General features: G+C 72.7%; 56 protein-coding genes, 2 pseudogenes and 1 riboswitch (2 of these 59 cut by a window edge). Of the genes and pseudogenes, 28 read left to right on the top strand and 30 right to left on the bottom strand.

The features are described 5' to 3' along the window. The 3 genes from ABZX67_RS02675 to ABZX67_RS02665 all read left to right on the top strand — a co-directional run. On the top strand, window positions 1–927 hold the 3' portion of the coding sequence (locus ABZX67_RS02675; protein ID WP_355353311.1) for an SDR family oxidoreductase. The gene continues 9 nt to the left of window position 1, outside the view; 927 of the gene's 936 nt are visible here — the last part of the coding sequence; its start codon lies off the left edge, out of view; it ends in the stop codon at window positions 925–927. 86 nt (window positions 928–1,013) lie between these two features. Then, window positions 1,014–1,787, top strand: coding sequence for an SDR family oxidoreductase (locus tag ABZX67_RS02670; RefSeq protein WP_355353308.1), 774 nt, complete (start codon window positions 1,014–1,016; stop codon window positions 1,785–1,787). A 306-nt stretch (window positions 1,788–2,093) separates the two neighbouring features. After that, entirely contained in the window at window positions 2,094–2,249 is a 156-nt protein-coding gene (locus ABZX67_RS02665) for a hypothetical protein (RefSeq protein ID WP_355353305.1), read from the top strand. 22 nt (window positions 2,250–2,271) lie between these two features. Here ABZX67_RS02665 and ABZX67_RS02660 read toward each other — a convergent pair whose 3' ends face one another. Together ABZX67_RS02660 and ABZX67_RS02655 are read right to left on the bottom strand one after the other, a co-directional pair. Next, the gene (locus tag ABZX67_RS02660; protein WP_355353302.1) at window positions 2,272–3,729 is read right to left on the bottom strand and encodes an amidase; all 1,458 of its coding nucleotides are present in this window, start codon (window positions 3,727–3,729) and stop codon (window positions 2,272–2,274) included. Between the two features lie 210 nt (window positions 3,730–3,939). Continuing rightward, the gene (locus ABZX67_RS02655) at window positions 3,940–4,542 is read right to left on the bottom strand and encodes a TetR/AcrR family transcriptional regulator (RefSeq protein ID WP_355353299.1); all 603 of its coding nucleotides are present in this window, start codon (window positions 4,540–4,542) and stop codon (window positions 3,940–3,942) included. Window positions 4,543–4,649: 107 nt separating this feature from the next. On the opposite strand from ABZX67_RS02655, the gene ABZX67_RS02650 reads away from it, so the two are divergent. From ABZX67_RS02650 to ABZX67_RS02620, 7 genes are all read left to right on the top strand, one after another. Continuing rightward, on the top strand, window positions 4,650–6,347 hold the full coding sequence (locus ABZX67_RS02650; protein ID WP_355353297.1) for a CocE/NonD family hydrolase: 1,698 nt from the start codon (window positions 4,650–4,652) through the stop codon (window positions 6,345–6,347). 80 nt (window positions 6,348–6,427) lie between these two features. Next, complete coding sequence (locus ABZX67_RS02645) at window positions 6,428–8,116, top strand: ABC transporter substrate-binding protein (protein ID WP_355353294.1); 1,689 nt, start codon at window positions 6,428–6,430, stop codon at window positions 8,114–8,116. Beyond that, on the top strand, window positions 8,113–9,063 hold the full coding sequence (locus ABZX67_RS02640) for an ABC transporter permease (protein ID WP_355353291.1): 951 nt from the start codon (window positions 8,113–8,115) through the stop codon (window positions 9,061–9,063). Before ABZX67_RS02645 ends, ABZX67_RS02640 begins: the two co-directional genes overlap by 4 nt. Continuing rightward, window positions 9,060–9,935 (top strand): ABC transporter permease, encoded by an 876-nt coding sequence (locus tag ABZX67_RS02635; protein WP_355353288.1) that lies wholly within the window; start codon window positions 9,060–9,062, stop codon window positions 9,933–9,935. The genes ABZX67_RS02640 and ABZX67_RS02635 overlap by 4 nt, the downstream gene beginning before the upstream one ends. After that, on the top strand, window positions 9,932–10,987 hold the full coding sequence (locus ABZX67_RS02630; protein WP_355353285.1) for an ABC transporter ATP-binding protein: 1,056 nt from the start codon (window positions 9,932–9,934) through the stop codon (window positions 10,985–10,987). The genes ABZX67_RS02635 and ABZX67_RS02630 overlap by 4 nt, the downstream gene beginning before the upstream one ends. Next, window positions 10,968–11,789 carry an ATP-binding cassette domain-containing protein gene (locus tag ABZX67_RS02625; protein ID WP_355353282.1) on the top strand — a complete coding sequence of 274 codons (822 nt, stop codon included), beginning with the start codon at window positions 10,968–10,970 and terminating at the stop codon, window positions 11,787–11,789. The genes ABZX67_RS02630 and ABZX67_RS02625 overlap by 20 nt, the downstream gene beginning before the upstream one ends. Further along, the gene (locus ABZX67_RS02620) at window positions 11,786–12,244 is read left to right on the top strand and encodes a DUF3237 domain-containing protein (RefSeq protein ID WP_355353279.1); all 459 of its coding nucleotides are present in this window, start codon (window positions 11,786–11,788) and stop codon (window positions 12,242–12,244) included. Before ABZX67_RS02625 ends, ABZX67_RS02620 begins: the two co-directional genes overlap by 4 nt. On the opposite strand, the gene ABZX67_RS02615 is transcribed toward ABZX67_RS02620, so the two are convergent. Beyond that, entirely contained in the window at window positions 12,229–12,657 is a 429-nt protein-coding gene (locus ABZX67_RS02615) for a MarR family transcriptional regulator (protein ID WP_355353478.1), read from the bottom strand. The genes ABZX67_RS02620 and ABZX67_RS02615 overlap by 16 nt on opposite strands. A gap of 193 nt (window positions 12,658–12,850) precedes the next feature. Here ABZX67_RS02615 and ABZX67_RS02610 point away from each other — a divergent pair, with 193 nt between their 5' ends. From ABZX67_RS02610 to ABZX67_RS02570, 9 genes are all read left to right on the top strand, one after another. After that, entirely contained in the window at window positions 12,851–13,768 is a 918-nt protein-coding gene (locus tag ABZX67_RS02610; RefSeq protein ID WP_355353476.1) for an SDR family oxidoreductase, read from the top strand. A gap of 4 nt (window positions 13,769–13,772) precedes the next feature. Continuing rightward, entirely contained in the window at window positions 13,773–14,666 is an 894-nt protein-coding gene (locus ABZX67_RS02605; RefSeq protein WP_355353276.1) for an amidohydrolase family protein, read from the top strand. Between the two features lie 26 nt (window positions 14,667–14,692). Next, on the top strand, window positions 14,693–16,228 hold the full coding sequence (locus ABZX67_RS02600) for a long-chain fatty acid--CoA ligase (protein WP_355353273.1): 1,536 nt from the start codon (window positions 14,693–14,695) through the stop codon (window positions 16,226–16,228). Beyond that, window positions 16,225–16,680: a MaoC family dehydratase gene (locus ABZX67_RS02595; protein WP_355353270.1), complete on the top strand. Its 456-nt coding sequence runs from the start codon at window positions 16,225–16,227 to the stop codon at window positions 16,678–16,680. The genes ABZX67_RS02600 and ABZX67_RS02595 overlap by 4 nt, the downstream gene beginning before the upstream one ends. Before the next feature lie 48 nt (window positions 16,681–16,728). Next, window positions 16,729–16,818, top strand: a riboswitch (cobalamin riboswitch). Between the two features lie 200 nt (window positions 16,819–17,018). Then, complete coding sequence (locus ABZX67_RS02590; RefSeq protein ID WP_355353473.1) at window positions 17,019–18,050, top strand: iron ABC transporter permease; 1,032 nt, start codon at window positions 17,019–17,021, stop codon at window positions 18,048–18,050. After that, window positions 18,050–18,853 carry an ABC transporter ATP-binding protein gene (locus ABZX67_RS02585; protein WP_355353267.1) on the top strand — a complete coding sequence of 268 codons (804 nt, stop codon included), beginning with the start codon at window positions 18,050–18,052 and terminating at the stop codon, window positions 18,851–18,853. The genes ABZX67_RS02590 and ABZX67_RS02585 overlap by 1 nt, the downstream gene beginning before the upstream one ends. 23 nt (window positions 18,854–18,876) lie before the next feature. Next, window positions 18,877–19,869: an ABC transporter substrate-binding protein gene (locus tag ABZX67_RS02580; RefSeq protein ID WP_355353470.1), complete on the top strand. Its 993-nt coding sequence runs from the start codon at window positions 18,877–18,879 to the stop codon at window positions 19,867–19,869. Window positions 19,870–20,183: 314 nt separating this feature from the next. After that, window positions 20,184–20,330 carry a hypothetical protein gene (locus ABZX67_RS02575; RefSeq protein WP_355353264.1) on the top strand — a complete coding sequence of 49 codons (147 nt, stop codon included), beginning with the start codon at window positions 20,184–20,186 and terminating at the stop codon, window positions 20,328–20,330. Further along, a complete protein-coding gene (locus tag ABZX67_RS02570; RefSeq protein ID WP_355353261.1) occupies window positions 20,331–20,465 on the top strand; it encodes a hypothetical protein in 135 nt (44 codons plus the stop codon). Between the two features lie 76 nt (window positions 20,466–20,541). Here the strand turns inward: ABZX67_RS02570 and ABZX67_RS02565 are convergent, their stop codons facing one another. Next, entirely contained in the window at window positions 20,542–21,321 is a 780-nt protein-coding gene (locus tag ABZX67_RS02565) for an aminotransferase class IV (RefSeq protein WP_355353258.1), read from the bottom strand. A 73-nt stretch (window positions 21,322–21,394) separates the two neighbouring features. On the opposite strand from ABZX67_RS02565, the gene cpt reads away from it, so the two are divergent. Then, on the top strand, window positions 21,395–21,967 hold the full coding sequence (cpt, locus tag ABZX67_RS02560; protein ID WP_355353255.1) for a chloramphenicol phosphotransferase CPT: 573 nt from the start codon (window positions 21,395–21,397) through the stop codon (window positions 21,965–21,967). 37 nt (window positions 21,968–22,004) lie between these two features. On the opposite strand, the gene ABZX67_RS02555 is transcribed toward cpt, so the two are convergent. The 11 genes from ABZX67_RS02555 to ABZX67_RS02505 all read right to left on the bottom strand — a co-directional run bounded on the left by ABZX67_RS02555 (window position 22,005) and on the right by ABZX67_RS02505 (window position 34,131). Next, the gene (locus ABZX67_RS02555) at window positions 22,005–22,379 is read right to left on the bottom strand and encodes a VOC family protein (RefSeq protein ID WP_355353252.1); all 375 of its coding nucleotides are present in this window, start codon (window positions 22,377–22,379) and stop codon (window positions 22,005–22,007) included. A 107-nt stretch (window positions 22,380–22,486) separates the two neighbouring features. Further along, window positions 22,487–23,620, bottom strand: a complete 1,134-nt coding sequence (locus ABZX67_RS02550) for a GNAT family N-acetyltransferase (protein ID WP_355353249.1) — start codon at window positions 23,618–23,620, stop codon at window positions 22,487–22,489. Then, on the bottom strand, window positions 23,617–24,891 hold the full coding sequence (locus ABZX67_RS02545; RefSeq protein WP_355353246.1) for an ATP-grasp domain-containing protein: 1,275 nt from the start codon (window positions 24,889–24,891) through the stop codon (window positions 23,617–23,619). Before ABZX67_RS02545 ends, ABZX67_RS02550 begins: the two co-directional genes overlap by 4 nt. Next, window positions 24,881–26,185, bottom strand: a complete 1,305-nt coding sequence (locus ABZX67_RS02540; RefSeq protein ID WP_355353467.1) for an MFS transporter — start codon at window positions 26,183–26,185, stop codon at window positions 24,881–24,883. Before ABZX67_RS02540 ends, ABZX67_RS02545 begins: the two co-directional genes overlap by 11 nt. Next, on the bottom strand, window positions 26,185–27,561 hold the full coding sequence (locus ABZX67_RS02535) for an alanine racemase (RefSeq protein WP_355353243.1): 1,377 nt from the start codon (window positions 27,559–27,561) through the stop codon (window positions 26,185–26,187). The genes ABZX67_RS02540 and ABZX67_RS02535 overlap by 1 nt, the downstream gene beginning before the upstream one ends. Beyond that, the gene (locus ABZX67_RS02530; RefSeq protein WP_355353240.1) at window positions 27,558–28,379 is read right to left on the bottom strand and encodes a class I SAM-dependent methyltransferase; all 822 of its coding nucleotides are present in this window, start codon (window positions 28,377–28,379) and stop codon (window positions 27,558–27,560) included. Before ABZX67_RS02530 ends, ABZX67_RS02535 begins: the two co-directional genes overlap by 4 nt. 5 nt (window positions 28,380–28,384) lie before the next feature. Then, window positions 28,385–29,074 (bottom strand): 2OG-Fe dioxygenase family protein, encoded by a 690-nt coding sequence (locus ABZX67_RS02525; protein ID WP_355353237.1) that lies wholly within the window; start codon window positions 29,072–29,074, stop codon window positions 28,385–28,387. A gap of 298 nt (window positions 29,075–29,372) precedes the next feature. After that, window positions 29,373–29,915: an O-acetyl-ADP-ribose deacetylase gene (locus tag ABZX67_RS02520; protein WP_355353234.1), complete on the bottom strand. Its 543-nt coding sequence runs from the start codon at window positions 29,913–29,915 to the stop codon at window positions 29,373–29,375. Next, entirely contained in the window at window positions 29,912–31,333 is a 1,422-nt protein-coding gene (locus ABZX67_RS02515) for an NAD(P)/FAD-dependent oxidoreductase (protein ID WP_355353231.1), read from the bottom strand. The genes ABZX67_RS02520 and ABZX67_RS02515 overlap by 4 nt, the downstream gene beginning before the upstream one ends. A gap of 55 nt (window positions 31,334–31,388) precedes the next feature. Further along, window positions 31,389–32,222: an inositol monophosphatase family protein gene (locus tag ABZX67_RS02510; protein ID WP_355353228.1), complete on the bottom strand. Its 834-nt coding sequence runs from the start codon at window positions 32,220–32,222 to the stop codon at window positions 31,389–31,391. Between the two features lie 118 nt (window positions 32,223–32,340). Further along, window positions 32,341–34,131, bottom strand: a complete 1,791-nt coding sequence (locus ABZX67_RS02505; RefSeq protein WP_355353225.1) for a gamma-glutamyltransferase — start codon at window positions 34,129–34,131, stop codon at window positions 32,341–32,343. Window positions 34,132–34,244: 113 nt separating this feature from the next. Here ABZX67_RS02505 and ABZX67_RS02500 point away from each other — a divergent pair, with 113 nt between their 5' ends. Next, window positions 34,245–34,493, top strand: a complete 249-nt coding sequence (locus ABZX67_RS02500) for a hypothetical protein (RefSeq protein WP_355353222.1) — start codon at window positions 34,245–34,247, stop codon at window positions 34,491–34,493. A 99-nt stretch (window positions 34,494–34,592) separates the two neighbouring features. Then, on the top strand, window positions 34,593–35,648 hold the full coding sequence (locus ABZX67_RS02495) for a lipoate--protein ligase family protein (RefSeq protein WP_355353219.1): 1,056 nt from the start codon (window positions 34,593–34,595) through the stop codon (window positions 35,646–35,648). A 32-nt stretch (window positions 35,649–35,680) separates the two neighbouring features. Here the strand turns inward: ABZX67_RS02495 and ABZX67_RS02490 are convergent, their stop codons facing one another. Both ABZX67_RS02490 and ABZX67_RS02485 read right to left on the bottom strand, forming a co-directional pair. After that, on the bottom strand, window positions 35,681–37,081 hold the full coding sequence (locus ABZX67_RS02490; RefSeq protein WP_355353216.1) for an amidase: 1,401 nt from the start codon (window positions 37,079–37,081) through the stop codon (window positions 35,681–35,683). Between the two features lie 77 nt (window positions 37,082–37,158). Next, window positions 37,159–38,607, bottom strand: a complete 1,449-nt coding sequence (locus ABZX67_RS02485) for an MFS transporter (RefSeq protein WP_355353213.1) — start codon at window positions 38,605–38,607, stop codon at window positions 37,159–37,161. A 233-nt stretch (window positions 38,608–38,840) separates the two neighbouring features. On the opposite strand from ABZX67_RS02485, the gene ABZX67_RS02480 reads away from it, so the two are divergent. Next, window positions 38,841–40,451, top strand: coding sequence for an alpha/beta hydrolase (locus tag ABZX67_RS02480; RefSeq protein WP_355353210.1), 1,611 nt, complete (start codon window positions 38,841–38,843; stop codon window positions 40,449–40,451). Window positions 40,452–40,519: 68 nt separating this feature from the next. On the opposite strand, the gene ABZX67_RS02475 is transcribed toward ABZX67_RS02480, so the two are convergent. Next, window positions 40,520–41,584 (bottom strand): hypothetical protein, encoded by a 1,065-nt coding sequence (locus ABZX67_RS02475; RefSeq protein WP_355353207.1) that lies wholly within the window; start codon window positions 41,582–41,584, stop codon window positions 40,520–40,522. A 191-nt stretch (window positions 41,585–41,775) separates the two neighbouring features. Then, the gene (locus tag ABZX67_RS02470; RefSeq protein WP_355353204.1) at window positions 41,776–42,051 is read right to left on the bottom strand and encodes a hypothetical protein; all 276 of its coding nucleotides are present in this window, start codon (window positions 42,049–42,051) and stop codon (window positions 41,776–41,778) included. A 146-nt stretch (window positions 42,052–42,197) separates the two neighbouring features. On the opposite strand from ABZX67_RS02470, the gene ABZX67_RS02465 reads away from it, so the two are divergent. After that, on the top strand, window positions 42,198–42,773 hold the full coding sequence (locus ABZX67_RS02465; RefSeq protein ID WP_355353201.1) for a CchlQ: 576 nt from the start codon (window positions 42,198–42,200) through the stop codon (window positions 42,771–42,773). Between the two features lie 12 nt (window positions 42,774–42,785). Here ABZX67_RS02465 and ABZX67_RS02460 read toward each other — a convergent pair whose 3' ends face one another. Both ABZX67_RS02460 and ABZX67_RS02455 read right to left on the bottom strand, forming a co-directional pair. After that, entirely contained in the window at window positions 42,786–42,932 is a 147-nt protein-coding gene (locus ABZX67_RS02460) for a hypothetical protein (RefSeq protein WP_355353198.1), read from the bottom strand. Between the two features lie 32 nt (window positions 42,933–42,964). After that, on the bottom strand, window positions 42,965–43,846 hold the full coding sequence (locus tag ABZX67_RS02455; protein ID WP_355353195.1) for a DUF72 domain-containing protein: 882 nt from the start codon (window positions 43,844–43,846) through the stop codon (window positions 42,965–42,967). A gap of 200 nt (window positions 43,847–44,046) precedes the next feature. Between ABZX67_RS02455 and ABZX67_RS02450 the strand changes: the two genes are divergently transcribed. Next, the gene (locus ABZX67_RS02450; protein ID WP_355353464.1) at window positions 44,047–44,529 is read left to right on the top strand and encodes a VTT domain-containing protein; all 483 of its coding nucleotides are present in this window, start codon (window positions 44,047–44,049) and stop codon (window positions 44,527–44,529) included. A 569-nt stretch (window positions 44,530–45,098) separates the two neighbouring features. Here ABZX67_RS02450 and ABZX67_RS02445 read toward each other — a convergent pair. The 5 genes from ABZX67_RS02445 to ABZX67_RS02425 form a co-directional block, all read right to left on the bottom strand. Continuing rightward, window positions 45,099–46,073, bottom strand: coding sequence for a YihY/virulence factor BrkB family protein (locus ABZX67_RS02445; protein WP_355353192.1), 975 nt, complete (start codon window positions 46,071–46,073; stop codon window positions 45,099–45,101). Window positions 46,074–46,150: 77 nt separating this feature from the next. Further along, window positions 46,151–46,834, bottom strand: a complete 684-nt coding sequence (locus ABZX67_RS02440; protein ID WP_355353189.1) for a DUF3618 domain-containing protein — start codon at window positions 46,832–46,834, stop codon at window positions 46,151–46,153. Beyond that, entirely contained in the window at window positions 46,810–47,175 is a 366-nt protein-coding gene (locus tag ABZX67_RS02435) for a phage holin family protein (protein WP_355353186.1), read from the bottom strand. Before ABZX67_RS02435 ends, ABZX67_RS02440 begins: the two co-directional genes overlap by 25 nt. 52 nt (window positions 47,176–47,227) lie before the next feature. Beyond that, complete coding sequence (locus ABZX67_RS02430) at window positions 47,228–47,806, bottom strand: hypothetical protein (RefSeq protein ID WP_355353183.1); 579 nt, start codon at window positions 47,804–47,806, stop codon at window positions 47,228–47,230. A 416-nt stretch (window positions 47,807–48,222) separates the two neighbouring features. Next, the gene (locus ABZX67_RS02425; RefSeq protein WP_355353180.1) at window positions 48,223–48,918 is read right to left on the bottom strand and encodes a DUF2071 domain-containing protein; all 696 of its coding nucleotides are present in this window, start codon (window positions 48,916–48,918) and stop codon (window positions 48,223–48,225) included. A gap of 573 nt (window positions 48,919–49,491) precedes the next feature. Between ABZX67_RS02425 and ABZX67_RS02420 the strand changes: the two genes are divergently transcribed. Then, entirely contained in the window at window positions 49,492–50,169 is a 678-nt protein-coding gene (locus ABZX67_RS02420) for a hemerythrin domain-containing protein (protein WP_355353177.1), read from the top strand. A 504-nt stretch (window positions 50,170–50,673) separates the two neighbouring features. Here the strand turns inward: ABZX67_RS02420 and ABZX67_RS02415 are convergent. The 4 genes and pseudogenes from ABZX67_RS02415 to ABZX67_RS02400 form a co-directional block, all read right to left on the bottom strand. Beyond that, window positions 50,674–50,981: pseudogene (locus ABZX67_RS02415) on the bottom strand (TIGR03842 family LLM class F420-dependent oxidoreductase); the annotation flags it as partial. A gap of 413 nt (window positions 50,982–51,394) precedes the next feature. After that, window positions 51,395–51,895, bottom strand: coding sequence for a hypothetical protein (locus ABZX67_RS02410; RefSeq protein WP_355353174.1), 501 nt, complete (start codon window positions 51,893–51,895; stop codon window positions 51,395–51,397). Window positions 51,896–52,132: 237 nt separating this feature from the next. Beyond that, window positions 52,133–52,454: pseudogene (locus tag ABZX67_RS02405) on the bottom strand (transposase); the annotation flags it as partial. A 149-nt stretch (window positions 52,455–52,603) separates the two neighbouring features. Next, window positions 52,604–53,080 carry a MarR family transcriptional regulator gene (locus ABZX67_RS02400; protein WP_355353172.1) on the bottom strand — a complete coding sequence of 159 codons (477 nt, stop codon included), beginning with the start codon at window positions 53,078–53,080 and terminating at the stop codon, window positions 52,604–52,606. A 92-nt stretch (window positions 53,081–53,172) separates the two neighbouring features. Between ABZX67_RS02400 and ABZX67_RS02395 the strand changes: the two genes are divergently transcribed. Together ABZX67_RS02395 and ABZX67_RS02390 are read left to right on the top strand one after the other, a co-directional pair. Then, window positions 53,173–54,072 (top strand): ABC transporter ATP-binding protein, encoded by a 900-nt coding sequence (locus tag ABZX67_RS02395; RefSeq protein WP_355353169.1) that lies wholly within the window; start codon window positions 53,173–53,175, stop codon window positions 54,070–54,072. Next, on the top strand, window positions 54,069–55,063 hold the 5' portion of the coding sequence (locus ABZX67_RS02390; protein ID WP_355353167.1) for an ABC transporter permease. The gene runs 565 nt beyond the window's last position; the window shows 995 of its 1,560 coding nt (coding positions 1–995); it begins with the start codon at window positions 54,069–54,071; its stop codon lies off the right edge, out of view. The genes ABZX67_RS02395 and ABZX67_RS02390 overlap by 4 nt, the downstream gene beginning before the upstream one ends.

Raw genomic sequence — 55,063 nt, 5'->3', positions numbered from 1 at the left:
CCCACCGGGCTCCGCGCGGCCCACCGGGAGGCGCAGCGTGCGACGCGGGCGGACCGGGACGGCGGAAAGCGGCTGACCATCGCGGTGACCGGCGCCAGCGGCACGGTGGGCCACACGGTGACGGCCCTGCTGGCACCCCGCCACCGGGTGCGCGCGCTGACCCGGGACCCGGCCCGGGCCGCCCGCCGGGGGCTCGCGGGGGACATCGTCGGCGCCGACTTCGCCGACCGGGCCTCGCTGGCCCGCGCCTGCCGGGGCGCGGACGCGCTGCTCCTCGTCACCAGCGATCCGCTGCGGCCCGACCACGAGGACAACGTTCTCGCGGCGGCCCGGGCCGGCGGCGTACGGCACATCGTGAAGGTGTCCGCGCTCGCCGTGACGGAACCGGATGCCCAGGACCTGGTGACCCGCTGGCAGCGGGAGAACGAGGAGCGATTACGCGCCACGGGCATGGAGTGGACCCTGCTGCGTCCGCGCGCGTTCATGTCGAAGACGCGCGACTGGGCGCCGTCGATCGCCCGGGAGTCGGTGGTACGGGCGCTGTACGGCGACTCGCGCGTCGCCTGCGTCGACCCCCGGGACATCTCCGAGGTGGCGGCGCGGGTGCTGAGTACGCCCGGCCACGCGGGACGGGCGTACGCCCTCACGGGTCCCGCCGCGATCTCCCCCCGGGAGCAGTGCGCGGAACTGGCCGCCGCGGTCGGCAGGCCGCTGGACTTCGTCGAGCTGACCCCGCAGGAGGCCCGCGACGCCTGGTGGCGGCGCTACCCCGAGCCCCTGGTACGGGCCCTGCTGGAGATGAGCCGGCGTCAGGCGGCCGGCGGGAAGGCCGCGGTGGCCGACGGCGTCGAGCAGGTGCTCGGGCGCAGGCCCACGGCCTTCCGGACCTGGGCGCGGGACCACGGCGACCACTTCCGGGCGGCGTGACCGGCAGGCCGCCACGCGGTTCCCGGATCCCGTGAGGATGTCGTAACCGCCGCATGGCCGCGGCGCCGGGACAGTTCAATAGGTGCATGACAACTACTCAGTTACTGCTCACCGACAAGGTCGTCATGATCACCGGCGCCTCCAGCGGCATCGGCGCGGCCGCCGCCCGGCTGTTCGCGGCGGAGGGCGCGGCCGTCGTCCTGGTGGCCCGCCGCGAGGAGCGGCTGCGGGCCCTGGAGAAGGAGATCGCCGACAGCGGCGGACGGGCCACGGCGGCGCCCGCCGACGTGACGCGGTCGGACGAGGTCGAGCGCGCGGTGGCCCTGGCGGTGGACACGTACGGCGGCCTGGACGGCGCGTTCAACAACGCCGGCTGGGCGACGGTCGGAACGGAGCTGCACGAGACCGACGACGCGGTCTTCCAGCAGATCATGGACGTCAACGTACGGGGCGTGTGGAACTGCATGCGCCACCAGGTTCCGGTCATGCTCGGCTCGCCCTCCGGCGGCGCCATCGTCAACACCTCCAGCGTGGCGGGCGTCCTCGCCACCGGCGCCGTCGCCCCGTACGTCGCCGCCAAGCACGCGGTCATCGGCCTCACCCGGGCCGCCGCGGCCGAGTACGGGCAGCGCGGGCTGCGGGTGAACGCGCTGGTGGTCGGCAACACCCGTACGGAGCTGATGGACGAGGTGCTGGAGGAGACGCCGGAGATCGAGGAACGTTTCCTCGCCCGCCCCATCCAGAAGCGCATGGCCGCCCCCTCCGAGGTGGCCCAGGCCGCCGCGTGGCTGTGCAGCGACCGCTCCTCCTTCGTGACGGGGGCGGCGGTCCCGGTGGACGGCGGCTGGACGGCCGCGTGAGACGGGCGACCGCGTGAACCGGACGACCGCCTGAGACCCGCCGCCCCGGGAAGCCGGGGCGGCGGACGCGGTACGCCGTCGAGGAGACCGAGCGTCAGGTGTCCCGGTGTCAGGCCGCCCTGCGGCGCCTGAGGGCGTAGAAAGTGATGCCGCCGAGCAGGAGGACCCCGGCGCCGACACCGGCCGGCAGCACGAGCTTGCCGACGAGCGAATCGTCGTCCTTCGCGGCAGCGGTGGTGCCGCCGGTCCCGCCCTCTTCGCCGGTCCCGTTCCCGTTCCCGTTCGCACCGGACGGCGAGGGGCATCATGCGCCGGCTCCTCCTGGACCCGGAGGCCCGCACCGAGGTCCTCATTGCGGTGGGAGACGCACGGTTCACCACCTGCCTCGCCGAACCCGTGACGGCACCTGGCGCCCGGCTCAACCTCAGCGTCTTCACCCCAGGAGAGCCGGTCACCTGCTGAACGGGGCGAAGAACAACGCTCTTCATGCCCAGAGGCTGATCGCGGGCCCCCGGTCCTCGATGGCCTGGGCGGCGTCGAGGACGAGCTCCTCCTCGAAGCGGCCGCCGATGAGCTGGGCGCCGACGGGAAGGCCGTCGTCGAGGCGGACGGGCACCGTGACGGCGGGGAAGCCCAGGACCGGAACAGCCGTCATCGGCCACATCGCGGTGAACAGCCGCCCGGCGCGCGCCTCTTCGCCGAGGTCGGCGTCCTGCTCGAAGGGCAGCTCCGCGCAGACCGGGGTGAGCAGCAGCCGGCCGGATCCGAGGAGCTCCTGGAGCCGGGTGACGAGCGTGGCGCGGCGGGCCCAGCCGGTGATGTAGGTCTCCAGGGTGGGGCGTTCGCCCCACTCGGCGGCCGCGGCCGCGAAGTGCCCGGCCAGCGCCGTGCGGATCGCCGCGTCGCCGACCTGCTCGACCAGCGGCAGCATGGGGCGCAGGTCCTCGGTGATCAGCAGGGACCACAGGCGCGCCGCCTCGGCGAGCAGCGGCAGGCCGTCCAGCTCCTCGACCTTGTAGCCGGCGTCGCTGAGCCGCGCGGCGGCGTCGCTCACCGCCCGGTCGACGGCGGGGTGGTTGTCGACGGTGCCGATGCTCCGGACCACGGACACCGTGACGGGCCCGGCGCTGCCCGCCCGCTCGGGGATCGCCGGGACGCCGTGCGGGTGCCGCAGGTCCGGGGTGGTCATCGCCCGCAGGGCCAGCCGGGCGTCGGCCACGGTCCGGGCGAGCGGGCCCTGTACGGCGCAGGCGTGCACGGTGGGCGGGAAGTCCAGCTCGACGGGCCCGTCGGGCGTCTCGGCGAAGGCGGGCGGCGCCCAGTCGGAGATCCGGCCGACGGTGGGGCGTACGCCTACGACTCCGCAGCAGGCGGCGGGGAAGCGGATGGATCCGCCGATGTCGTTGCCCTGGGCGAGGGGCGTCATACCGGCGGCGAGGCTGCTGGAGGCGCCGCCGCTGGAGCCGCCGGGGGTGCGGCCGTGGTCCCAGGGGTTGAGCGTGCGGCCGTGCAGGTCGTTGGTGGTGAACCAGCGGAGGGAGAAGGCCGGGGAGTTGCTGCGGCCGAGCGGGATGGCCCCGGACCGGCGCAGGGCGGTGACGCAGGCAGCGTCGCCCTCGGCGGCCCGGTGGGCGAAGGCGGCGACGCCGTTGGTGGTGGCGTACCCCTTCTGCTCCGTGTTGACCTTGATCGACACCGGCACGCCGTGGAGCGGGCCGAGGTCGGCGCCCGCGGCGACCGCCTCGTCGGCGCGGCGGGCGTCGGCCAGGGCTTCGTCGGGACGTACGTCCACCAGGGCGTTCAGCCGGGGGTTGGTGTCCTCGATGCGGGCGAGGCACGACCGCACCACCTCGACGGCGGAGACTTCACGGGCCCGGATGGCGGCGGCGAGGTCGGTGGCGGTGCGCTGCCACAACGCGGCGGGCTGGGCTGCAGTTCCCATGGGATACCTCTTGGAAGGAGAGCCCCCGGGCGCGGCAGGGCGCACGGCGGGGACGGAGAAGAGGGGCGGAGAGGGCGGGGAGGAGCAGGGCGCCACGCGTGAGGTGATCCGTGGCCGCTCGACGACAGAGGAGGAAACGCCGTCATACAACGGCGTTTCATGTCGGGGTCAGCCTGCTTCCGGGCGCCCGGACCTGTCAACCCTCGCCCCTCACTCCCCTCCGGAGCGCCGCTCTCCCGACTGCCGCGACAGCAGGTCGATCAGGGCCAGCGCGACGCGCGTCCCCCGGTCGGGATTCCAGGTGTCGGGGTCCTCCAGGGTGGACAGCCAGTAACCCCGGAAGAGCAGGTGCAGGATGTCGGCGCTCAGCGCCGGATCGGGAACCCCGGCCTCGGCCACGAGGGCGCCCATCTCCTCACGGCTGCGCCGGGCGGTGGCGCGCCGGAGCTCCTCGACGTCCGAGCCCGCGTCGGAGCCGGCGCTGGCGATCTCCATCAGCAGGCGGCGCAGCACCTCGTCGTCCCGCTGGGTGGTGCACATCCAGCGGGCGACGGCCTGGAGCCGGTCCGGGCCGCTGACGCCCTCCAGCACCTCCTCCATCTCGCGCGCCCAGTCCTCCTCCGCGCGACGCAGGGCGTTGATCATGAGCGCGGAGCGGCTGGAGACGTAGTTGGTGACCATGGCCGTCGAGCCGCCGAGCTGCGCGGCCACGGCGCGGATGGTGACGGAGCGGACGCCTCGCTCGCGGGCGACCTGGATGGTGGCGGCGGCGATCTCGTCGAGCCGCCTCGCCTCGTCTACCTCAATCGGCATGTCGCAGACCTTAACTCAGGGGGTTGACCCGCTTATCCGGAGCTGCAATGTTGTCATACAACGCCGTTACATGACGCTGTTGTTTCTCAATTCCAGGAGAACACCGCATGACTCTCCCCTGCGAGCGGATCGGCCCCGCCCCCGTCCCCGACCAGGCCCGGCAACACCTGGTCCGGATGCGCGACGGGGTACGGCTGGCCACGGACGTCTACCTCCCGGAGGACCTCGACGAGGCCACGGTCCCCGCCGTCCTCGTCCGACTCCCGTACGACAAGAACAGCCGCTACGTCTTCTTCGATCGGATCGCCGCGCTCTTCACCGCCCGCGGCTACGCGGTCGTCGTGCAGGACGTGCGCGGCAAGTTCCGCTCCGGCGGCCGGACCCTGCCGTTCCTGCGCGAGCCGCAGGATGGTTACGACACCATCGACTGGATCGTCCACCAGCCCTGGTCGGTCGGGGTCGTGGGGATGTTCGGCGACTCGTACTACGGCTTCACGCAGTGGGCGGCGGTCGCCGCCGAGCACCCGGCGCTGCGTGCGATCGTCCCCCGCGTCACCACGGTGGACTTCAACGCGACCTCGCAGAGCGACCCGCTCGACGGGGCCGCGGTCGGCAGTCCCGTCTGGCTGGAGGGCATCGAGTACTACGCCCACCACTGGGTCGACAACGGCACGTACGACTACGAGCCGGACCGCTCGCTGCGCCCCGTGATCGAGCAGTACGAGCAGGCGTTCCGCGCCATCGGCGCGCGCTCCGCGTGGTTCGACACCCTCGCGCCCCGCTACACGAACCTCTTCCCCGCGCTGGGCCGCCACCCCTTCGACGCCCGGCCCGTGCCGGTGCTGCACTGCGTCGGCTGGTTCGACAACATCCTGATCCCGCACATGCGCGACTATGTGGAGCTGGCCTCGCGGCCGGGGTGGGACGCCGTGCAGTACCTGTGGGCCGGTGCGGTCGACCACGAGAACTACCACCTCGACCTGGCGCCGGTGGCCGAGGAGGACGACCACGCCGTGAGCGAGGCGGCCCTCGCGCGCATGCTGCCCGCCTACGTCGACCCCGCCCTCGCCTTCTTCGACGTGTTCCTCAAGGGCGTCCGTCCGGTCTCCTCGCTCCCCAAGGTGGACTGGGAGCTCGGCCACGCCGGCCGGCGCACGTCCGGCGCGTGGCCCCCGGCCGAGTCCGCCGAGCGCGTCTTCTGGCTGGGCGACCCGGCCGACGCGGCGGGACCTCTGCCGGGCGCCCCGCTGACCGGGGAGCCCGTGGCCGAGCAGCGCAGCACGCGGTGGGTCCACGACCCGGAGGCGCTCGTGCCGTCGCTGGTGCCCAACTCCTTCGCCGTCCTCCAGACGTACCCCGACGTGGCGCCCGTCGCCGCGCGTGAGGACGTCCTCGCCTTCAGCGGACCGGTGCTGTCCGAGCCCCTCGACCTGGCCGGTCCCCTCGGCCTGGACCTCCATGTGACCAGCACCGCCCCGGTGTTCGACCTCTACGCCAAGGTGCTCGACGTCTCCCCCGACAGCCGGGCGCACCTGATCGCCCGCGGCCAGGTGTCGGTGCGCGGCCCCCAGGCCCCGGACGAGGTGCACATCGACCTGGGCCACACCGGTTACCGCGTACGCCCCGGGCACCGGCTCGCGCTGATCGTGGCGAGCAGCGACTACCCCATGTACCTGCCGTGCCCGGGCACGGACGAGAACCCCTGGACCACGGTCGCCGCGAAGCCGAGCACGCAGACCCTGCGCACCGGCGGGGCGTGCCCGTCGCGCCTGACCGTCACGGTCCTGCCTCCACGGGCCGACTGACCCCCGCTCGTACACGCCCCCCACTGAAGGATTCCCCGAAGGACCGTCAGAGCCACGCAGTCCCCGATCAGGAGCACCTCATGCACGCTCCCAGAACCGCCCCCGGAACCGCCCGCACCCTCGCCGCCGCCCTGTCCGCGCTGGTGGCCCTCTCCGCCTGTACGTCGGGGGCCGGCGGCCCCTCCGGCTCGTCGACGAGCACCCCGAAGCTGACCACCACCACGCCCGCCGCCACCGGCGCCCTCGACCAGGTCACCTGGAACCTCCCGATGGGCGAGCCCACCACGCTCGACCCGGCCAAGGTCGGCGACTACTCGCCCAGCACCGTGGTGTCCAACCTCTGCGACCCCCTGCTGAGGCTGAAGGCCGACTACTCCATCGCGCCGGGCCTCGCCACCTCCTGGCACCGCCCGGACCCGAGGACCCTCGTCCTCAACCTCCGCGAGGGCGTGCGGTTCTGGAACGGCGAGCCCATGACTGCGGGCGACGTGGTCGCGAGCCTGCTACGGCAGCGCGACCCCGCCACGCAGAGCGTCAACATCAACGTCATGGCCGGCGTCACCTCCGTCACGGCCACCGGCGCCCACCAGGTGACCGTCCGTTTCGAGGCGCCGGACCAGCTGTTCCTGAAGTACCTGGTCAACGGCTTCGGGGCGGTCAGCGAGGCCGCCTACCTGAAGAAGGCCGGCTCCTCCTACGGCACCGCCAAGGGCGGCCTGATGTGCACCGGCCCCTTCCGGCTCACGAGCTGGAAGTCCGGTGAGTCCATCACGGCGGTACGCAACGGGGACTACTGGGACGCGGCGCTGCGGCCGAAGGCCGAGAAGCTGACCTTCAGGTTCATCACCGACAGCTCCACCCTCACCAGCGCCCTCCTCTCCGGGCACATCGACGGCAGTTACGAGATCCCCTCCACGGTCACCAGGGCGCTGCGCTCCTCCCGTACCGGCACGGTCTACTACGGCCCCTCGGCCCAGACCGTCTTCCTCTACCCCACGAGCACGGCCTCGCCCCTCGCCGACCGCCGCATCGCCGACGCGCTGTCCCTGATCCTCGACCGCGACGCCCTGATCAGGAACGTCTACGACGGCGCCGCCCAGAAGCCGAAGACCTTCATCCCGTCCCTGGTATGGAAGAACAGCGAGGCCGCGGACGTCTACGCCACGGCCCATGACGCGCTGCCCGCGCTGCCCCCCGTCGACGAGGACAGGGCCAGGAAGCTGGTCGAACAGGCCGCTCCCCGGCAGCGCACCCTCACCGTCGCCATGGGCGCGGGCGACCAGCAGTCCCTCCAGACCCTCACCTTCCTCCAGGCCGCGGCCAAACGGATCGGTCTGGAGGTCGTCATCAGGCAGCTCCAGCCGACGCAGATGTCCGGCCTGTTCTACGACCCGTCCGCCCGCGAGGGCCTCGACGCCACCATGGTGCTGGGCTACGTCGAGATACCGGACCCCCTGTCGTACGCGGAGATGCTGACGGCGCCCGAATCCCCGCTGAACTGGACAAAGTACCGCAACGCCGAGGTGACCGCGCTGCTGCGGCAGGCCAAGGCGACGCTGGACCCCGCCCGTTCGGCCGCGCTCTTCACCCGGGCGCAGGCGCTGTACACCGAGGACCTGCCCATCGTGCCCCTCGCCTGGCCCCACGAGCGGATGTTCCTCAACAAACGCCTCAGCGGCGCCCCCGCGTCGTTCGCCTACATCAACATGCCGTGGGCGGCCCACCTCGGCGGCACCGGCGACGGCGGCACCGGCGAGGGCGGCTCATGATCTGGCGGTTCGTCGTCCGCCGTGCGGCGATGCTGGCGGTGACCGCGCTCGTCGCCGGACTCGCCCTCCACGGCGCCCTGTTCCTCTCCCCCGGCGACCCCGCCTCCCTGCTGATCGGCGGGGGCAAGCCGCCGAGCCCCGAACTGCTGGCGGAGATCCACCGCCAGTACCACCTCGACGACCCGTTCCTGGAGAGCTACTGGCGCTGGCTGAGCGGCATGCTCCAGGGCGACGCGGGCCAGTCCCTGACGTACAAGGACTCCGTCACCCACCTGATCGCCGACCGCATCGGCAACACCCTGTTCCTGGTGGCGTACGCCGCCGTCCTGATCATCGTGCCGGGCGTCCTGCTGGGCACGCTCGCCGCCCTGCGCGGCGGCTGGGCGGGCACGCTCGTGACCGTGGTGACCACCTCCCTCATGGCGGTGCCCACGTTCGTGATGTCCGTCCTGCTGATCTGGTGGCTCTCCGTGCGGATGGGCTGGTTCCCGGCGTACGGCGCGGGAGAAGGCTTCGGCGGGCGGATCGAGCACCTCACGCTGCCCGCGCTGGCGCTCGCCGCGTCCTGGCTCGCGTACGTCGCCCAGGTGACGCGCTCCGCCGTCCGCGCCGAACTGGGCGCGGAACACGTCCAGACCGCGCGCAGCCGGGGCGTTCCCGAACGCGTCGTCGTGCGCAAGCACGTCCTGCGCAACGCCTCCGGGCCGATCTTCTCGGTGTCGGGTGTGGCGGTCGCGGGCCTGATCGCCGGCTGCGCGATCGTCGAGCAGGCCTTCGGCGTCAACGGCATCGGCGCCCTGCTCATCCAGAGCGCGGCCAAGCAGGACTTCGCGGTGGTGCAGGCACTGGCCCTGATCGCCGTGGTCGTCTTCGTCGCGGTCAACACCCTCGTGGACGTGGTCACCGCCGCCCTCGACCACCGCGTTCCGCTGGGAGGCGACGCATGAGCACGTACCAACTCGCCGCGCTCACCGGGGGCGAGGGGCGGTTCGGCCGGGTCCGTGCCCTGGCCAGGGGCCGGGGCGTCCTGATCGCCGCCGGGGCGGTCGTCGTCCTGGTCGTCCTCGCCGCCGTGTGCGCGCCGCTCCTCGCGCCGTACGACCCCGACGCCGTGGACCCGTTCGCCGTGTACCAGGGCGGCTCGGCAGCCCACTGGCTCGGCACCGACGACACCGGGCGCGACATCCTCTCGCGGCTGCTGTACGGGGCCCGGCCCAGCCTGCTGGCGCCCGCCGTGGTCACGCTGGCGGCCGGAACGGTCGGCACCGCCCTGGCGGTGTCCGCCGCCTGGCTCGGCGGCTGGTACGACCGGCTGGTCTCCGGCCTGCTGGACCTGGTCTTCGGCTTCCCGGGGCTGGTCCTCGCCGTCGTCGCGGCCGCCGCCTTCGGCGCGGGCCTCGGCGTGGCGGTGATGACGCTCTCCCTCGCGTACCTGCCCTACATCGCCCGCACCGTGCGCGCCGCGGCGCTGCGCGAGTGCCGGATGCCGTACGTGTCCGCCCTGCGGATGCTCGGCATGTCCGGGTGGCGGATCTGCCTGCGCCACCTGGTGCCCAATCTGCTGCCGCTGGTCCTGGTCCAGCTGACGACCGCCTTCGGGTACGCGCTGCTCGATGTGGCCGCGTTCTCCTTCATCGGTCTCGGCACCCAGCCGCCGACCGCCGAGTGGGGGCTGATGGTCGCGAACGGCTCCACCGGGATCCTCGCCGGGCGGGCCGAGCAGTCGCTCTACGCCGGGCTGGTGATCGTGGTGTTCGTCATCGCCTGCAACCTGCTCGGCAGCGGCCTGTCCCAACGCCTCCTGGGAGACGACCGATGACCGAGTCCCCCGCCCTCCTCGAAGTGGACGGGCTGCACATCACCCTGCCGGTCAAGGGCGGCCGCCGCGGCACGGTGATCCACCGGGTCGACCTCACTGTGCCCGCCGGGTCCGCCGTGGGTCTGGTCGGCGAGTCCGGATCGGGCAAGTCGCTGACCGCGCGTGCGGTGCTGCGCCTGCTGCCGCCGGGCGCCCGGACCAGCGGGGACATCCGCTTCGACGGCGCGTCCGTCCCGGCCATGGGCCCGGCGGCGCTGCGCGCGCTGCGCAGCCGGGACGTCGCCCTGGTGTTCCAGGACCCGCGCGCCCACATCAACCCCGTGCGGACGATCGGCGACTTCCTCACCGAGGGGCTGGTCACCACGCGGAGCGTACGTCCCCGGGCCGCCGAGGCGACCGTCACCGAGCTGCTGCGCGCGGTAGGCATCGCCGACGCGCCCCGCCGACTGCGGCAGCGCCCGTCGGAGCTGTCCGGCGGCCTGCTCCAGCGGGTGATGATCGCGGCCGCGCTGGCGGGCGAGCCGCGGCTGCTGCTCGCCGACGAACCGACGACGGCGCTCGATGTGACCACGCAGGCGGAGGTCATGGCGATCATCGAGGAGGCCCGCGCCGAGCGGGGCCTCGCGATGCTGTTCATCACCCACGACCTGGCCCTCGCCGCCGCCGTCTGCGACCGCGTCGCCGTGATGTACGCGGGCACGGTGGTGGAGGAGCTGCCCGCCGAGCGCCTGCACACACGGGCGAGTCACCCCTACACGCGGGCGCTGCTGGCCTCCCGCCCCGCACCGGGCGCGGACGGCCGGCCGCTGCAGGCCATCACGGGCCGGCCGCTATCGGCGTTCGAGGCCGGGCCGGGGTGCGCCTTCGCTCCGCGCTGCCCCGACGTACGGGAGGTGTGCCGGACCGAGCGCCCGGCGCTGCGGCCCGTCGGCGGAGCCGCTCCGGGCGGGGGCGGCGCCGCGTGCCACTTCCCGATCACCTTCCCGATCCAGCCGCACGCCGTGCCGTGCGCGGGCGACAGGAGCACCGACCGTGTCCGACGCGACCACTGAGCCGCCCGCCCTGGAGGCGACCGGGCTGCGCAAGCTGTACGGGGACTTCGTCGCCGTCGACGAGGTCGGCCTGACCGTCCCGCCCGGCGGCGCCCTGGCCGTCGTCGGCGAGTCCGGGTCGGGCAAGACGACGACCGCCCGCATGATCGCCGGGCTGGAGACGCCGACCGCCGGGACCATCCGGCTGGGCGGCCGCGGCCGGCCCGGCCCCCGGGCGCGGACGGCCGAGCGCAGGCGCTTCGCCCGGGAGATCCAGATGGTGTTCCAGGACCCGTACGCCTCGCTCGACCGCCACCAGCGGGTCCGCGACTGCGTCGGGGAGGTCCTCGCGCTCCACACCGGGCTGCGCGGCTCCGCCCTCGACCGGAAGGTGGCCGAACAGCTCCGTGAGGTCGGGCTCGACGAGCGCCAGGCGGGGTCCTTGCCCCGCGCGCTGTCGGGCGGCCAGCGCCAGCGCGTGGCCCTCGCCCGGGCGTTGGCGGTGCGGCCGCGCGTGCTCGTCCTCGACGAGGCGGTCGCGGCGCTGGACGTCTCCGTGCAGGCGCAGATCCTCACGCTGCTGCGCGACATCCGCGAACGGACGCGCGTGGCCTACCTCTTCATCACCCATGACCTCGGCATCGTGCGGCACGTCTGCGACGACGTCGTGGTGATGCGCCGGGGCCGCGTCGTCGAACGGGGCCCGGCCTCCGCCGTCCTGTCCGACCCCCAACACCCCTACACCCGTCATCTGCTCGACGCCGTGCCCCGGCCCGGCTGGAAGCCCACCCGCCGCACGGAACCCACTGGAGCATCCTCATGACGTCCGCCCCTTCCCTGACCTTCGTCTTCGAGATCCGCGCGCAGATCGCCGAGCACCTGCACATCGGCCACGGCGACGGTGAGCGCACCGAGTTCACGCCCATCACCGGCGGCAGCGTCGCCGGCCCCCGCCTCAACGGCACCGTCCTGGCGGGCGGCGGCGACTGGTCCAGCACCCGGGGCGAGATCTTCCAGCTGGAAGCCCGCTACCTCATCCGCGCCGACGACGGCGCCGTCATCGACATCGTCAACCGCGGTTACTACCACGAGGGCGCCAAGAGCCCGGAGCAGTACGACGGCGAGCTGATGGTCGCCCGGGCCGGCACGTACTTCCGTACCGCCCCGGTGTTCCGCACCGACGCCCCGGCGCACCGCTGGCTCGCCGAGACGGTCTTCGTGGGTCTCGCCCGCGAGGAGGACGGCCACATCGTCATCCGCTGCTACAGCGTCGACTGACCCTCGGTGACGCGCAGGAGCAGCGCGTGGAGCGCGCGGCGCTGCTCCTCGTCGAGGGGGGCGAGGAGCTGCTCGGTGACGTGCGCCGCGTCGCGGTCGCTGTCCCGCAGCAGCGTCCGGCCCTCGTCCGTCAGGACGACGATCCGGTTGCGGCGGTCGCCCGGATCCGGGCGCCGCTCGGTGAGCCCGAGGCGCTGGAGGTCGTCCACGAGGCTGACGATGGCGCTGGGGTCGTAGCCGAGCCGGCTGCTCAGTTCGCGCTGGCGGGCGCCGTCGACGGTGGCGAGGTAGCGCAGCAGCGCGTAGTGGCGCAGGCGGAGTCCGTGCTGTTCGAGGGCGCTGTTGAAGAGGCTGCCGGAGCGCAGGCCGAGCCGGTAGAGGAGGTAGCCGGTGTCGGCGTGCAGCGCGCGCATCCAGGGGGCGCCGGTGATGTCGTCGCTGATCGGGGGCTCCTTGGGCCGTTCGGGACACGGATCGCGCTCACGATCCCATAAATGAGTCATCACAACAACCATTGACGACAACAATGATTGCTCTTAGCTTCTTTTCAGCGCGCCCCTCGGCGCGCTCCCTTTCGACAGATGGAGGCCGGCGATGTCCGTGGACCTGAAGCCTGTGGATGTGACGGGGAAGGTGGCCGTGGTCACCGGCAGCGGGCGCGGCCTGGGGTACGCGTACGCCGCCGCGCTCGCCCGGGCGGGCGCCGCGGTCGTGGTGAACGACGTGGACGCCGGCGCGGCCGAGGCCGCCACGAAGTCCCTCACCGAGGCGGGCGGCCGCGCGGTCGCCGAAGCCGTGGCGGTGGGCACCACGGAGGCGGCGGAGCGCCTGGTGGCCCGGGCGGTCGAGGAGTTCGGCCGGCTGGACGTGATGGTCACCAACGCGGGCATCCTGCGCGACCGGGTGCTGTGGAAGATGACGGACGACGACTTCGACGCCGTCATCGCCACGCACCTGCGGGGCACGTTCACCTGCGCGCGCGCCGCGGCGGTACGGATGCGGGAGCAGGGCGAGGGCGGCAGCCTCGTCCTGGTCGGCTCCCCCGCCGGCCAGCGCGGCAACTTCGGGCAGACCAACTACGCGGCCGCCAAGGCCGGTATCGCCGCGATGGTGCGGACCTGGTCCATGGAGCTGGCCCGGTCGGCGATCACGGTCAACGCGATCGTGCCCGTCGCCGCCACCGCGATGACCGAGACGATCCCCGCCTTCGCCCCGTACGTCGACGCCCTGAAGCAGGGCCGGCCGCTGCCCGACGTCCTGCGCAAGGGCGAGGGGTTCGGCACCGCCGACGACTGCGCCGCGCTGGTGCCCTTCCTCGCCTCCGACGCCGCACGCGGCGTCACCGGGCAGTGCGTCGGCATCGGCGGCGACCGGCTCGCCCTGTGGTCGCACCCGCAGGAGGCGGCGGTGGCGTACGCGGACGGCGGCTGGACCCCGGAGTCCATCGCCGCGGTGTGGGACACGTCGCTGGGGCGCGAGCCGCAGAGCGTCGGCATCCCCGCGCCCCGGATCCCGGAGGCGTGAGGCGATGACAGCGACGCAGCAGACGGGCCGCATCGACGTCGAGGCCCTCACCGCCATCGACGTCCACACCCACGCCGAGGTCTCCCGCACCGGCCATGGCGCGCTCAGCCCCGAGCTGTTCGCGGCGTCGGAGGCGTACTTCAAGGCCCACGGCCACCGGCAGCCGACCATCGACGAGATGGCCGCGCACTACCGGGAGCGGAAGATGGCCGCGGTGGTCTTCACCGTCGACGCCGAACACGCCACCGGACACCCCCGCATCTCCAACGAGGAGATCGCCGAAAGCTGCGCGGCCCACGCGGACGTACTCATCCCCTTCGCGAGCGTCGACCCCTTCAAGGGCCGGGCGGGCGTCCGCGAGGCCAGGCGGCTGGTGGAGGAGTACGGCGTACGGGGGTTCAAGTTCCACCCGAGCATCCAGGGGTTCTTCCCGGACGACCGGATGGCCTACCCGCTGTACGAGGTCATCGAGGAGACCGGCGCCATCGCGCTGTTCCACACCGGCCAGACCGGCATCGGCGCCTCGGTCCCGGGCGGTGGCGGGATACGGCTGAAGTACTCCAACCCGCTGCACGTCGACGACGTCGCCGCCGATTTCCCGGAGCTCAGGATCATCCTGGCGCACCCGTCGTTCCCCTGGCAGGACGAGGCCCTGGCCGTCGCCACGCACAAACCGGGCGTGCACATCGACCTGTCCGGCTGGTCGCCGAAGTACTTCCCGGAGTCCCTGGTCCGGTACGCCAACTCCCTGCTCCAGGACAAGGTCCTCTTCGGCTCCGACTATCCGGTCCTCACCCCCGACCGGTGGCTCGCCGACTTCGACGAGCTGCCGGTCAAGGACGCGGTGAAGCCGAAGATCCTCAAGGAGAACGCCGCCCGGCTGCTCGGCCTGACCTGAGAACGTCCCGACCCAAGGAGCGGCCCATGCGCAACGAGGGAGTGGGGTCCTGGCCCGCACGGAGGGCCCGCAAGACCCCGGACCGCCCGGCGCTCGTCCAGACCCGGACCCGGAGCACGGCCGGCGACACCACCTTCACCTACGCCCAGCTGCACGAGCGCACCACCCGCCTCGCCCACGCCCTGCGCGCGCAGGGCGTGCGCCGCGGCGACCGCGTCGCGTACCTCGGCCCCAACCACCACACCTTCCTGGAGACGCTGTTCGCGGCCGGCGTCCTCGGCGGCGTCTTCGTCCCGCTCAACACCCGGCTGGCAGCCGCCGAGATCGACTACCAGCTGCACGACAGCGGCGCCCGTGTCCTGGTGTACGCGCCCGGCCACCAGGATGTCGTCGACGGTTTGGCCACCGCCCGGCCGGACACCCTCCTGGCCGTCGGCCCGGAGTACGAATCCCGGCTCGCCGCGTCCTCGGCCGACCCCATCGACGAGACGGTAGCCGGCGACGACCTGTGCCTGATCATGTACACCTCCGGCACGACGGGCCGGCCCAAGGGGGCCATGCTCACCCACGCCAACCTCACCTGGAACGCCGTCAACGTCCTGATCGACCAGGACCTGTGCGCCGACGAGCGCGCCCTGGTGGCCGCGCCGCTCTTCCACGCGGCCGGGCTGAGCATGCTCACCCTGCCGGTGCTGCTCAAGGGCGGCAGCTGCGTCCTCGCCGACGGCTTCGATCCGGCCCGGGCGCTGGAGACCATCGCCCGGCACCGCATCACCTTCATGTTCGGCGTGCCGACGATGTTCGACCTCATGAGCCGGCAGCCCGGCTGGGAGGCCGCCGACCTGTCCTCCCTGCGCCTGCTGAACTGCGGCGGCGCACCCGTACCGGTCCCGCTCATCCGCGCGTACGAACGGCGCGGGCTGGTCTTCCAGCAGGGGTACGGCATGACGGAGGCCGGGCCCGGCGTGCTGTTCCTGGACGCCGAACACGCCGTCTCCAAGGCCGGATCGGCGGGCGTCCCGCACTTCTTCAGCGACGTGCGGGTGGTGCGGCCCGACCTGACCGAGGTGGACACCGGCGAGGTGGGGGAAGTCGTCGTACGCGGGCCCCATGTCAGCCCCGGCTACTGGGGACTGCCCGAGGAGACCGCCGCCACCTTCGCCGGAGGCTGGCTGCACAGCGGCGACGCCGCCCGCGTGGACGCCGACGGCCACGTCGCCATCGCCGACCGCATCAAGGACATGTACATCTCCGGCGGCGAGAACGTCTACCCCGCCGAGGTCGAGAGCGCCCTGCTGGCGCACCCCGACATCGCCGAGTGCGCCGTCGTCGGCGTACCCGACGGCCGGTGGGGCGAGGTGGGCCTCGCGGTGGTCGTCCCCCGGGACGGCGCCCGGATCGACCCCGAGCGGGTGCGGGCCTTCCTGGCGCCCTCCTTGGCCAAGTACAAGATCCCGAAGTCGGTGGTGGTCGTCCGCGAACTGCCCCGCAACGCCTCGGGAAAGCTCCTCAAACACCAGCTCCGTACGCGCTACGGAACCCGGAAGGACACACAGCGATGACCCTCACCGTCGACGGCCTGGACGCTCTCAAGGCCCTGGCCGGCAGCGACCTCGGCACCAGCGACTGGATCGACGTCACCCAGGACCGCGTCGACACCTTCGCCGACGCGACCGGCGACCACCAGTGGATCCACGTCGATCCCGAGCGCGCCAAGGAGGGCCCCTTCGGCGCCCCGATCGCCCACGGCTACCTCACGCTCTCCCTCTTCATCCCCCTGTTCACCGGCCTCCTGGACGTCCACGGCGTCACCACCAAGGTCAACTACGGTCTGAACAAGGTGCGTTTCCCGGCTCCCGTCACCGTCGGGTCCCGCGTCCGGCTCGCCGCCCGCCTCGCCGAGGTCGCCGACGTGCCCGGCGGGGTGCAGATCACCGTGGACGGCACGATCGAGATCGACGGCGGCGCCAAGCCGGCCGCCGTGCTGCAGAGCCTCTCCCGCTTCTACGCCTGACGGTCTGACGGTCTGACGGTCTTGCTACGCTGCGGTACGCGTCCCGTGGGGGAAGTCCGGTGAGAGTCCGGCGCTGACCCGCAACGGTAAGCGCGAGCGCCCCGGTTCCCGGTGGCGGTCGCGCAAGCCCGATCACCCGGGGGACGGCTTGGATTCCCGACCACTCGCCGTGGACTGCGAGAGGGGGATGCGCGCGGGCCCCGCCCCACACCGGCGGAGTGCGGGCCACTCCTCATACGCGTACGGACACGGCGCCCGACGCGTGAGGACCACCCTTGACCACGGTGACGACCGCCACCACGGCCGTGCAGGCGGCCGGCCCCGCTCCCCCGCGCCGGATTCCGCTGCTGCCCCTGACCGCCGCACTCGGTGCCGTCCTGCTGTTCTCCCTGGTGTGCGGGGTGGGACTGGGGGCGTCCGGCCTGACGTGGGGACAGGTGGGGCACTTCCTGCGGGCCGGGCTGACCGGTTCCGCGATCCGGCCCGACGAGGTCTCCGCGTACACCATCGTGTGGGAGATCCGGCTGCCGCGCACCGTGCTGGCGGCGGTCGTCGGGGCCGGGCTCGCGGTGACCGGCGTCGCCGTCCAGGCCATGGTGCGCAACGCGCTGGCCGACCCGTTCGTCCTGGGCATCTCCTCGGGCGCGGCGGTCGGCGCCAACGCCGTCATCCTGCTCGGGGCGCTGTCCGCGCTGGGCGTGTGGGCGCTGTCCGTCTCGGCGTTCGCCTCCGCGCTCGTCGCGATGGTGCTCGTCTACGCGGCGGCGCGCAGCGCGCACGGGCTGACGCCGCTGCGGCTGGTGCTGACCGGCTCCGCGATGAGCTACGGCTTCTCGGCGGTCACCACCCTGATGGTCTTCAACGCGGAACGCGGCGAGGCGGCCCGGTCGGTGATGATGTGGCTGCTGGGCAGCCTCGGCGGCGCGACCTGGGGCTCGCTGCCGTTCGCGGCCGCGGCCGTGTTCGGCGGCACCGCGTACCTCGCCGTGTCGGCGCGGCGGCTCGACGCGCTGGCCATGGGCGACGAGACGGCCGCCACGCTGGGCGTGAACCCGGGGCGGCTGCGCCGGGAGCTGTTCGTCGTCACGGCCGCCGTCACCGGCGCCGTGGTGGCCGTCAGCGGGGCCATCGGGTTCGTCGGCCTGATGGTGCCCCATGTCGTACGGATGGTGGTGGGCGCGGACCACCGGCGGGTGCTGACGGTGGCGCCCCTGGCGGGCGCGGTCCTGCTGGTCTGGGTGGACGTCCTCTCGCGCGTGCTGCTCGCCCCGGCCGAGCTGCCGTTGGGCGTGATCACCGCGGTGGTGGGCGTGCCGTGCTTCCTGCTGCTGATGCGCGGCCGTCGCGGCTACGCCTTCGGAGGCCGCTGATGCGTCTGGACATCGAGGACTTGTCGGTGGAGGTCGCGGGCGCCCGGCTCGTCCACGACATCACGCTCACCGCGGCCGAGGGCCAGGTCGTGGGCCTGGTCGGGCCGAACGGCAGCGGCAAGTCGACCCTGCTGCGCTGCGTGTACCGGGCGCTGCGCCCGGCGGCCGGGCGGGTCCTGCTGGCGGGTGACGACCTGCACGCCCTGGGCGCGCGGGAGGGTGCCCGGCGGCTGGCGGCGCTGCCGCAGGAGTCGTCGGCGGAGTTCGACTTCACGGTCGCGGAGGTCGTGGCGATGGGCAGGCTGCCGCACCGGCGGCGCGGCCCCGGCGGGCCTTCCGAGGCGCGCGCGGTCTGCGCGGACGCGCTCGCCCGGGTCGGCGCCGCGCACCTCGCGGAGCGCGGCTTCCTCTCCCTCTCCGGCGGCGAGCGGCAGCGCGTCCTCATCGCCCGGGCGCTCGCCCAGCAGCCGCGCGTCCTCGTGCTGGACGAGCCGACCAACCACCTCGACATCGCGCACCAGTTGGACGTCCTCACGCTGGTGCGGGAAGCCGGCCCGACGGTGCTGGCCGCGCTGCACGACCTGAACCTCGCGGCGCTCCACTGCGACCTGCTGTACGTGATCGCCCGGGGCCGCATCGTCGCCTCGGGCGCCCCGCACGACGTCCTCACGCCGCGGCTGCTGGCCGAGGTGTTCGGGGTCAGCGCCCACCGCGTACGGCATCCGCGGACCGGTGCCGTACAGCTCCTCTTCGACCGGCTCCACGACCAGCTCCACGACCAGGAACAGGAACTCCGCCCGTGACGCACTCCCGCCCGGCCGCCGCCATGGCCGCCGCCCTCGTCCTGCTCCTCACGCTCTCGGGGTGCGGAGCCGAGGTGTCGTCCTCCGCCTCGGGGGACGGCGGCCCGTCCTCCGCCGTCACCCTGGAGAACTGCGGGCGGAAGGTGACCTTCGCCAAGCGGCCCGAACGAGTGGTCACCAACGACGTCGGCATCACCGAGCTCATGTTCGCGCTCGGCCTGGAGGACCGCATGGCCGGTTTCGTGATGCCGGACGACAAGGGCGACGTGTCCGGTGTCCCGTGGAAGTCCGGCTACGACAAGGCGAAGTGGCTGTCGCGCAGCGAGATCACCAAGGAGCTCGTCCTCGACGCCCGCGCCGACATGGTCTTCGCGGGCTGGAACTACGGCTTCGGCGAGGACAAGGGCCTCACCCCGGACACCCTGCGCGACCTCGGCATCGACTCGTACGTCCTCACCGAGTCCTGCCGCAACGGCCGCGGCAAGGCCCGCGGGATCATGCCGCCTATGGAGGCGCTCTACACCGACCTGGCCAACCTCGGGAAGCTCTTCGGCGTCGAGGACCGGGCGGCGCGGCTGATCGCGGACTTCCGCGCCCAGGTCGCCGGCGTACGGGCCAAGGCCCCGCAGGGCGCCGCCCGGCCCACGGTGTTCCTCTACGACAGCGGCCAGGACAAGCCCTTCACCTCGGGGCGCTTCGCCGCGCCGCACGACATCGTCACGCTGGCCGGCGGCGACCACATCATGGGGGACCTCGAAGACTCCTGGACGGCGGTCGGCTGGGAGAGCGTCGTCGAGCGGAACCCCGACGTCATCGTCATCAACGACTACGGGGACACGAGCGCCGAGCAGAAGAAGGCGTTCCTGCTGTCCTACCCGCCGCTGGCGGGGGTGTCCGCGGTAAAGCACCGGCGCATCTTCACGCTCGACTACGCGGACCTGGTGGAAAGCCCCCGCAACCCCGCCGCCATCGCGGCACTCGCCGCCTACCTGCGGACGGTGCCGCCGCGAGGCTGAGCGCGCCCTCCCGAGCACACCCCCGGAGTACGCCCCGCAGTGCGCGGGCGCACCTCCTGGTCACTCCCGTGGGTAATGGCAGGCGTATTCAGGCCCCGGCAAGATCGCGAGCGCATCCCGCTTGCCGACTTCCGAGAGAAGGAGAACCGCTGTGCCATTGTCCGCTCAGTACGTCGCGCAAGAGCTCGAGGCCGCGAGCAAGGCCGGTGCCCCCGAGGCCGACGCGCTCGTGTCCGACCTGATCGACAAGAAGGAGATCGACGGGGTCAACGCCCTGTTCCGTACGATCGGCACGCTCAAGCACGGCCAGGGCCATGGTCCGTACCGCCCTCACCGACACGTACGCCGACATGGCCGGCCTCCCCAAGGGCGTCCTGGACCTCGCGGCCAAGCCGGCCGCCGCAGGCCACGGCCTGGTCGGCAAGGTGGGCGGCGGCCTGTTCGGCGGCAGCGCCGAGTAGGTGACCGGCGTCAACCCGTACAAGGACATCCTCGGCGTCGCGTCGAGCGCCTTCCGGGAGATGGAGCACTACGCCGTGACCCACGACCAAAACAACCAGCCCCAGATGCACCAGGAGCTGGACGACAACCGCTGAGCAGCACCGCGGGGCCGCTGCCGCCGTGACGCACCCGCAGCCGCGTTCCGTCGCCCTCTCCTGCCTTGGGGTTCGCTTACAACTCCTCCCCAGGGAGGGACACGTACGTCTCCCGCAGGACGTCCAGGAGCGGGTGCTCGACGGACATGGGGGCGTCGTCGACGGCCGACAGGGCGCGTACGCCGATGAAGGCGTTGGTGGCGAAGGCGGCCCGCGCGGCCTTGGCCTCCGCGAGGGTGATCGGGGCGACCCGGTGTGCGACGTGCTGCCGGAGCAGGGTCATGGTGACGCCGGGCAGCGCGGGGGCCTTCGGCCACACGACACCGTCGTCGGTGAGGAAGCCGACGTTCCAGGTGCCGCCCTCGGACACCTGGCCGTCGGCCCCGAAGAACAGGGCGTCGTCGAACCCCTGCCGGCGCGCCGCCCTGCGGGCGTACAGGGTGCCGAAGAGGCCGGTGTGCTTGACCTCGGGCAGGTCGCGCTCGTAGCGGACGCTCTTCGCGCGCAGCGGCGGCGGGGTCGCCGTGCCGGCCGGGCGCACGCTGACGAGCACGCGCGGGTGGTCGGCGTCCTCCGGGTGTGCCACGTCGACCGTGGGGTCGTAGACGGTGACGCGGACGACGCACGGGCCGTCCTGCCCGTCCAGGGCCTGCCGGACGTGGGCGCGGACGCGCCCGGTGTCCAGGTCCGCGCCGAACACGGCCGCGCAGTCGCGTACGAGGCGGTCCATGTGCAGGGACAGGCCTCGGGTGCGGCGGTCGGCGTCGACGCGCAGGGTCGTGAAGTGACCGAGGTTCGTCAGCGCGAGCGGCAGCAGGTCATCGGGGGTCACGGGCTGTCCGTCGAGTGTCGCCATGACGCCCAGCATGTCAGGGCGGCCGGAAAAGCCGGCCGCCGGCAAGGGGGTGGGCGTCTATGGTGGCGCGGTGATGACTCAGGTGATCGTCCTCAACGGCGGTTCCAGCTCGGGCAAGTCCGGCATCGTCCGGTGTCTGCAGGCGGTCCTGCCGGAGCCCTGGCTGGCTCTCGGGACGGACACGCTCGTCGACGCCATGCCGGCGTCCATGCAGACGTCGGACGGCGGGATCGAGTTCGGCCCGGGCGGGGAGGTGATCGTCGGCCCGGAGTTCCGGACGCTGGAGGCGGCGTGGATCGAGGGCGTCGCCGCGATGGCCCGTGCGGGTGCCCGCGTCATCGTCGACGAGGTCTTCCTCGGCGGCGCCTCCTCGCAGCAGCGCTGGCGAAAGGCCCTGGACGGACTGGGCGTGGTGTGGGTCGGCGTCCGGTGCGACGCCGCGGTGGCCGCGGGCCGGGAGGTCGCGCGGGGCGACCGGACCATCGGAATGGCGGCGTCCCAGGCGGACGTGGTCCACCAGGGCGTGACCTACGACCTGGAGGTGGACACCACGCACACGGAGGCGCTGGAGTGCGCGCGCGCCATCGCCGCGCGGGTCCAGGGACCGGCGGCCGGCGGCGGGCCGACAAGCGGTCGCGGCCGTTGAACCGGGACACCGGACCCGACGGACCCGCCCGAGAAACTCAGTGGAGGCAGAGGCAGAACGGATGGCCGGCCGGGTCGGCGTAGACCCGCCAGTTGGCGCCCGGGCGGACCTGGTCCGTCCGCTCCAGCACGGTCGCTCCGAGGGCGAGCGCCCGCTTCTCCTCCCCGTCGAGGTCGTCCACGTCGAAGTCCAGGTGCACCTGCTGCGGGCGCTCCTGGCCGGGCCACACGGGCGGTTGGTAGCCGTCCACCCGCTGGCAGGCCAGCGGTGTTCCCTCGAACCCGTGCACCTCGACCCAGTCGGGATCCTCCTCGTCCGCGACCACCCGGCCGCCGAGCAGCTCCGCGTAGAACGCGGCGAGTCGTACCGGGTCGGCGCAGTCCAGCGCGACCGCCTGCAGTTTTCGAATCACTTCCGACGCCCCTTGCTCCTGGGTCACTTCCGCAGCACCCCTGTACGGGAGGGGGCGTACCCGCTGTCGCGGCGGGCATGCGCGGCGGCGCACGAACCGACGTACGGTCACGTGGCGAGCGCCGCCAGCCGTTGTGAGACGTCCTCCCGGCGCGCCTTGACGTACGCGAACTGGCGTACCGGGGTGCAGCCCCGGGACAGCTTCACCGCGTCCGAGCCGGTGGAGTAGTGGATGTGCGTGAGGCCCTCGGCCATGGCCAGACGCAGCAGTTCGTAATAGACGAGGCCGAAGTACAGCGGCAGCCGCCCCCTCGCCGTGTAGTCGAAGCCGCCTTGGCGGGCGTACATCTGCCCGCCGTGGGTGAAGGTCAGCACGAAACCCGCCGTCTCACCGTCGAGGTGGGCGGTGGTGACCCGGGCCGCCGAGCCGGCGTGCGCGGCCACGCTGCGCAGCACCGCGAGGAAGGCCCCCGCGTCCGCGGGCGTGCCGTGCTTGGCGTACAGGGCGGTCTCCAGCGGGGCGATCCGCTCGATGAGTTCCTCGGTGAGCGGCTGGGTCCGGTAGGAGACGCCCGCCTCCGCCAGCACGCGGACCTCCTTGCGGATCTTCACCCGGTGCCGCGACGGGAACCGGGCGAGATACGTGCCGAAGTCCCCGTCGGCCGGCACCTCCAGCGAGTACGCCGTCTGCCCGGGCAGCACGGTGTACTCCCTGGATTCCAGCACCTGGCGCAGCAGGGCGTCGTCCTCGTCGACGTACAGGAACGAGACCGCCGCCAGGCCGGCCCGCCACGCCTCGTCCTCCGCCGTCGCGACGAGCCGGCGGACCAGCGCGTGCTGCCGCTCGGGGGGCAGGCCGGCGCGCACCCCGGCCTTGGTGTGGGAGGGGTTGCGGCCGCCGCAGGCCAGCGCGGGCATGAGCGCGCCGGCCCAGTCGGCGGCCTGTCCGGTCAGCCGCTCGTGGATCGAGGCGACCACCCGTCCGGGGCTGCAGAAGACGTACGGGGTGTCCGGCTCCAGCGGGTAGGCGGGCAGCGCCGCCACCGGCTCGCCGTCCTCCATGGCCGTGAAGTAGTACGGAGGGGTGGCCGCGGTCGCCTGGGCGTGCCGCAGCCACGGGGACGTCGTGTAGAAGCCCCGCGCCCCGAACAGCGCGTCCCAGCGCTCCGCGTCGACGTCCGCCAGGTCCCGGTGCACGGCCACGTCCTCCGCGGCCGTGCCGTCGGCAGGGGCGGCTGTCACCGCGCGTCCTCGTCGGCCGTGAAGACGGGGGTGAGCTGGCCGAGGGCGGACTCGGCGCGGCGTACCGCGTCTCCGGTGGTGTCGCCTGCGGCGACGACGTAGCCGAGCAGGTCCAGGTTGCTCTCCGCCGGGCGCACCCGGTCCCCGGGGTGGACCTCCAGGTCCACGTCCACCACGCCGGGGACGCGCCGCGCCAGGTCCACGCCGTCGACGCGGGCGAGGGTGCCGGCGCGGTGCGCGGCCAGGTAGCGGGAGGCGGCGGCGCGCTCGCGCGTGCGGGTGAGGTCGGCGGTCTGCCCGGCGTGCAGCCGGACGACTTCCCGCTGCAGGTAGACGCCCGTCGCCTCACGTATCAGCTGGGTGATCTCGGCTCCGGGCATGCGCCCGTTGACCTCCACGATCCGCGGGCCCTCGGCGGTCACCTTCACCTCGACATGGGCGGCCCCGAAGTCGTGGCCGACCGCTTCCAGGGCGCGCCGGGCCAGGTCGGCGCAGCTGCGGCGGACCGGTTCGGACAGCATGGAGGGGAAGGTGTCGCCCATCTCCACGAAGTGGGGGTGGGAGCCGAGTGCCTTGTCGGTGACGCCGAGGATGTGCCGCTCGCCGTCCACGAGGACCGACTCCACGCTGACCTCGAAGCCGACCAGGTACTCCTCGACCAGCACGCCGGGGCGGCGCGGCTGGCCCCGGAAGTCGGTGGGGCTCGCGGTCAGGTCGCGGTAGGCCGCGACCACTTCGTCGGGCGTGCGGCACAGGGTGACCCCGATGCTCGCGGACTCCGTCATGGGCTTGACCACGCACGGGTAGCCGAAGCGGTCGGCCGCGGCCAGCGCGTCGGCCTCGCCGGTCGCCTGGTGGTAGCCCGGCACCGCGACACCGGCCGCCCGGCACGCGTCGCGCATCAGCAGCTTGTCGCGGCAGGTGCGGGCGGCCTCGGGGGACAGCCCGGGCAGACCGAAGCGGGCGGCGACCTCGGCGACGATCGGGATGTTGTAGTCGGTGACGGTCATCACCCCGCTCAGCCGGCCCGCGGCGTGGAAGGGGGTGAGCGCCTCGACGACCGCGTCGACGGAGTTGGTGTCCGTGGTGACGACCTCGTCGAGGTGCTTGGCGTACACCTCCTCGGCCAGGCTGACCACGCGGTAGCGGTCCGGGTCGTTGCTCACCAGCACGGTGTGGAAGCCCAGTTCGTGGGCGGCCCGCAAGGGGGTCAGGCCGAAGTTCGACAACTGGCTCTCGACGACGGCGAGGACACCGGGTTCAGTGCTCATGGCTGTGACTTTCGGGATCGGGCGTCGCGGATCGGACGCGGTCTTCTTCACGGGCCGCGGCGACGGCCGCGGCGATCGGCCGCCGGGCGGCCAGGGTAAGCAGCAGAGCGGCGCAGGTGCACGCGGCGGGCAGGGCGAGGGCCGTGACGGGGCCGGCGGTGTCGGCGACCGCACCGGTGAGCGCGGAGCCGACCGCGCCGCCCACGGCGATGAAACTGCCCACGCCGGCGAACGCCTCCGTCATCCGGTGGCGCGCCGTCATGTCGCCGATCAGCTGGAACTCCTCGGCGCCGGCGGGGGCCATGGGCAGCCCGCTCAGCGCCAGCAGCCCGCCCAGCAGGACGAGCGTCCAGGCCTCGGGGAGGCCGGCGCGGTGGGCCAGGACGGCCGACGGCAGTACGGCCAGCGCGAGGGTCAGGATCACCAGGAGCCGTACGTACCGGCGGAAGGTGCTGCCGCCGTGGTTCCGGGCGCCGTAGAGCAGACCGCCCACGACACTGCCCGCGGACTGCAGGGCGACGAGGGAACCAGCCAGTTCGGGGGCGGATCCCTGAGCGCGCAGCGCCGCCGTGACGGCCACCGCGAGGGCGCTGGACAGGGCGGCGGTGAGGGCGATCGCGGCGAGCACCGACAGCGCGGCGGCACCGCGCCGGGTGTCCCGGCCCGCCGCGCCGCCGGGCTCGGCCACGCGGCGCGGCATCGGCGCGCGGCGGCGCACGATGCCCGCCTGCCCGTAACCCACCGCTCCCGCTCCCAGCAGCACGGCGGTGGCCAGCAGCGCGGAGCGGGCCCCGAGGAGCCAGCCGAGCGCGCTGACCGCCGACGGCCCGAGCACGAACAGCAGTTCACTCAGGGTCGACTCGAACGCGTAGGCCCGCTTGCGCAGTTCCTCGTCCTCGGTGAGGTCCTGCCACATCGCCCGCGCCGACGCGCCCACCGGGGCGGTGGCCAGGCCCGCGCAGCAGGCGGCCGCGAACAGGACGCCGGTGGGCGCGCGGGACGCCCCGAGCGCGGCGGCGGCCAGCAGCCCGCCGGCCACCGGGCCGGTGATCCTCAGCACGGACGCGGGCCCGCGCCGGTCCATCAGCCGGCCGATGAGCGGTCCGCCCACGGCGTTGCCCAGGGCGTACACCGCCCCGGCGCCGCCCGCCACCGCCACCGGCCGGTCCGACTGGACCAGGGCCAGCAGCAGGGCGAGCGGCACCATGGTGCCGGCCAGGCGCGCGAGCGCGGCGGGCACCGCCGCCGCACTCGCGCCGGGGAGCCTCAGCAGCTCGGCGTAGCTCCTGAGCATCACGGCGACTCGGACGGTTGGGCGCCCGGGTCGGCCAGCCGGAACACGTCCGCTCCCGTCTCGGCACGCCAGACCAGTTCCTCCCGGTCCCCGTCGACCGCGACGACGGCGGCCCGGGTCCGGATGAAGTTGTTGCTCCGGCCGAGCGAGTAGGCGCCCGTGTCGTGCAGACACAGCAGGTCGCCGACCCGCATGTCCTCGGGCAGTTCGACGGAGGCGGCGTGGATGTCGTTCTCGTAGCACAGCGGTCCGGCCACCGACCACGCGGCGGACGCCGGCGCGTAGGAACGGCCGAGCGGCACCAGGCGGTGCACCTCGCCACTGCCCGTCCAGGGAGCGACGTTGTTGCCGCCGTCCAGGATCAGCCAGCGGGCGTCGGGGAGTTCCTTGCGCGACATGACCCGGGTGACCAGCGCCATCGCGTCGGAGACCAGCCAGCGCCCCGGCTCGCAGGCCAGGGCGACGTCGGCGAGCCCCAGCTCCCGCAGCCGCTTGTCCACGCCGGTCAGCAGCCCGGCGACGTCCATCACCGGCTCCTCGTCCGGCAGCGGCGTGCCGCCCTGCATCCCCCACAGCGCCGTAAGCGGGCCGGTGCGGGGGCGGCGGATGCCCGGGACGCCGAAGCCGCCGCCGATGTTGACCTCGCGCAGTCCGAAGGTGCGGTGCAGCGCCGCGGCTTCCCGCAGGATCGGCTCCAGCGCGGCCGCCATCAGGTCCTGGTGCACGATCTGGCTGCTGAGGTGGGCGTGCACGGCTGTCAGCGACAGGTGCGGGCAGGCCGCGATGCGCTCGACGAGACCGGCGAGCTGCGCGGAGCCGGCCGGCCAGCCGAAGCGGTTGCGCCGGGCGGCCCGTTCGGCCAGCGTCCGGTACGACGGGTCCGACGACGTCGACAGCGGCAGGCCCGGGGAGATCCGGATGCCGACCTCGATCGTCCGCCCGGCGGCCGCGGCCAGCCGTTCCAGCGCCTGGATCTCCTGCTCGCCGTCGATGTTGACCCGCACACCGTGCCGCACGGCGGCGGCCAGCTCCTCCTCGGTCTTCACCGGGCCGTTGAACACGGTGGCCTCGGGCCGGAACCCGGCGGCCAGCGCGGCGTCCAGCTCGTATCCGGAGACCACGTCGGCACCCATGCCGTGACCGGCGAGCCGCCGGCACAGATAGGGCAGGTAGTTGGTCTTCACCGAGTAGTAGACCCGCGTGGGCCTGCTCAACGAGTCCAGCGCCGCGAGGAGTTCGCGGGCCGCGCGGTCGAGGCGCCCGGCGTCCAGCACCTGCACCGGGGTGCCGTGCCGGCCCGCGATGTCGACCAGACGGTCGTAGTCCCACTCCGCGGCGGCCCGGGTGTCCTGTGCGGTCTGTGCGGTACGGGTCACGACGCGGCCTCCGCCCCGGCCGCGGCGTACCGCGACGTCCCCGTCAGGAGCCGGAACCCGGCGTCGATGCGGTCCCGCTCCAGCAGGTCGGCGTAACGGCGGTGCCATGCGCCGGACTCCAGGTCGGCGCGCAGGCGTGCCACGCCACGCTCGACGGCCGCCGGGTCGGTCAGCGCGAACGCCGAGCAGGCGCGGCGGACGGCCGGCTCGAGGTAGGCCTCCGGCCGGCGCCAGAAGGCGGTCATGAAACCGTCGGTGAAGTCGTGCCAGATGGGCAGTTCGGTGATCTCGCAGGGACCGAGCAGCGAGGTGAGCCGCTCCAGCGACGGGACCCGGGAGCGCTCGGCGTCGGCGATCTCCGGTACGTAGTCCCGGGTGAACCAGTAGTCGGCCTGGACGTCCATGTCGTAGGTGACGACGGCGAACCGGCCGGCCACGCGTAGGAGTTCACGGATCCCGGCGTCCAGGTCCGACCAGTGGTGGACGGTCAGGACGGCCATGGCCGCGTCGAAGGCCCCGTCGTCGAAGGGCAGGCTTTCGGCGCGGCCCACGATGCAGGGGGCGCTGCCCGCGGCCCGCTGGGCGCGCATTTCCCGGGAGGGCTCGACAGCGATCAGCTGGAGGCCTTCCGGCTCGTACGCGCCTGAACCGGCTCCCAGGTTCAGGACCGTCCGTGCGTCTCCCAGGGACTCGCGGATCAGCGCGGCCCAGCGCGGGTCGGGGCGGCGGACGGCGGAGTAGCCGACGCCGATGCGGTCATAAACGGCGGCCGTGCCCGCGTCGGTGGCGGGCGGGGTGTCGAGAACGGTGTGGGGCACGGGACTCACGCCTCACTGTTGCTCGCGAGGACCTCGGCCTCGTACTCCTCGCCGTAGCGCCGGTGCTCCCACGGGTTGACCGCGACGAGCCACACGTCGCGGTGGCCGCCCTCCTCGCTGAGGTGCTGGATGTCGGTGACGTGGTGGAACATCAGCCGGTCGTCGAAGCAGATCGCCTGACCGTCCTGGAGGGTGGTGGTGAAGAAGGGCTCACCGCCGCCGAGCGGCATCAACTGCGTTTCGCCGCCGGATATGTTGTGCCGCCGGGTCACGGCGACGATGCCGTAGTGGTGGCCGTCGCGGTGCGGGCCCTCGGGGGCCGCCACGCCCTCCACGTCGGGGGTGGACACGACGCGGCACTGGTGCACGTTCAGCTGCCAGTCGGTGTCCTTGTCCAGCCCCAGAGCCTCGGCACCGGCCGCGATCAGCGGGGTGGGGTCCACCGTCAGCGGCTCCAGGGTGCGCAGTTGGCCGCCGACCAGGTCGTTGTACTGGCGTGGCTGGGCGAAGTGGCGGTGCGGCAGGAGTTCGAGCTTCCACTCGCCGTCGTGGACGAGCCGGAACTGCGAGAAGCGGCGGTAGCGCTGCTTGGATCCTGTGTACGGGTCGAGCGGGAGGTTCTCGAACTGGGAAAGGGTGTACTCGTCCAGTTCGGGTGTATCGATGATCGTGAAGCCCTGTGCGTTCAAGGTCATGCCTGACTCCCTCCTCTGCGCTCCGGGAGGCCCTGACAGAGCTCTCCCGAGCTGCACGGATCAGTGACGCGAAGGACGCTAGTCAGGTGCTACGGAAAGGTAAATGATCTTGCTGGTCGAGTGTCTCCATGCCATCTTCGACAAAATGGCGGGTTGACCCGGGATGACGACTGTGAGAACAGCAGATGAACTCAACGGGCCTGCTGCGCAGGCTTTCTGATGACACGTCGGATACGGGGCCAAGCCAACGAGCGTGGGGACGGCAACCGCATCACGGCTGCCGCCTACACCTCGGCGCTCACGACGCTGCGGGCGTTCCACCACCGTGCTGCGGCTTGCGCAGCTGCTCGGCGAACGCCTCGTACGCCCGCTCGTCGAAGAGGACGAACGTGACCTCTTCGACGGCGGTCTCCGCGTTCCGCACCGCGTCCAGAGCGATGCGGGCGGCGTCGTCCATGGGCCAGCGGTAGACGCCGGTCGAGATGGCGGGGAACGCGACGGTCCGCGCGCCCAGTTCGTCGGCGACGCGGAGGGACTCGCGGTAGCAGGAGGCCAGCAGATGCGAGCGGTCCTCCTCCGCCGAGTACACCGGGCCCACCGTGTGGATCACCCAGCGGGCGTGCAGGCGGCCGGCGGTGGTGGCGACGGCGCGGCCGGTGGGGAGGCCGCGGCCGTAGTGGGAGGCGCGGAGGCGGCGGCACTCCTCCAGGATCTGCGGGCCCCCCTTGCGGTGGATCGCGCCGTCGACGCCGCCGCCGCCGAGGAGGGAGGAGTTGGCGGCGTTGACCAGGGCGTCGGCGTGCTGCTCGGTGAGGTCTCCGCGGGCCAGGGTGATCCTCACCGTCGCGCCTTTCGCAGGTGGCGCCAGACCGCCTTCGCGGCGTTGTGGCCCGACATGCCGTGGACGCCCGGGCCGGGCGGGGTCGCGGACGAGCAGAGGAACACCGCGGGGTGCGGCGTGCTGTACGGGAAGAGGGAAAGGCGCGGGCGCAGCAGGAGCTGGAGGCCGCTGGCGGCGCCGCAGGCGATGTCGCCTCCGACGTAGTTGGCGTTGCGGGCGGCCAGTTCGGGCGGGCCGGCGGTGGCGCGGGCGAGGACGAGGTCGCGGAAGCCGGGGGCGAAGCGCTCGATCTGGCGCTCGACGGCATCGGTGAGGTCGCCGCGCCAGGCGTGCGGGACATGGCCGTACGCCCAGAAGACGTGCTTGCCCTCGGGTGCGCGGGAGGGGTCGACGAGGGTGGGCTGGGCGGTGATCAGGAACGGCGTGCGGGGCGCCGTGCCGCCGGAGGCCTGGGTGAGCGCGGTGCCGATCTCGCGGCTGCTCGGGCCGACTTGGACGGTGCCGGCGCGGCGGGGCGCCTCCGCGGTCCAGGGGACGGGGCCGTCCAGCGCGTAGTCGATCTTGAAGACGGAGGCGCCGTACCGGTAGTGGTCGTAGAACCGGCCGAAGCCGGCGATGCGTGCCAGGGCGGTCGGGGAGGTGTCGAAGACGTACGCGCGGGCGGGGGGCAGGTCGTCGAGGCGCTTGACCTCGTAACCGGTGTGGACCGTGCCGCCGAGGTCCTGTACGTACGCGGCCAGGGCGTCGGAGATGGACTGGGAGCCGCCGCGTGGGAGGGGCCAGCCGCCCGCGTGCGCGGCGAGCGCGAAGACGAGACCGATCGCGCCGGTGGCGAGGCCGTTCAGCGGGGCGATGACATGGGCGACGAGCCCGGCGAACAGCGCGCGGGCCCGGTCGTCGCGGAAGCGGCGCATCAGCCAGGTGGACGGCGGCAGGCCGTCGATGCCGAACCGGGCCAGCGTGACGGGGTCACGCGGCAGCGCGGTGAGCGGCAGGGACATGAAGTCGCGGGCGAGGGTGTCCCACTTGCCGAGGTACGGCGCGACGAGCCGCCGGTACGTGCCCGCGTCCCGCGGCCCGAACGAGGCCGCCGTCTCCGCGACGGAACGGGACAGCACGGCCGCCGTCCCGTCGTCGAAGGGGTGCGCCATGGGCAGCTCGGGGTGCAGCCACTCCAGCCCGTACCGGTCGAGCGGCAAGGCCTTGAACGCCGGTGAGCCGACGCCCAGCGGGTGTACGGCGGAGCAGGGGTCGTGCCGGAAGCCGGGCAGCGTGAGCTCCTCGGTCCTGGCACCGCCGCCCACGGTGTCGAGGGCCTCGAACACGGCCACGGAGAACCCGCGCCGGGCCAGCTCGGCGGCGGCGGTCAGCCCGTTGGGCCCCGCCCCCACGACGACGGCATCCAGCATCGACGGCACCTTTCGGACTCCTTCGTCAGCCGATGGCCAAGGCCTTCAGGATAGGTCCCGGCTCCTACTGACGGGTCAGCAGGTCGCGGACACGGGTGGCGGTGGCCCGGTCGCGGGCCGCCGTGAACGGCAGGGTGTTGCCGCCGGTGATGCGGAAGGGCTCGCCGGACACGGTGGTGTGCGCGCCGCCCGCCTCCTCGACCAGCAGCTGGCCCGCCGCGTGGTCCCAGGCGTACTCCCAGGTGAACGCGAGCGCGTCGGTCACGCCCCGGGCGATGTCCAGGTACGCCAGGCCGGCGGAGCCGCACGGCACGGGGTGGACGCCTTCCGTGGCGAGGCGCAGCAGGGCGGCCTTCTGGTCCGGCGTGGTGTAGTCGGGGTGGGACGTCGCCACCTCCAGCACCTCGCCGGGCAGGGGGGAGCCGGACCGTATCGGGGTGCCGTTCAGCCGCGCTCCACGCCCGCGCACCGCGACGGCCAGCTCGTCCGCCACCGGGGCGTACGTCCAGCCCCCCAGCAGCTCGCCGTGGCGGGCGAGCGCGACGAGCGTGCAGAAGCCGGGCTCGCCGCGCACGAACTGGCGGGTCCCGTCGACCGGGTCGACGATCCACACGGGCGCGTCGCCGCGCAGCGCCTCGTACACGGTCGGGTCGGCGTGGACCGCCTCCTCGCCGACCACCACCGAGCCCGGCAGCAGCGCGGTGAGCGCGGCGGTCAGGTGGGCCTCGGCGGCCCGGTCGGCGACGGTCACGAGATCGTGCGGGCCGCTCTTCTCGAGGATCTCGTGCGTGGCGAGCTGCCGCCAGCGCGGCATGATCTCGGCGGCCGCCGCCGCGCGCACCGCCTCCTCGACCCGCGAGGACAGGGAACCGGAACCGTCGAGAAGCTCATCGATCATGCGTCCAGCCAATCATGGACCACTGACAACGGGCGACTGCCACCGGCGGCGGGCGTCGTCGGCGACTGGCGCCGGCGGCCCCTGACCGTTGACCGGACGGCGTCAGTGGCCGACCGCCTCAGCGGCCGACCGCGTAGCCCTGCATCCCGCGCGGGTTCGCCGCCGCCGAGAGGATCCCGGTGCGCGGGTCGCGGGCGACCGCGCACAGCCGTCCCTCGGTCCAGGGCCCGCCGACCGTCACCTCGTGGCCCCGCCGCCGCAGCTCCTCGACCACCGCCGGGTCCATGCGCGACTCGACGGTGACCGAGCCCGGCCGCATGGCGCGCGGGAAGAAGGAGCTGGGGAAGGCGTCGTTGTGCCAGTTCGGCGCGTCGATGGCGGCCTGGAGGCCGAGGCCGCCGTGGGTGACGGCGAGCCAGAAGTGCAGCTGCCACTGGTCCTGCTGGTCGCCGCCCGGCGTGCCGAACGCCATCACCGGAACGCCGTCCCGCAGCGCCAGCGACGGCGTCAGGGTGGTGCGCGGGCGGCGGCCGGGCGTCAGCGAGTTGGGCAGCCCGGGGTCCAGCCAGGCCATCTGGAGCCGGGTGCCCAGCGGGAAGCCCAGTTCGGGCACGACGGGGTTGGACTGGAGCCAGCCGCCGCTCGGCGTGGCGGCCACCATGTTGCCCCAGCGGTCCACGACGTCGAGGTGGCAGGTGTCGCCGCGCGTGGCGCCGCTGCGCGCGACGGTCGGCTCACCGGCCCCCGAGGCCGCGACGTCACCGGAGCCCGGCGGCACGGCGGCGGCGCCCGCCCCGGCCACGTGGGCGCTGAGCAGTGGCGTACGCCCGTCGGGCCGGCCCGGGCGCAGCTCGTACGACGCCTTGGCGCCGAGGAGCGCGCGCCGTTCGGCGTTGTACGCGGCGGAGAGCAGGGCGCCGAGCGGGACGTCGGCGGCGTCGCCGTACCAGGCCTCCCGGTCCGCCATGGCGAGCTTGCAGACCTCGACCAGCAGGTGGACGTAGTCGGCGGAGCCGTACGGGGGCAGCGCGTCCGGCAGCAGGGCGAGCTGCTGGAGGAGGACGGGGCCCTGGCTCCAGCCGCCCGCCTTGCACAGGGTCCAGCCGTTCCAGTCGTACGTGACGGGGTCCTCGTACGTCGCCGACCAGCCCGCCAGGTCCGCGGCGGTGAGGGTGCCGGTGTGGCGGGTGCCGCTGGTGTCCATGGTGGGGCGGGCGGCCTGGCGTACGAGCGCCTCCGCGATGAAGCCGGTGCGCCAGACGCGCCGGGCCTCCTCGATCTGCGCGACCCGGTCGTCCCCGGCGGCGGCCGTGGCCTCCTCGATCAGGCGGCGCCAGGTACGCGCGAGAGCGGGGTTGCGGAAGAGGGCGCCGGGGGCGGGGGCCTTCCCGTCCGCCAGGTACACCTCGGCGGAGGAGGTCCACTCGGTCTCGAACAGCTCGCGTACGGTCTCGACGGTGTCGCCGACGGCCGCCACGGGCACGTGCCCGCCCTCGGCGTACCCGATGGCGTACCGCAGCACCTGGGCGAGGGACGCGGTGCCGTGGTCCCTCAGCAGCAGCATCCACGCGTCGAAGGCCCCCGGTACGGCGGCGGCGAGCGGTCCGGTGCCGGGCACCAGGTCGAGCCCGAGGGACCGGTAGTGCGCGACGGTCGCCCCCGCGGGGGCCGGTCCCTGACCGCACAGCACCCGGACGTCCCCGCCGGCGGGCGCGAGGATGACGGGCACCTCTCCGGCCGGGCCGTTCATGTGGGGCTCCACGACGTGGAGGACGAACCCGGCGGCGACGGCGGCGTCGAAGGCGTTGCCGCCGTCCTCCAGGACGGCCATCGCGGTCTGGGAGGCGAGCCAGTGGGTGGAGGACACCATGCCGAAGGTGCCCTGGAGGGTGGGCCGCGTGGTGAACATGGCCGGAGCGTACGCGCTCTCGGGTGCGGGCCGAGGGGGTTCGAACGGATCGGGCCGGTACGGATCGGGTACCCGGGTCCGCATCCGAACGAAATGCGGAAGGAGATGCCCGGATGATCGACGAGAGCCATGTACGCGAGCTGCTCGCGCTGCCCGACGACGGCGCCGCGCTCGTCCTGCTGGAGGGGCGGGCGCATGTGGTCCCCCCGGACCGGCTCGCCTCCGCGCGGTACGACGGAGCGGCCGTGCTCCTGACGCGCGGTGACCTGGTGGACCGGCTCGGCACGCCGTCGCCGTCCGACGACCGGGTGCGGGAGCTGGCGGCGACCCTGCGGACCATGGCCGGGGAGCTGGGTGCGTGACCGGCGCCGGGCGGGGAACCCGTCGACCCCGGCGAACAGCCGGGACCAGCGGTCCGATGGGCCCGGATACCGTGGAGGCCCCGGCAGGAAGGGCGCACGGTGCACGGTGAGTACAAGGTCCCCGGCGGGAAGCTGATCACGGTCGATCTGGACGCCGAGGACGGCGTCCTGCGGCGGGTGCGGGTCGCCGGGGACTTCTTCCTGGAGCCCGACGACGCGCTGGACGCCATCGACCGGGCCCTGGAGGGCGCCCCCGCCGACACCGACGCCTCCGGGCTGGCGGCGCGCATCGACGCGGCGCTGCCGCCGGGGACGGAGATGTTCGGGCTGACCAGCGAGGGCATCGGGGTCGCCGTACGGCGGGCCCTCGCGCACGCCACGGACTGGACCGACTACGACTGGCAGCTGGTCCACGACGGGCCGCAGTCGCCCGCGCTGCACATGGCGCTGGACGAGGTGCTGACCGCCGAGGTCGCGGCCGGGCGCCGGCCGCCGACGCTGCGCGTGTGGGAGTGGGGCGCGCCGGCCGTGGTGATCGGCAGCTTCCAGTCGCTGCGCAACGAGGTCGACGCCGAGGCGGCCGAGCGGCACGGCATCACGGTGGTGCGCCGGATCAGCGGCGGCGGCGCGATGTTCATCGAGCCGGGCAACACCATCACCTACTCGCTCTCCGTCCCCGAGGCCCTGGTCAAGGGGTTGTCCTTCACGGACAGCTACGCCTACCTCGACGACTGGGTGCTGGGCGCGCTCGGCGACATGGGCATCAAGGCCTGGTACCAGCCCCTCAACGACATCGCCACGGAGGCGGGCAAGATCGCGGGTGCGGCGCAGAAGCGGATCGTCGGCGGGGAGGGCGCGGTGCTGCACCACGTGACGATGTCGTACGACATCGACGCGGAGAAGATGACGGAGGTGCTGCGCATCGGCCGCGAGAAGCTCTCCGACAAGGGCACGACGAGCGCGAAGAAGCGCGTGGACCCGCTGCGCCGCCAGACCGGCCTGCCGCGCGCCACGGTCATCCAGCGGATGATCGGATCCTTCCGCGAGCGGTACGGGCTGACGGACGGCACGGTCACGGCCGAGGAGATGGCGCGGGCGAGGGAGCTGGCGGAGACGAAGTTCTCCTCGCCGGAGTGGACGGCACGGGTTCCCTAGCAATCCCTGGACGCGGTCTTGGGGCGCTTTGCTCAAGGGGGCGGGCGGAGGAGGTCCCAGCGGCGGTCGGCCTCCAGCTGCGCGGCGAGCGAGATCAGGCGTTCCTCGCTGCCGGCCGGGCCGAGGAGTTGGGCGCCGACCGGGAGGCCCTCCATCGTGAAGCCGGCGGGGACGTTCACGCCGGGCCAGCCGAGGACGTTCCAGGGCCAGGCGTACGGGCAGGCCGCCGCCATGGTGAGGTCGGTGCGCCAGGCGGCGAGGCCGTCGAAGGTGCCGACGGGGGGCGGCGGCGCCGCGGTGGTGGGCGTCAGGAGGACGTCGTACGTGGCGAAGAGGGCCCCGATCCGGCGGTGCTGGCGGGGTTCGAGGGACCGGGCGGCACGCAGGGCGCGGCCGCCGAGGCGGTGGCCGGTCCGGGTGGCGCCGCGGGTGCGCGGGTCCAGCAGGGCGGGGGCCGGGTGGCGGTCGGCGTACGCGGCGATGCCCGCGGTGGCGCGCGGCAGGAAGCTCAGCCCGATCAGGCCGTAGCGGGGGCGGGCCTCCTCGACGGTGTGGCCCAGGCCGGCGAGGGCCTCGGCGAGGTCGGTGACGGCACGGCGTATGTCGGGGTGGAGGGGGTTGCGGGTGGCGGTGAACGCGGAGCGCCACGCGAGCGCGATGCGGAGCCGCCCGGGCTCGCGGCGCGCGGCGGCGGAGGCGTCGATGGCTGCCGGGTGGTGGCGCTCGGAGGGGTGCGCGCCCGAGACGGCGTCGAGGAGCAGCGCGGCGTCGGCGACCGTACGGGCGAGGGGGCCGTTCACCGTCAGGCCCTCGAAGCAGTCGTTGTACGGGTGTACGGAGACGCGGCCGCGCTGCGGCTTGATGCCGACCAGGTGCGTCCAGGCGGCGGGTATGCGGATGGACCCGGCGCCGTCGGAGCCGAGCGCGGCGGGGACCAGCCCGGCGGCGACGGCGGCCGCCGAGCCGCCGGACGAGCCGCCGGGCGTGTGGCCGGTGTGCCAGGGGTTGCGGGTGGCGCCGAAGGCGGGGCCCTCGGTGAAGGCCCACTGGCCCAGCTCGCAGGTGTTGGTCTTGCCGACGATGACGGCGCCCGCGGCACGCAGCCGCCGCACGGCCTCCCCGTCGGCGCTCGCCGCCGGGAGGTCGCCGCGGCAGCCGAAGGCGGTGGGGAGTCCGGCGACGTCGGTGTCGTCCTTGACGGCGACCGGTACGCCGAGCAGCGGGGCCCGCTCCCCCGCCGCGAGGCGGCGGTCGGCCTCCTCGGCCTCCGCGAGGACGGCCTCGGCGTCGCGGACGAGGCGGAAGGCGTTCACCGTGGACCGGGTGGCCTCGATCCGGTCGAGGGAGGCCTGGACGAGGGCGGCGGAGGTGACCTGACCCTCCGTCAGCGCGCGTACGGAATCGGCGAGTCCGGCTATGGCGGGGGTGGACATGGCCGGAGCTTACTGGACGGTAAGTAAGGCTGTCAGCCGGTCGGTCGGCCAGTTGTCCGTGCGGCGAGGCGGCTCTGTCAGGCGGCACCGCCGGCCGCCGGGGCGAGCGTGCCGGGAGCCGCCGTCACCGACCTGCTCAGGGCGCGGGCGTCCGCCCCGGCCCGCGAGCGCAGGTGGGCCCCGTACGCGAGCGGCGCCTGCAGATCGGCGGAGCCTTCCGCGTCGGTTGTTGTCGCCTTCCTCGCCGCCTCACCTGCCGCCTTCCCGGCGTCGGACGCCGACGGACCCCATCCCACGGCGACCAGCACGGCGGCCGAGGCGAGCAGCAGGGCTGCCAGCAGGACGGCCGAGCGCAGCCCGAGGGCGGAGGCCAGCGCACCGCCCACGAGTCCCCCGAGCGGCATGCTCCCCCAGGCGAGGACGCGGTAGGCGGCGGTGACCCGGCCGGTGAGCGCGTCCGGGACGCGGGCCTGGCGCTCGGAGACCGTGACCACGTTCCACACCACCACCATCAGTCCGTTGACGGCCAGCAGGGCCCCGGCGACCGCGGCGGAGCGGGAGACCGTGAGCAGGCCGAAGGACGCCGCCGATCCGACGGCGGAGCCGACCGGCAACAGCCGAGGGGGCAGTCGCCGAGCCAGCGGGGCCGCGACCAGGGAGCCTGCGACGCTGCCCAGGGCGCTCGCCGTCAGCAGCAGACCGTAGCCGGCTCCCGTGAGGTGCCACTGCTGCCGGGCGAACAGGACCATGACGCCCCAGGCGGCAGCGCTCCCCATGCCCAGCAGAACCGTCGCCAGGGCGAGCACGCGCACCACCGTGTCGCCGCGCAGCCAGCGCAGTCCCTCGGCGACGCTGTGCCGCAAGGACGTGGTCGCCGCCGAGGACGCCCGGCGCGGGCGGAAGCGGCCCCGGACACCGGCCAGCAGCACCACTCCCAGCAGGTAGCTGACCGCGTCGATGCCGGCGGGCAGCCACTGCGCGAACGCGAACAGGGCGGCGCCCGCCGCCGGACCCACGAACTGCACGAGCACGGTCGCGCTGCCCTGGAGGAGGCTGTTGGCGCGGACCAGCGAGCCCGACCCGACCACGGAGGGAATCACCGCCTGCACCGAGGTGTCGAAGAAGATCTGAGCCGTTCCCAGAGCGAACAGCACGGCCAGCAGCAGCCAGATGTTCCCCCTGCCGAGGGCCACCGCCACCGCCAGGGCCATGACAAGCAGGGCGCGGCAGCCGTCGGCGATCAGCAGCACCTTCTTGCGGTCCCAGCGGTCGACCAGTCCGCCCACCAGCAGCCCGAGGAACAACCAGGGCGCCTGTGCCGCGGCGGCGGCCGCGGAGACGAGCAGCGGGTCCTGGGTCCAGTGGCTCGCCAGCAGGGGGAAGGCGCTCAGTTCGAGTCCGTCGCCGAGCCCGGAGACCGCTGCCGCGGTCCAGAGCAGCCAGAAGTCCCGCGGCAGCCCCAGCGGCCCCGGCTTCCGCCGTTCTGACGGGGTGTCACGCGGTGACAGGCCGGATCGTTGCTGCATGTGGTGCTCAACCCCCTTGCTCGGTCGTCTCCATGGGCGTGCGCCCCCACGCGTCCCCGTACCCCGGACGGGAAAACGGCAGATCGCGTTCTCCGCCGGGGGGACCATTCGCCGGGCCGTTGCCTACTCCTGCGGTCGGAGGCGCAAGGGGTCCGGCGGTGGATTCGCCCAACTCCCGTTTCCGAGAGGGTAGGTGGGTCCCAATCGCCTCCTTCACAAGGAACGGCATCATTGTGCGAAGCAGACGAATAGCCCCTCTTCTGGCCGTGGGCGCCGTCGCGACCCTGATCCCCGCCCTCGCGCCCGCCACCGCGTCCGCCGCCCCTTCGGCGCCTTCCCGTCCCGCCACCGCGGACCCCCTGCAGCGGTACCTGCAGCAGAAGCCGCAGTGGAAGCGGTGCGACGCCGAGAGCCCCGCCGCCTTCCAGTGCGCGACCCTCAAGGTGCCGCTCGACTACAGCCGCCCCGGCGGCAAGCAGATCGACATCGCGGTGTCGCGGCTGAAGGCGAGCAGCGCCAAGGAACGCCGCGGCGTGCTCCTGCTCAACCCCGGAGGCCCGGGCGGGTCGGGGCTGGACATGCCCCTGTACCTGGGGCCCGAACTGCCCGCGGCCGTGAAGAAGCAGTACGACCTCATCGGCTTCGACCCGCGCGGCGTCGGCCGGAGCACCCCGGTCGGCTGCGGCCTCGCGGACGACGAGCTCGACTGGATGCGCCCGTACAAGGCGGCGACGTTCGCCAAGGACGTGAAGTGGGCGCGTACGGTCGCCGACAAGTGCCGGGCCAAGGGCGGCGCGGCCCTGCCCCACCTCACCACCCGCAACACGGCCCGCGACATGGACGTCATCCGCGGCGTGCTCGGCGAGAAGAAGATCTCGTACCTCGGGTACTCCTACGGAACGTACCTCGGAGCCGTCTACACGCAGATGTTCCCCCACCGGGCGGACCGGTTCGTGCTGGACAGCGCCGTCGACCCCCAGCGCGCCTGGCGGGGCATGATCCAGGTGTGGGCCGAGGGCGCCGAGCCCGCGTTCACGCGCTGGACCGAGTGGACCGCCCAGCGCCACAAGACGTACGGGCTGGGCGACACCCCGGCGAAGGTCCGCAAGGCGTACTGGGACCTGGTCGCCCGGGCCGACCGCAAGCCCATCGACGTCGACGGGACACCCATGACCGGCGACGACATCCGCGCCGAGCGGGCCGTCTTCTTCTACGTGCAGAGCGCCGCCGAGCGGGTCGCCGAGCTGAAGAAGGCCGCCTCGGGCCAGAAGGCCGCCCCGTCCCGGGACAGCGGCTCGTCGCCGCGCCCGGCGCGCCCCGCGCCGCCGTCGTTCGCCCGGGCCGACGTGCCGTCGGACAACGGCGACGCGGCCTTCTGGGCCGTCGTGTGCGCCGACACCCGGGCCTGGCCGCGCGACCCCGAGCAGTACCGCCGCGACGCGATCCGCGACAAGGCCAGGTACCCGCTGTACGGCGACTTCGCGTCGAACATCATGCCGTGCGCGTTCTGGAAGCACGGCAATGAGCCCGCCACCACGGTGAACAACAAGGTCGGCGCGCTGATCCTGCAGAACGAGTGGGACTCCCAGACGCCGCTGATCAGCGGTCAGGGCCTGCGCAAGGCCATGAAGGGCGCGCGCATGGTGACGGTCCTGGGCGGAGAGGGCCACGGCGTCTACGGCACCAAGTCCTGCGCCGACAAGACCGCCACGGCCTACCTGACCACCGGCAAGCTCCCGGCGAAGGACCTCGCCTGCCGCACGCCGGCCGCCGCCGACCAGCCGGCCCGCACGCGGCTTCCGCTGCCGACGCCTCCGGGGGTCCCGGCGATGACGGCACGCTGACCCCGCTCGCCCGTCGGAGCGGGGCCTTCCCTCGCGGGAACCCGCTCCGGCGGACACGGCGGTGGGCGTCAGCCGGTCGGCAGGCCCAGCCCGTAGTACCTGACGTCGTAGCCGTCCACGTACTCGGCCTCGCCGCCGACGACCAGGTCGGTGGGTTCGCTCACGCCCACCGCCCTGGCCGTCGCCACGAGCATCTCCGCGAGCGCCCGGCCCTTCGGCTCACCGGGGCCGCCCGCGTCCACACGCCACACCGGATCGTCATCGTCGTAGAGCGACGCCGTGTTCGGGTGCTCGGCCACCGTGCCCCAGCCGAGCGCGGCCGGATCGACGTCGTCCGGGGCGAAGCAGCCGATCGTCAGCCGGTCGCCGCAGGCCACGTCGAAGAGGAGGGGTGCGCCGCGGTCGGTGCTTCCGTAGATCGGCATCCCGATCCTGATGCCGAGGGCGGTGGTCTCGGCGGGCAGGGCCCCCAGGAAGTCGTCCAGCGACCGGATGACGGTCTCCCAGCTGCGGGCTCGCCACCCGCCGGGGAAGCCGAGACCGGAGTTGGCCGGGCCCCGGGTGCTGCCGAAGAAGCCGCTGATCGCGTGCTCCTCGCCGATGCCCTGACGCCAGAACCAGTTCTCCGCCGGGTCGGTGGGCTGCAGGACGAGCTCCGGCCCCGACGTCCCGGCGCGCAGCTCCAGGGTCTCGGGCCTGCCGCGCCAGCGCAGGAAGGGCGCACCCCAGATCGGCCCGCTGTCGTAGAAGGGGCCCAGGTCGCCGTGCGAACCCATGATGGACGGTTTGCCCAGCGCCGCGGTCACCTCCTCCCTGACGGCGCGGAAGGCGGCGGCCTGCGCCGCGGCGTCGGAAGAGGCGGTCGCCACGGGGACCGCGAGCTCCACGTACGACTCCCCGTCGGTGTAAGGCTCCTCGAACCTGCCGACCGGGCGCAGGCGGGCGTTGCCCGCGGCCCGGCCGGTGATCAGGACCGGCTTCTCCGGTGTGCCCTCCCAGGCCCAGCCGAGCTCGGCCGCCAAGGCCCTCACCCCGTCGGGCGTCCAGCCGCCGGTGTCCGCCGCGACGAGTCGCCGGGCGAGACCCGCGACGGATTCTTCTTCGGTTTCAGCGCTTCCCCGTTGTGCGTTCATACGGTCATCGTTTCGCATGGCCGAGCAGACCGACGCGCGGGGGTGTTTCAGCCGGCCACGCGTACGCGTTGACGCCGGGCGGCCGGGCGGACGCGGTCCTCGGCGGCACCGTTCCGGGGGGCGTGCTTGGTGCCGAGGGACCGGCTCCCTCGCTTCCCTCGTCACGTCCTCGTACCGGCGCGGTATCCGCCTCAGCGCGGCAGCGCCGCTCCGGAACCGCGCCGCGCCTGGTACCGCGGCGCGCTCAGCACCCACAGCGGCCGGGCTCCGTCCAGCCCCAGGGCCCGCAGCTGCCGCACGAGCGGCTCCTCGCGCCCGTCCGCCGCCGTCCCCGGCGCGCAGTGCAGCCGCACGCGCGGTGCCGCGTGGAGGCGCTGGCGCCCCGCGCAGTGCGCCAGCGACCGCAAGGTCGCCGGGGGCGAGTCGTTGCGCGGCTTGCCCGGCGCCATGCCGGGGGCGTGCAGCACGCGCCGCACCACTCCGTCCGGGGTGAACCCGAGTCCGGGTCGCCGCCGCCCAGGGGGCGCTGGGCGGTGCGCGACAGGGGTGGTGTCGGCGGTGGATGCTACGGTGCCGCCACCGCAGCGGGCAGGGCGGAGCAGGGGGGCTCGGGGTGGAGTGGTTGACGTTGGTGGCGACGCTCGGGGGCGCGGTCATCGCGATAGCGGGGACGGTGCTCGCCGACCGGCTGCGGACCCGGCAGGAGCAGGGACGGGGTCTCGGCGCGCTGCGGCGCGAGGTGTACATCGACTTCATCTCGGCGGCGGGCACCGCCCACACGCGGCTGCGTGAACTGGCCCAGGACCCGCACCCCTCCCTCGACCGGGAGGCGGCGAGCCGTGCCGCGCTCGCCGACGCGCGCATCTACGAGGTGCGGGAGCGGCTGTTCATCGACGCCGCGGCGCCGGTCGCCGCGGCCGGGCAGGCCATGTTCGAGCAGCTGCGCGCGCTGCGGCGCGCCGTCGCCGCGGGCGCCCTGCTGTCCCAGCCCCGCTTCCACGACGTCTACCACCCGTACATCGCGTCGGTGTGGGACTACCGGGTCGCGGTACGCGACGAGTTGGAGGGGCGCTCCCTGTCGCCCGGCGTCTTCGGGTGGGCGGACTGGGACGGCAGGGAGCGCTGCTCTCTGTGTCTTACGGGGGGCTCGGCGGGGACCGAGCGGCGCCCGTTCAGCTCTTCAGCTTGAGGCCGATCCGCGTCACCGGCGCCCGCGGAGCCGGGCGAGCAGTCCGCGGGCCCGGGTGCGGTTGCGCGGGTCGGCGGCGGCGCGGCGCGCCGAGGCGATGGTCCGCCGGCCCTGCGGGCTGCGGGTGAAGCGCTGGATGCGTGCCATCAGTCCGGACATGGCTCCTCCTGAGGTCTGTCTGTACCGATCTCCTACCCGGAGACGTCCGACGGATGTGTGCACGGGCCCAAGATGCGCCGCATGGACGCGGCGGCACGTACGGCCGCGTCGGCGCAGCAGTTGTTGAACAGGACGTGCAGCTGCGTGACGCGCTCGGCCAGGGCGCGGAGGCGGGGCCGCCACTCGCGCAGCTCGTCTTCCACGTAGGTGTGGCGGAAGCGGTCCTCCTTGGTGCCCGTGCCCCACTCGGGGCTGCGTCCGTGGAAGCGCACCACCGCCAGCTCGGGTGAGGCGACCGGGGTGACCGGGGGTATCGAGGTGGGCAGGCCCTGCGGCGTGTCCACGGCCACGGCGGCGGCGTTCAGCTCCCTCAGCAGGGCGGTGGTACGAGCCCGGTGGTCCTCCCGCCACCAGCCGGGGTGCCGGAACTCCACGGCCACGGGCCAGCCGGCGGCGCGTCGCCGGGTGTGCCGGAGGGCGGCCTCGGACCGCGCGCCGGGGGCGAACCAGGGCGGGAACTGGAACAGCAGGGTGCCGAGGCGGCCCGTGTCCCGCAGCGGCCGGAGGGCTTCGCTGAAACGGTGCCAGATCTCGTCGAGGAGTCCGGGGTCGCGGGTGGTGAGGGGCCGGTCGCGCAGGTCGGCGGGCAGGGCGGCGCTGCGGGTCGGGTGGCCGGTGAGGAGGGAGAACGCCTTGACGTCGAAGCGGAAGCCGGGCGGGGTGCGTTCGGCCCACAGGAGGCTGTTGCGCGTGCTGGGCAGTGCGTAGTAGGTCGCGTCGACCTCCACCACGGGGAAGTGCTCGGCGTAGTGCCGCAGCCGCCCCTCCGGGTCCCGCCGCCCCGGCGGGTACCACCCGCTGGCCACGAGTGCCTTGTCCGTCCAGGAGCATGTACCGATCAGGATCTCACCCATGCCCGCCCGCATACCCCGCGCTTGGTCGGCTCCCACGGCCCGGAGTGCCTTCGGCTTGTCGTTCCTCGGGTGGCGCCCTGTACCCCGCATGCGCGTTCGGTTAGGGTGACCTTTCTTGGCTGCAGGTTCGGGTTCCGGTGCCGCAGGTGGCAACCCATAGGACGGAACGGACAGAGGCAGGGCGCAGGTGAGAGACGGTGGTGGCTAGGATCGCGCTCACGGCCGGAGCCCTGTATGTCATCGTGCTGCTTCGCGCCGGAGGGACGTTCGCCGTCGGGTGGCTCGCCGGCGCCGGTGCCCGGCGCAGCAGGTTCGCCGAGCGGACCTCCTCGGCGAAGTTCCGGCGCGCCGAGCGGGCGATCCAGCGGTGGGGCGCGCCGGTGGTGGCCGTCTCCTTCCTGACCGTCGGTTTCCAGACCGCCGCCAACTTCCTGGCCGGCAGCATGCGCATGCCGTTGCCGCGCTACCTCCCCGCCCTGTTCGTGGGCGGGGCGGCCTGGGCGCTGATCTACGCGACCGCAGGGCTCGGTGCGCTCGACGTACTGAGAAGGCTCTTCGCCGAGCAGACGGCGCTCGGGGTGTCCGCCGTGGCCGTCCTCCTCCTCGCGGTGTGCGGGGTGGTGGTGTACCGCAGGGGAAGGGCGACCCTGTCCTCCGGTGACACCGAGGCCGAGGAATCGTGAGCCCGTCCGCGAGGGCGGGCGCCTGATCTAGTTCGCGAACGTCCTGCAGGACCTCATTCACGGACTCGGACGTCTCCAGGGCAACTTCCATCGCCGCTCGGGCGCCGCGCTGCCGCCAGAGGCCGAGCCTCCGACCTGCCGCGAAACGGCAGCCTGACCCGCTAGCCTCAACAGCACCTCAACCTCACGGTCAAGACCGTCAGCCGCCGCCGGGTTCTCGTCCTGCCCCGCAGGTGGGTCGTCGAACGCGACCATCCTGGACCGCCTCCTGACCTCGACAACCTCTGGTCCCCGCGGGGAAGACCAGGGGCCGTCTGCCATGACAGGGCGGTCACCGGAATCATGAACAACGCCGGTCTCAGCCCAGCGCCGTGAAGCAAACCAAGAACCGCAGGACACTCCGGTGCACGCGGTGCCACCCGCCCACGTGCATCACCGCACATGGTCACGGCATCGGCAACCTTCCACCTCAGCAACGCGGCTCAACCAGTTCCAAAGGACTCAACGGCGCTCTCCGCGTCGACGTGCGGCTTGACGGTGCCGGTAATTCGGTAATGAAGTCGCGAGGCTCAGAGTTTGCGGGTGTCGCGGGGCTCGACGTAGGGCTCTTCTCCCGGCGGGTGCCCTGCGTCCAGGGCACGGCCGCGTTCGAGTTCGGCGTTGAACTCCAGGCCGAGGAGGATGGCGATGTTGGAGATCCACAGCCAGATCAGGAAGATGATGACGGCCGCGAGGCTGCCGTAGGTCTTGTCGTAGCTGGAGAAATTGGCCACGTACAGCGCGAAGAGGGCCGAGGCGATGATCCAGATGACCACGGCGAGGATGCTGCCGGGGCTCACCCAGCGAAAGCCTCGTTTGACGTTCGGGGACGCCCAGTAGAGCAGGGCGAGCACCAGGCTGAACAGCAGGATGAGTACGGGCCACTTGGCGATGTTCCATACGGTGATGGCCGTATCGCCGACGCCCAGGACTTCGCCGGCTTTCTTGGCCAGGGTGCCGGTGAAGATCACGCCGACCGCCATGGCGGCCAGCAGCACGATCACGACCAGGGTGATGGCAAGCCGTGTGGGCAGGGTCTTCCACACCGGCCGTCCTTCGCCGATGTCGTAGACGGCGTTGGAGGCGCGCATGAAGGCCGCGATGTATCCGGAAGCCGACCACAGGGCGACCGCGATTCCGATGATCAGCGCGAGACCTGCCTTGCCCTGGCTGCTCTGCAGCTGCGTCAGCATGCTGTTCAGGATGTCGCGTGCGGCGCCGGGGGCGAGGCTGCCCAGATTGTCGATCAGCGGCTTGATGGTGGAGCTGCCCAGCAGGCCCAGGACCGACACCAGCGCCAGCAGAGCGGGGAAGATGGACAACACCCCGTAGTACGTGAGGGCGGCTGCCCAGTCGGTCAGGTTGTCCTCCTTGAACTCCTTCATGGTGCGCTTCAGCACACCGCCCCAGGACTTCTTGGGCAGGTCCGTCGGCTTCTCGGCCGGCGACTGCTCGTGCCCACCGGCGCGCGAAGCACCGTCGCCATCTGCATGGTGTCGCATCATGGCCTCACTCGTGCGAAAACCGCAGCCCGGGCATCGTCCACCGCCAGCGCCTACGCAAAGTGGCGCCGGCGGGGATTTCACGACTGGGGACGCGGGGTTTGCTCACGGGCTTCGCCGGCCACAGCGCCGGTGGACTGCCGGGTCTGCTCGCTGACCTGCCCGGCCTGCTCGCGGGCCTGCTCCCCGGTGGTACGGGCGGCCTGGGCGGCGGTCTCCTTGACCTCCTGGGCGGCCTGCTGTGCCGCCTCGGTAGCGCCCTCCTTCAATTGCTGAGCAGATTCGACCGCTGCTTGTTTGACCGGCTCGATCGCCGGGCCCGCTTTGTCGGACAGCTCGGAGGCTGCCTGCTGCTCGGCCTGGGAGACGGGCAGAAGTGAGGCGACCAGCAGCCCGGTGCCGAAAGCGATCAGCCCAGCTGCCAACGGACTGCCCTGCGTTTGCCGCACGGCCGTTTCAGGCGCACTACGGACCGCCTCCCCTGCCTGTTCCGCGGTCTCACGGACCGTACTCGCGGCCTGGCCCGCGCCCTCCTGCACCGACTGCGCTACCTGCCGCGCGCCGCCCCGGGCCTGCCCCGGAGAACTGGCAACGGTGCCCATGACCCGCTCCCTGAGACCCGAGGCGGCTGCGCGGACCCGTTCAGTGCGGCGGTGCGCCATGCGGCGGGGGCTGGTGCGGTCGGCCAGCTGATCGATGTCACCGGACAATTTGTCGCGGGTCGCTTCTATGTCGGCCCTTATCTGGTCGGGTGACGTGCCCATTGCGCGTCCTCCTTCAGCGTCTGCACGGTCTGCTCGGGCTTCGGCGACACGCTCCGCATCCGGGAGCGACCCAGTGCGAACAGCACGCCACCGATCGCTGCCCACACTCCGGTGACCAGCAATGCGGCCCATCCGGTGTCCATCACGTTGGCCAGGGCGAACATGGCCGCCAGGGAGAGAAACAGGGCCACCATGTAGCCGGCGAACCCGGCCCCGCCGAACATTCCAGCGGCCTTGCCCGCCTTGGTGGCCTCCTCGCGGATCTCCGCCTTGGCCAGCTCGATCTCCTTCCGGAACAACGTCTGAATATCCGAAGTCACCTCGGACAGAAGCTCCGGCACTGAGCTGTCCTGCTTGCGTGACTCTGGCGGCTGCGGCGGTATCGAGGACATCTCATGCCTCCGGATAACCCGGCAGCTCGGGCCGTACGGCACCTTCAACAGCAGCCGGGGTCGTCGAGGAGCTCTGCGAGGAAGAGCCGGCCTTGCTGCCGGCCTTGGCCAACCTGCCGATCACCAAGCCGCTCAGCGCCGCGCCGGCCAGGAACGCTCCCGGCCGTCGACGGGCGAAATCCTGCAGATTCCCCATCAGACCCGCGGGGCCTTGTTCGTCCAGGTACTCCGCCACGCGATGCCCGCCATCCGCCGCCTGCTCCACCAGGGTGCGAGCGGGGGAATCACCGGGCGCGTTCTGCGCCATACTTCCCAGGTCGTCGGCCCACTGCCGCAACGCACCCGCCGCACGCTGAGTCTGGCTCTGCGCCTGGTCGGTCACGCGGCCCCGCAGTTCCTGTACCACGGTGCCGGCCTGCTGCCGCGCCTCCCCCGTCACTGCCTTGACTTGGTCGGCAGCCGTTCCAGCGACCTTAGTGGCGGCCTGCTTTGCCTCACCGGCCGTGGCCGATGCCTGCTCTTTCGCTGTCTGCCCCACGTGCTGCGCACGTCCGGTAATGTCTGCGGACTCACCACTCATGGGCTCCTCCTTGCACGCCCTGAGCAGGAACGGGGCTGATCGGACACACCGTCGCGCTCCCCCTTCGGCCGATATGCCGAAGCCGCGCCCATGCCCCATGGATTCCCTGTGATCAGTCTGTACCTACCGGCGAATCCACGCAAAAGGACCAATAGTCGAGAACCTCCGTGGCGCTCCCTAGTGACAACCCCGTCGCCGGCAGTACGACCGGGCCGTAGCACGGTGCCTGTGCGCCGGCTCGCCGTGGTCATGCGGGTGCGGGGCGCTGCTTCCCGGTGCGCCAGGCCGGGTCAGCGGCGTCGGGGTCCTGGGCACGTGGCCCGGCCGAGGCGCGAGAGTCGTGGACGACCGGTGCGCTGCCCCTGGCACGGCGGGGAGGCCGAACGCCGGGCACTCGTACGCTGGGCTCCGTAGCCTCACCTGGCCGGCCGGGCGAAGCCAAGCCGTACATCACGTACGCCCGGCGAGTAGTGGACCAGCGGCTCCGCTTCGCACGGCGGAAGTCCTGCGGCGTCCCGCAGGTTCTCCGCCAGCGATTCGATGGCAGCTCCGGCGAGGGGCCACGGCTCGTGTTCGACGGGCACCTCCCACAGCGTGCCCAGACGCCGGGTGTAGGCCCGCCAACGGGAGGTCAGCCAGATGTCCAGGTCCGTCGGCTGTGTAATGCGCTCCCCACACCGGACAGCCAGGCGGTAGGACACGTCGGCGCGGCGTCGTGTGCCGGTGTACTCCAGGCGGTCACCCTCCTGTGCCACGTGCAGGCGGGCAAGCCGGTACGGGACGCCGACCGCCTGGGCAGCCGGCATGAGCGGGTTGGTGACGTCCAGCGAGAAGAACCACAACCCGCGTCGGCCGCCAGGACGCCGTACGTACGTCCGCAGGTTGGTCTCCGGGAAGCGGGGCAGCCCGGGCACGGCCGGGAGCGGATGCGGGCGCAGATCCGCCATTACGAACGGGGTGAGGCTGACCCACGCCGCGCCCGCGCACTCATCCACCTCCAGGCCGTGGGGCAGGAGTCGCCGTACTGTTTCGGGCGGGTAGGGCCAATGGATGAAGCACTGGGTGACCCAGGAGCACCGCAGCATCGGCAGGCGCACCCGTTGCGCGGCCATGTCCGCCATGCTCAACACCGGTCGGTGCCGCGTGCGCCCCCGGCCTGTGACGGTGTCGTACGCGGAACGTCGGGGCGGTCGGCGCCTGTGGGCTCTTCGATTCGCTGCTCTGGTTCCGGCCCCCGCTCGCCCTCCGCCCGGGAAGGTGCCGGCTCGGTCATGGGGTCACTCATGGTCATGCCCTTCCGAGCTGGTGATTACCCCGGCCGGAAGCGTCGCCGGTAACGCACTGGTGTAACGCACTGGTACCCCGCCGAATTCGCCGTACCGGGCCGGCAAGGTACTCGTTCTCGCCGAGTTTCCCGCCGTCGGCATCGCGCCGTTCCATACCGGTCGGCTTCCCCGTGAGGTGATAAGTAACCCGCACGTCGGCCGGCCGCTGTGCGAGCGCCGCCGATGAGCCGTGTCTAGGAGTCCCCGGGTGGGGTAATCGCCGGGGTGATCTGGGCGTACCGCTCGGACGGGCGGCATCTGGCCGCACCTGGTACTCGGCCTCGGCATGATCGCGCCCGGTGTCCCGCGTGCCGCCCAACCCGCCCGGCCAAGCCGAACCACTGCCCCAGGAGGGTGATCATGACCCAGTCGATCGCGGAACAGAGCATCGAGCAGCTCGGCGGCAACGCCAGCATCCTGGCCAGACAGCGCCGGGACCACGCCGAGCTCGACCGCTTGATGGCGTTGTACGAGTCGGGCCACGGGTCACGGGAGGAGCGGCAGCGAACCCTCAAGGACATCGTGCGGCTCACCTTCAGTCACGCCTTCGCCGAAGAGACCGTCCTGTGGCCCGCACTTCGCCGTCTCGCAACCGATGGGGAGGAGCTGACCTCGAGGGTCGAGAACGAGCACCAGCAGATCAACGACCTGGTCACGGAGATGGAGAGGATCGGGCCGGACGATCCACGTCACGACGAGCTCGCTGCCGAGGCATTCGCCCTGATCCGTCAGGACATCCGCGACGAGGAGGATCTGCTGCTGCCCCGGCTGCAGGACTGCCTCGACACGACGCGCCTCCGCGGGCTCGGCTCGGCATGGGAAACCGTGCGCCGCACCGCACCCACGCGTCCCCACCCCGTGGTGCCCCGGAGGCCACCGGTCAACGCCGTCCTCGGCGTACCCCTGAGCGCCTTCGACCGGACACGAGATCTCCTCCCGGCCGGCAGTCGAATGCTGCGCGGCTGGCCACTCGCCCTGGCGGGGGCCTGCCTGGGCGTCGTCAGGCTGATCACGAAGGGCCTCCGGGGACGCCACTGACCGAGCGGGGTCGGAGGTGCGGTTTCCGCAGCGCACCGAGGGCTACTCGATCCGCACGGATCCGCCACCGAATGGCATCCCAGGAAGTGAGTGGATCGGCATGATCCGCAAGGAAATGTCGAAGTCCCACGCGTCCATGACACCGGATGTCCAGCAGGTACTGCGGTAAGGCCAATCCGATCAGCTGATCAGTGGTCTCATGGCTCTGACGGCCGGTGGCCGAAACGCTGCACGCAGCGCGCGGTCAGCAGGCCAAGACCTTCGGCATCGAAGAGTTCTACCGCCGGATCGCCGAGAGAACGGTCCAGCGTCCGCACACGCCTCAAAGCCATGCACGTGCCGTGCCGGCCACCGTCGCCGAGGCCGAATCCACGGCAGGTCAAGAAGATCCTCCTCTTGGGTCGCATCTCGTGCGTCCCCCTGGCCTCAGCGCTCTCGGTCTCCTGCCGGTTCGAAGCAGTGCCGGGTGCGTCTCACCCATCGGCGCGTCGCTGCTTTGGACTGTCAGCCCATGAGTGCTGGGACGATCTCGGAGCCGTAGGCGTCGATCGTTACTTCCTTCGCGTCGTGCATGGCGTAGACGGCGAACTGGTCGACGCCCAGGGCCCGGAGCTCCTTCAGTTTCGCGATGTGGGCGGCCGGTGGGCCGAGCAGGCAGAAGCGGTCGAGATCTCGTCCGGGACGAAGTCCGTGGACGGGTTTCCGGCGCGGCCGTGGTGGCTGTAGTCGCAGCCCTGGCGCTGCTTGATGTACGAGGTGAGGGCCTCGGGGACCATGGACGAGTGCTCGCCGTGCCGGCCGACCAGGTCGGCGAACCGCTTTACGCACGATCAGCGGGCACGCTACCTGCTCACCCGCCCACCCGGTGGCCGAATGACACTTCTCCCCTGCTCCGACCCAGCGGCCGTCCGGCCGCTCTCGCTGGATGCGAAATGGAGACATCTCCGAAAGCTGGAGAAGCCGCGCAGCCAACGGCGTCGGCCAGCCGTGCCGCCGTCGGCAAGATCAACCGGACAGTGCCTAGACACGCGACGACGTTGCCAACCAGCGCGCAGCCCCAGCGATCCCTGCCATCGGCCATCGGCCATCTACAGGTGAATTGGTGAGTCTGCGGCAGCTGGCAAGCCAGGTCATGGCCCGGCGCCACGCTCGTAGCTGAGCGGAGCGGCGCGCTCGAACTACCGCCGCTGCAGTTCAGGAGTCACCGTCAACGCCCGTGCACAGATCACTGGAGTACGCCGCTGCGCCTGCCCTCGTCGAACAGAGCCTGCACTAGGGCGGACTTCGCTCCCGGCGCCACGAACCAAAGGGGCGTGGCGGAGCGGCTTCTGAAGATTTCGATGCGGTGGCAGGCCATGACGAGACTCGCTACTGTCCTGTGCCGCACTCCGGTCACCTCGTTCCACGCCACGGAGTCGCGTATCTGGCCGAACAGGTTGGTGACGGCCACGCCGTCCGAGCACAGGTAACACCTGTTCACACCAAGCCGGGCGGTCAGCCAGCGCCATCCGAACTTCAGGGCGTACACCGCGGCCACCACGGCTGTCGCGACAGCGGCATTGCCGTCGACCGCGGACGGGTTGACGACACTGGTGACGAGCAGGGCGATCCAGAGGATCAGCAACATCCCCCGCAGCACCTGCAGCGTGGTGCCCAGCGCAGGGTTGATGATGGCGTAATCGCCGCGGACTTCACCGAGCCCCAGACCAGCCAATCTGTTTCGCACTGACGCCCCCCTCGGTCGAAGCCGGATCCGCGCGCGTAACATGCGCGCGGCAAGGCATGGCCTACCCGCGCCCAGGGTGCCCGAACAGGGTTGCCACGGCGAGTTTCCAGCCCCGCGGATCCACCAAGTGGCCTTTCTAATTCACCAGTTGGGCCTTGCCAGCGTACGCCGTAAGGCCGCCGACCGGAGGGCGTTTCCCGCGAGACGTCAGCCCGAGGACATCACTCCCCGCAACGGTCAGCAAGTGACGCCCAACAAGCCGTCGTATCTGATGAGTCGGCGGTAGTAGATAAGGGTGCAGGCGATGCCTGACGAAGGCGAGGAAGTGGCTGGCTTTGCGCTTGTAGCTGCGGTGCAGGCACCGGCATCCGGTGAGCCAGGCCATGGTGCATTCGATGGTCCAGCGGTGCCGGCCCAGTCGTTGGCTGGAGTCCGTACCCTTGCGTGCGATCCAGGGCGTGATGCCACAGCCGCGTAACCATCGTCGCAGGTGGTCGTAGTCCTAGCCCTTGTCACCATGGAGCTTGCCCGGGCGGCTCCGCCGTCCCCGTCCCTGTCGCAGGTGACTCCCGAGGTGGTCTACCGACCCGCTACGCCAACGGCACTCCGGTGGCGCGTACAACGGCGGTCCGATGGACCACGCGCCTTGGTGGCGTACGAGGAGAGGCTCGCCGCCCGGCCGCATCATCGCGGTGCTCCGGGACGCGGTCAGTCGGGCTGCGGACGCGTCGCGCGATGTTCGCGCCAGCGGTCCAGCATCTGGTGCATTTCCTTCTGGAGGAACTCGAAGAACTCCGCCGTCTCCGCCACCCGCGCCCCCGCCGCCGAGTCCCGGCCCAGGCTCTCGGCGCCCTCACGCAAGATCGTCTCCCAGCGGGTGAGGATCTGATCGCGACGGGTAAAGGTCTCGTACCAGAGCTCGTTGTGCAGCACGTACCGATCCCGCCGCGAGCCGGGCTCCCGCTCTCGGCTGACCATGCCGACCTGATTGAGGTAGCGGATGGCGCCGGACACGGCGGCCGGACTGATCCGCAGCTGCTCGGAGAGTTCGGCGGAGGTCCGTGCACCGCTGTCGGAGGCGAGGAGCGCGGCGAAGACGCGGGACGCCATGCGCTGCATTCCGGCCTCGGTCAGCTCGGCCGCGAAGCGCTCCACGAAGCGGCTCACCTGTTCCTCGTTGCCCATGGGCTCATCGTCTCCTGTCGTCCGGTACGTCCCCCGACTTTATACGCTTCCTTAACTTCACAAATTTGTGAAACTCGCGTACGTTCGGAAACATGACGAACGCCATCTCCGTGTCCGGACTGCACAAGTCATTCGGGCGGACACACGCGCTGGACGGCCTCGACCTGACCGTCGCGACCGGCGAGGTCCACGGCTTCCTCGGCCCCAACGGCGCCGGGAAGTCCACCACCATCCGTGTTCTGCTCGGCCTGCTGCGCGCCGACTCCGGCGCCGCTCGGCTGCTGGGACGCGACCCCTGGTACGACGCCGTTGAGCTGCACCGGTGCGTGGCGTACGTCCCCGGCGACGTCACGCTGTGGCGCAACCTCTCCGGCGGCGAGGTCATCGACCTCTACGGCAGGCTCCGCGGCGGCCTCGACCCCGTCCGCCGCGAGGAACTCATCGAGCGGTTCGAACTGGACCCCACCAAGAAGGGCCGTACGTACTCCAAAGGCAACCGCCAGAAGGTCGCCCTCGTCGCGGCCTTCGCCTCGGACGTCGACGCGCTGATCCTCGACGAGCCGACGAGCGGCCTCGACCCGCTCATGGAGGCGGTCTTCCAGAGGTGCGTCGCCGAGGAGCGCGAGCGCGGCCGGACCATCCTGCTCTCCTCGCACATCCTGAGCGAGGTGGAGAGCCTCTGCGACCGGGTCAGCATCATCCGCAAGGGGCGGACCGTGGAGACCGGCTCACTCGCCGAGCTGCGCCACCTAACCCGTACGAGCGTCACCGCCGAGCTCTTCGGCCCTCCCAACGGGCTCGCGCACCTCCCGGGCGTCCATGACCTCGACGTACAAGGCAACCGCGTTCGCCTCCAGGTCGACACCGACCACCTGAACGCGGTGCTGACATCCCTCACCGACTCCGGGGTCCGGTCGCTGACCAGCACCCCGCCCACCCTGGAGGAGCTGTTCCTCCGCCACTACGCCGTCGCCGAGGAGGCCGGGCGATGAGCGCGCTGACCGGCACAGGCTCCCTTGCGCGGCTGGCGCTGCGCCGCGACCGGCTGATGCTGCCCCTGTGGGCGGTGGTCGTCGGTGGCATGGTCGCCAGCGGGGCCGGCTCGATCGGGGCGCTCTACGACACACCCGCCGCACGGGCGCGGGTCGCCGCGTCGATGAACGCGAACAGCTCGATCCGGTCCTTGTACGGGCCGGTGTTCGGCGACTCGACGGGCGCGCTGGTGGCGTGGCGGTTCGGGGTCTTCGCGGCGGTGCTGGCGGCCGTGATGAGCCTGATCATCGTCGTACGGCACACGCGGGAGGAAGAGGAGACAGGGCGTCAGGAGATGCTGTCGGCGGGCCGGGTGGGCCGCCGGGCGCCGCTGACCGCCGCGTTGTTGACCGCGCTGACCGCCAACACCGCCGTCGCACTCGTCATCACCGCCGGGCTGGCCGGCGAGGGCGCGGCCGGAGCGCTCGCCCTCGGTCTCGCGGTCGGTGGCACCGGCATGGTGTTCGCCACCATGGCGGCGATCGTCGCCCAGCTCACCGAGAGCGCGCGGCTCGCGAAGGGCCTGACGGCGGCGGTGCTGGGCGCGGCCTTCCTGCTGCGGGCGGCGGGCGATGCGGGTGGCGCGTCCGCTCTGACCTGGCTCTCCCCCGTCGGCTGGGCCGGGAATGTCCGCGCCTTCGCCTCCGAACGCTGGTGGGTGCTCGTGCTCATGGTGGCTGCGGTCGCCGCCCAGACGGCCGTGGCGTACGGGCTCGCCGGGCGGCGCGACGTCGGCATGAGCTTCCTGCCCGCCCGGCCCGGCCCCGCTTCCGGACGCCTCGCCACCGCCGGTGCCCTCGCGTGGCGGCTCCAGCGGGGCGGCCTCCTCGGCTGGACGCTGGGCTTCCTGGCCGCGGGGCTGGTCTTCGGCGGCATGGTCGAGGGCGCGAGCGACCTCGTCGGCGACAACGCGCAGGCCCGGCAGATCTTCGAGCGCATGGGCGGGCAGTC

This window comes from Streptomyces sp. NPDC003036 (assembly GCF_040611175.1).
Classification (GTDB): domain Bacteria; phylum Actinomycetota; class Actinomycetes; order Streptomycetales; family Streptomycetaceae; genus Streptomyces.
The sequence above is the reverse complement of the archived record's forward strand: the minus strand, read 5'-3'. Positions and strand labels throughout refer to the sequence as shown.

What these genes read in the sequence shown, in the direction of transcription:
- ABZX67_RS02460 (WP_355353198.1), bottom strand. Translation starts at nt 42,932, where the DNA reads ATGTCCGGACTGATGGCACGCATCCAGCGCTTCACCCGCAGCCCGCAG.
- ABZX67_RS02430 (WP_355353183.1), bottom strand. Translation starts at nt 47,806, where the DNA reads ATGAGTGGTGAGTCCGCAGACATTACCGGACGTGCGCAGCACGTGGGG.
- ABZX67_RS02645 (WP_355353294.1), top strand. Translation starts at nt 6,428, where the DNA reads ATGCACGCTCCCAGAACCGCCCCCGGAACCGCCCGCACCCTCGCCGCC.
- ABZX67_RS02440 (WP_355353189.1), bottom strand. Translation starts at nt 46,834, where the DNA reads ATGGGCACGTCACCCGACCAGATAAGGGCCGACATAGAAGCGACCCGC.
- ABZX67_RS02575 (WP_355353264.1), top strand. Translation starts at nt 20,184, where the DNA reads ATGGTCCGTACCGCCCTCACCGACACGTACGCCGACATGGCCGGCCTC.
- ABZX67_RS02525 (WP_355353237.1), bottom strand. Translation starts at nt 29,074, where the DNA reads ATGACCTTGAACGCACAGGGCTTCACGATCATCGATACACCCGAACTG.
- ABZX67_RS02635 (WP_355353288.1), top strand. Translation starts at nt 9,060, where the DNA reads ATGAGCACGTACCAACTCGCCGCGCTCACCGGGGGCGAGGGGCGGTTC.
- ABZX67_RS02660 (WP_355353302.1), bottom strand. Translation starts at nt 3,729, where the DNA reads ATGGGAACTGCAGCCCAGCCCGCCGCGTTGTGGCAGCGCACCGCCACC.
- ABZX67_RS02640 (WP_355353291.1), top strand. Translation starts at nt 8,113, where the DNA reads ATGATCTGGCGGTTCGTCGTCCGCCGTGCGGCGATGCTGGCGGTGACC.
- ABZX67_RS02420 (WP_355353177.1), top strand. Translation starts at nt 49,492, where the DNA reads ATGACCCAGTCGATCGCGGAACAGAGCATCGAGCAGCTCGGCGGCAAC.
- ABZX67_RS02600 (WP_355353273.1), top strand. Translation starts at nt 14,693, where the DNA reads ATGCGCAACGAGGGAGTGGGGTCCTGGCCCGCACGGAGGGCCCGCAAG.
- ABZX67_RS02670 (WP_355353308.1), top strand. Translation starts at nt 1,014, where the DNA reads ATGACAACTACTCAGTTACTGCTCACCGACAAGGTCGTCATGATCACC.
- ABZX67_RS02630 (WP_355353285.1), top strand. Translation starts at nt 9,932, where the DNA reads ATGACCGAGTCCCCCGCCCTCCTCGAAGTGGACGGGCTGCACATCACC.
- ABZX67_RS02540 (WP_355353467.1), bottom strand. Translation starts at nt 26,185, where the DNA reads ATGCTCAGGAGCTACGCCGAGCTGCTGAGGCTCCCCGGCGCGAGTGCG.
- ABZX67_RS02395 (WP_355353169.1), top strand. Translation starts at nt 53,173, where the DNA reads ATGACGAACGCCATCTCCGTGTCCGGACTGCACAAGTCATTCGGGCGG.
- ABZX67_RS02490 (WP_355353216.1), bottom strand. Translation starts at nt 37,081, where the DNA reads ATGTCCACCCCCGCCATAGCCGGACTCGCCGATTCCGTACGCGCGCTG.
- cpt (WP_355353255.1), top strand. Translation starts at nt 21,395, where the DNA reads ATGACTCAGGTGATCGTCCTCAACGGCGGTTCCAGCTCGGGCAAGTCC.
- ABZX67_RS02505 (WP_355353225.1), bottom strand. Translation starts at nt 34,131, where the DNA reads ATGTTCACCACGCGGCCCACCCTCCAGGGCACCTTCGGCATGGTGTCC.
- ABZX67_RS02400 (WP_355353172.1), bottom strand. Translation starts at nt 53,080, where the DNA reads ATGGGCAACGAGGAACAGGTGAGCCGCTTCGTGGAGCGCTTCGCGGCC.
- ABZX67_RS02565 (WP_355353258.1), bottom strand. Translation starts at nt 21,321, where the DNA reads ATGGCGACACTCGACGGACAGCCCGTGACCCCCGATGACCTGCTGCCG.
- ABZX67_RS02580 (WP_355353470.1), top strand. Translation starts at nt 18,877, where the DNA reads ATGGCCGCCGCCCTCGTCCTGCTCCTCACGCTCTCGGGGTGCGGAGCC.
- ABZX67_RS02665 (WP_355353305.1), top strand. Translation starts at nt 2,094, where the DNA reads ATGCGCCGGCTCCTCCTGGACCCGGAGGCCCGCACCGAGGTCCTCATT.
- ABZX67_RS02425 (WP_355353180.1), bottom strand. Translation starts at nt 48,918, where the DNA reads ATGGCCGCGCAACGGGTGCGCCTGCCGATGCTGCGGTGCTCCTGGGTC.
- ABZX67_RS02475 (WP_355353207.1), bottom strand. Translation starts at nt 41,584, where the DNA reads ATGAACGCACAACGGGGAAGCGCTGAAACCGAAGAAGAATCCGTCGCG.
- ABZX67_RS02605 (WP_355353276.1), top strand. Translation starts at nt 13,773, where the DNA reads ATGACAGCGACGCAGCAGACGGGCCGCATCGACGTCGAGGCCCTCACC.
- ABZX67_RS02620 (WP_355353279.1), top strand. Translation starts at nt 11,786, where the DNA reads ATGACGTCCGCCCCTTCCCTGACCTTCGTCTTCGAGATCCGCGCGCAG.
- ABZX67_RS02595 (WP_355353270.1), top strand. Translation starts at nt 16,225, where the DNA reads ATGACCCTCACCGTCGACGGCCTGGACGCTCTCAAGGCCCTGGCCGGC.
- ABZX67_RS02615 (WP_355353478.1), bottom strand. Translation starts at nt 12,657, where the DNA reads ATGCGCGCGCTGCACGCCGACACCGGCTACCTCCTCTACCGGCTCGGC.
- ABZX67_RS02500 (WP_355353222.1), top strand. Translation starts at nt 34,245, where the DNA reads ATGATCGACGAGAGCCATGTACGCGAGCTGCTCGCGCTGCCCGACGAC.
- ABZX67_RS02585 (WP_355353267.1), top strand. Translation starts at nt 18,050, where the DNA reads ATGCGTCTGGACATCGAGGACTTGTCGGTGGAGGTCGCGGGCGCCCGG.
- ABZX67_RS02445 (WP_355353192.1), bottom strand. Translation starts at nt 46,073, where the DNA reads ATGATGCGACACCATGCAGATGGCGACGGTGCTTCGCGCGCCGGTGGG.
- ABZX67_RS02545 (WP_355353246.1), bottom strand. Translation starts at nt 24,891, where the DNA reads ATGAGCACTGAACCCGGTGTCCTCGCCGTCGTCGAGAGCCAGTTGTCG.
- ABZX67_RS02485 (WP_355353213.1), bottom strand. Translation starts at nt 38,607, where the DNA reads ATGCAGCAACGATCCGGCCTGTCACCGCGTGACACCCCGTCAGAACGG.
- ABZX67_RS02455 (WP_355353195.1), bottom strand. Translation starts at nt 43,846, where the DNA reads ATGGGTGAGATCCTGATCGGTACATGCTCCTGGACGGACAAGGCACTC.
- ABZX67_RS02510 (WP_355353228.1), bottom strand. Translation starts at nt 32,222, where the DNA reads ATGATCGATGAGCTTCTCGACGGTTCCGGTTCCCTGTCCTCGCGGGTC.
- ABZX67_RS02655 (WP_355353299.1), bottom strand. Translation starts at nt 4,542, where the DNA reads ATGCCGATTGAGGTAGACGAGGCGAGGCGGCTCGACGAGATCGCCGCC.
- ABZX67_RS02650 (WP_355353297.1), top strand. Translation starts at nt 4,650, where the DNA reads ATGACTCTCCCCTGCGAGCGGATCGGCCCCGCCCCCGTCCCCGACCAG.